Consider the following 57,671-nt stretch of genomic DNA (forward strand, 5'->3'; position numbering starts at 1 on the left):
TGTTTGGAATTTCAGGGTTGTCATGTTGTTAATTTTTCAAGGTTCTTTATGTTCTCGCCTCTCAGCGACAACTTCTATATGTTATCACATCTGAAGTTCTTTGTCAACAACTTTTTTATCTTTTTTCAAGACCTTTTCGGTTGCTGATGTCTGACCTCTTCGGCGACAACTTTTAAATATTACCACACCGAAGTGTGTATGTCAACAACTTTTTTCAGGTAATTTATAATTGTTAATTTACAATAATAACGTAACAAACGGGTGTTCGTAAAAAGTGCAAAAGGCAGTTTGTACTTCCCCTCTCATCCGTTTGTACCCTATAGGCTCAGATGCTCATGGGCCTATAGGAAATAACTGGTTGTTCATTATAAATATGGAGGTGGCTGTTATGGCTTATTTGTTTGACTTAGATCTTTTTAAGACTTCTCAGGAAGAGAGGATAATTAAAGGTAAAAATGGTGAGGCTGATAGTAAATACTATGTCGTTGGCTTATCGAATGGCATTAAATCTTTCGACGTGACATGTGGAGAGAAAAACAATCTGGTAACTATCGGTGTTTTTCAGAAGTGCAAAGTGTACTTCGATATAGTGGATAAGAAGCTGAAGGCGGTGGATGCTGTTTCTGCTACTGGCTCGGTTGGTAAGGGCGGTGAAAAACATGAGTGATGGTTTTTCTCTTGTTCTTGCTAAAAATGACCTAAACGCCATATCGAATCAATATCTTTCGCTAAAAAAAGAGTGTGAAGATAATATAGGCCCAGCGGATTGGTTTCATTGTATGAAAGCATTTTGGCAGTTTGATGGTTTTAAGATGGCTCTTAAGTATGTAGGTATTGATCCTGGGATTTTTGAGAGTAATGTATAATCCCCTCTTGCGGGTTTTATAAATATGAAGTAAAGGGGGTGAATGATATGGAGTTTTCAGCAGTAACATCCGCCGTGGGTAATCTTTCTACGGTAATGGGCACAGTGCTTGATACTATCGCTGGTAATCCGCTACTTATGGTGCTTATGGCAGTACCTGTTGTAGCCGCTGGTTGCATAGTATTTAAGAAGCTTGTTAGAGCCGCACGTGGCTAGTCCTTATGGATCAGATATCTTTGTTGTTTTGTAATAGGGTGTAGAGATACACCCTATTATTTTAGAAAAAATATGGGAGGTGAAAAAAATGGTAAAGAAAATTAGCAGAATCAAAGTAATGTATATACTACTTGCGGTTTTGGTAATGTTTTGCTCTGTATGCCCTCGGTTTGTAGTGCTTGCTGCTGATGGTTCAACAGATGATACAAAACTTGGTTCAAATATTGCGCCATATATGCACGGAGAAGATTATGTTACTAAGAGTGGTTATCTTTATCAGAACAAGTCTTTTAAAACAAAATTAAATAAAGATAATGCGTCTGCGGTGTATAAAAACCCTAGTCCGTATGAGTGTGAAAATACTTGTTTTAAAGAAAATGGTGAACCCGCTGTTAAAAGTAATCAGCAACAATGGTCTGACTTTCTCGCTGAGTTAGGCACTCAGGATTTTACAGGCTCTAATGATTTGTACTTTGTATTGTATGAGACTTCTGGATCAAAGCAATATGGAACAGGGGCAAGTATACTTGCCTATTATATGTGGGTTCCTAAAGGTTCAAGGATATGTATGGGTTATAGTGCTAATACTGCTGGGTCTGATGATTCTTATTATAATCTATATGAATTCGCGCGTGTTTATACTTCGTCTGATGTTGGTGGTATTTCTTTCCTTGGCGGCACTCTTGCAGGCGGTTGTGATAAGTTTTATGGGGTCGTTCATGGTGATTCTGATGGTGACACTGCTTTTTTTAAAAAAGATTCTTCTATAGGATATAGGGGGTTTTGCTTTAAAGTGCAAAATGCTGATACTGGTCTTGGCGACTTTCGGTTAATGGCTACAAATATTCCTCTTGTAAAGTGTGCAGAAAATGAAAATGGTTATATAAAAGATTATACAAATTGTAAGAAGTTTCTGGAAGGTCAAACGGATTTAGCTGATAATCAGAATCCGGATTATGTCGAGAAGAAAAAGGAAGGCTGTGATTCCTTCGGCTGGGATAGCTTCGTTATGAACGTTATACCAGAAGCTGGGGTTGATAATAAGAGCTCTTATAAATTTTCTGCAACTTATAATTATGATTCCTTCCCAAAAATGGTTGTTAGTCCTGACGATTATCAATTTGAATTTAAGTTTTCTGTAAGGGTTTGTTATAAAATGAAATCCGCTGTTCTTGAAGAACGTTCGTTTGATTTAGGGACTTTAAAAGCAAACGTTGGTGATTTTTCAAATAATTATACTGCTTATCTAAATTCGCTTGATGTTGAAGGTGTCACTAGCGATGATGTTTCTTTTGGTAGCTTTATGGATAGTGTGACTACTGGAATTGAAGCGTTTGGTACTTTGTTAGGACTTGATAAGGGGGATATAGTCAATATATCTTCTTCGGATTTGTATTGCACGGCTTTTGTCCGGAAAATAGGTGGTAATAGTGGTTTGTCGGGGCAACAGAGTTTTGCTAAGTGGAGTCTATCTACATTTGAAAAAACTGATTTAAGTAATAACATAACTGCATCTACTACGGGGGAAGGCAAAGATAAAAAAGTAACTCAGGTTGTTGGGAATGATGACGGCAAAACAGTAATAAATATCACCGTCAATGTTACTGGTGGTGCTGGCGGTGACGGCGGTAGTGGCGGCTCTGGCGGTGATGGTGGCTCTGGCGGTGATGGTGGCTCTGGCGGTGACGGCGGCTCTGGCGGTGACGGTGGCTCTGGCGGTGGTGGCTCTGGTACTGCTACAGATCCTAGCGCAAGCGGGTTTTGGTCGATACTCAAAGGTATAGTCGCTTTTTTTAAGGCTCTGCTTGATGGAGAGGACGGACTTTTTCCAGTCATAGCGGCATTTTTTGAGTTTATCCCCGCCGGTTTCTGGACTGTGGTAATTGGTGCTGTTGTTATTATCGCGGTAATCAGTATTTATAAACTGCTTAAAAAGTAGGGGGTGTATGTATGATTGAATGCATTAAGGCTATAGCTAAGTGTATATTTGATGTTCTTAATCACAAGTTCAACGCTGGTGATGTAAGCTTTTCGATTTGGAACATTATAATGACATTTCTTATATGTTCCCTTGTTGGGACACTGCTTTACTATTTTATCCGTGGAGTAGCTGAGAGTGGGGACGAATAAGATAAAAGACTGGAATTTATTTCCCAGCCTTCTTCTTTCTCTTGATTCCCCATATAGCAATTATTGTAGCTATGATTATTGGAATTATGAATATTAAACTTGGTATGATTAAGTACCATATAGTTTTCATTTATTTTATCTCCTTTCTTGGTTTTATTGATAAATATTATAAATCAGAATCGGAGTAAGTACAAATAAAAAGTGAGGTAAAAGTTATGGATGGTTTTGATATTTTGATTTTAGTTCTGGGAATTGCAATAATTTTTGGTATTGAAAAGTGGATAAAAATGGTGATGAAGAGAGGTAAATATTAAATGATTATTTTTTGTCTGGTTTTGGTCGTCGTATGTTTTTTATGGTGCGTCTTTGTATTGCTTTATTCTTTGTTGGGAGGTTGATTAGTAGTGGAAATGTGTAATGAGAATTGTGATACATGTATAGAAGATAAAAGTTGTTGCAATGGTGTATATCGTCCTATTTTTAATCTGTGTGATAAGTGTGTAAATGAATATGGTTGTAATCATCGTGATTGTTCTGATGATTGTGAGGATTACTATTCCGTAGATCAATTATAAATTATGAGGGATGGTGAGTGGTTATGTGTTCGGATGTAAAGGAAATGGTATTTTATTTCTCTCTTAGTGTTGTATGTTTTATATGTGGTCAGATATATTCCAGGTGGAAAGATCCTGGCTGTTATGCCTTTTATGTATGTGCAGTGACAAGTTTTATATTAACACTTGTATTCTTTATTTTGTGCATTTTAGGAGGTGTTTAGAATGTCATTGGTATATTTAATAGTCTTTATGTTGGGCTCTCTTCAGCTTATCAAGGAGTATAGAGAATTTAACGAGTTTAAGCGGGATGAAGAAAGTTTTAATGAATATAAAAATAAGGAGAGTGATTATCTTGAGTCGAAAATTGAAAATAACGATTTTGATTGGTAGCTTGTTTGTCATATGCTTCAGCTTGTTTCATATGGCAACTGCACATGCTCAGACTATTGACACCGGACTTGGACAAGTCACTGTGACAGAGATCCCGAGTTCTGAAGTGCCGATAGCTACGGCGGGTGATGCGGGCTTTCTGACTACGCACAGGGATATAACAGATGTATACAATGTATGTGTACTTATAGCTATCGAATTGATGTTCTGGATATGCTGGAACATTGTAAGAACTGTATATCGGATATTAACTGAACGAAGTAAATTTTAGGAGGTGAAGTGATGGATAAAATGGTACTTGACATATATAGCAATGGCGACCTTTACATGATGGCAGCTAAGATATTTGTCTGGATGATAATGTTGCTCTTTGTGGCCGTGATAATGGGATGTATAAGGGGGCTTCGCTTATGATATTTGTAATTATAGTTGCTATAGTGCTTATCTGCTACTATCTTCCTATCATCCCTTTTACGATCACTCACTTTTATAAAATATGCTATAACGGAGTGATCGACCTGTACTATTACTTTAAGCATAAGGAACGCAACAGGTGCAAGGCGTATGGGCGTATATATATGGTTACTGCGTTCCGTAACAAGGTTTTTGGCAGCGGTAAGACCTTGGACATGACCATGTTCGCAAGACGGATATATAACAAATATGACGGACTTCCAGTTTGGAACGAGGACGAACAAAAGTTTGTAACTCAGCATATACACCTTATAAGTAATGTCGAGCTTCTTGACGTTCCTTATACTCCGTTTGTGTCTGCTGAACAGATGAAAAATGTAGTACAAGCTCCTGATGATGTTACGCTCTTTGTGTTTGATGAAGTGGGGGCTATCTGGAACAGTCGAAACTATAAGGATAACATATCTACAGAACTGCTTAAGAGACTTTTACAGGTGCGAAAGAATAAAATAGGTATCATCTGCACCGCACAGCGTTTCAAGTTTGTAGATGCTCTCCTCAGGCAAATAACAGGCAGTCTTTATTGTGTAAACAAGACATGGAGAATACTCTCTGTTCGTGAGTATGACGCTGTCAGCTTCGAGAACTGCGACAACGTGGATATGCTGAGACCGCTTTCACTGTCGTTTAAGTTCGTCCAGAATAAAGACTATCAGGCTTATGATACCTCAGCGATCGTTGAAGATCTTAAAAAAGCTGATATGCTCGGTGACGCTGAGATACTGGCTAATCAGGGAGTTGTGCAACCAAATATTGATTTTGCAACTGGCATAAAGAAGAGGTATAGGAAACGTAAAAGATAGAGTGCGTGCGGCGGCTTCAGCCCCGCCGCACTCTCCGCCTTTCGGCTGTGCGCTCCGTGCGTACTCAACAATAACAAGTGGCTGCGCAGGGTGAGCCATCACCCTGATAACTATAATCAGCCTGTGGCGGTGTAGGTGTCAAGGCCTAAAGCCTGTGGCGTGCCTTGACACCTGCGCCGCAACGGGCTACGTGGAGGTATATTTGCATGAAGTATTTACTGTCAATCATAAACAACGTGCTCCGTCTGCTCAACAATGTGTGCCGTCTGGCGTGCAGTCTTTTCAGATTCATAAGATGAGCGCAAGACTAAAATAATAGCCCCTTGGGAGCTCGTGCAAGGGGTTGGGGTGTAGGAATGGTACCATCAGACTAAAGATAATTACACAAATTACACCTTTAACAACTGCACTTATACGGAGACATAAGCAATATATAAAAATAAGGTGTAATAGTGTAAAAATACTATCTCCCATCCCCTTAAAATCATAATAAAATCAAGGCTTCTATGCCATGCCGAGTGGGCTTGTCCTCGGCATGGTGTAAATGGTGTAAAAGGTGTAAAAAATACATGAAAAGAGGGATTACATGGAAAATACAGAAAAGAAAAAAGACAGAACCCCTAAAACATGGAAAACATGCGAGATAATCCAACAACTTGAATATCTCCGTGAAGACCAGATACAAAGCGGGTTAGATCATAACGCTGTCAGGGATTATGCGTATATCTTGCATGATAAAGACATCAATACAGATGGCACACCCAAGGCGGCACACTGGCATATATACATCAGGTTCAAGGATTCCACACCGACTGATTCCATTTGTAAGTGGTTCGGTATCACATCAAACTATATAGGACGTATACAAGGACGCTTTGCTGATGCCCTTGCATATGCGACACACAGGAATGTATCTGATAAATACCAGTATCTTGACGAAGAGGTCAAAAGTAACTTTGATTTTGTGAAAGAGAGAGACACGGCAAGAAGCCGTGAAGCTGACAGGCAAAGGAAACAGGAAATAGTTGACCTGATAACTGCGGGTATCATAAGGGAATTTAATTACACAGATTACATAACTCCACAGGAGTACGACAAGTTCAGGAAGTCAATAGACAATGCTTTTAGGTATCGCTTAGATAAGATAAAGGGGGAAAACAGAGACATGGAAGTCATATATATCTATGGTGACAGCAGTTGTGGAAAAACAACATATGCTAAAGAGCTTGCGGCACAAAATGAATATAGCTGTTATGTCAGCTCTGGCGGTGAAGATATGCTCGATGACTATAAGGGTCAGGACTGTGTCATACTTGATGACCTTAGGGCGTATGATTTGAACTTTAGCAGTCTGCTGAAACTGCTCGATAATCATACACAGTCAATGGTGCGGGCACGGTATCATAACAAGTTTTTGGAATGTAAACTTATGATAATAACTACAAGTAAGAGTATGGAGGAATTATATAAAGACCTTCCGGGCTCAGAGAATGAGGATATAATACAGCTCCGCAGGCGGTGCAAGCTATATATCAAAATGACACCGCTTACCATGTCTGTTCATCTCTGGCAACCTGAAAGCCTTAAATATTTGTATGTTCAGACTTTAGATAATCCTGTACGTGGTAGATATGCGGTAAGGGATAAGAGCCTTGATGAAGCTAAAGCTTATATTAACAATGTCTTGTTCTTCCCTAAGCAGGCAGACAATGAAACTGTCCTTGCTGGTGAGGGCTTCAGGAACTTGGATGAAAGTGAAAAGGACTTATTCATAAAGCAGATGGAGCTGTCCATCTAACTGGAAAATATTACCAGTAGTTTTACCAGATTAAGGAAATTATAATAAAGATAGAACGTGCGGTCAGCATGTGCTGACCGCATTTTTACGTCATAGGGGGCATACTATGAAGTTCAGACATTTAAAGTATGCAGATCGTGTGGCTATGGAAACACTGCTCAACAGGGGTTGCAGTAAAGCTGAAGTTGCACGCTATCTGCACGTATCAAGGGCAACCATAACAAGGGAATATAAAAAAGGTCTTTATATGCATACTAACAGTGATCTTACAGAAAATGTAAAATACAGCGCAGACCTTGCACAACAAGTTACTGATTATGCTCAGACTTCAAAGGGCAGACCATTAAAAATCGGTAATGATATAAAGTTCGCTGAGTATATTGAAGATAAGATAGTAAATGATGGGTACTCTCCTGCGGCGGCACTTGCTATGGCAGCTCTTGACGATATGAGAACGCATATAAGTGTTAATACACTGTATCGGTATATAGATAAAGGAATTTTCCTGTTGCTCACGAATAAAAAGCTACCTGTAAAGGGTCAGCGCAAGAAGCATAAAAACAGGGTCAGAGTACAGAAGCGAATGAGTGCGGGTGAATCTATAGAGTACAGACCACAGGAAGTTGACGACCGCAACACTTTCGGACACTGGGAAATGGACACCGTTAAAGGTCAGCGTGGCAAAAGTAAGTCATGTCTGCTTGTGCTCACTGAGAGACTTACACGGAGAGAGATAGTCAGGAAGATTCCAGATCAGGGCGCAAAGTCTGTTGTTGCTGAACTTGATAAGATAGAACACCGTATTGGTGCTATGTTCTCAAAGCTCTTTAAGACAATAACTGTTGATAACGGAGTTGAGTTTTCTGACTATCAGGGCATGAAAAGATCACTGCTCCATGAGGGAGACAGAACGAAGATATATTACTGTCATGCTTATAGCAGTTATGAACGTGGAAGCAACGAAAATGCGAACAAGCTCATAAGGCGGCATATACCTAAAGGTGCTGACACTGATAAGTATGATGATATATACATTAAGCACATTCAAGATTGGATTAACGCATATCCCCGCAAGGTTCTTGGATGGTCTTGTGCTAATGACCTGTTTAATAAGGAATTAAAAAAAGCTCTATAGCATGTAGTATAGGGCTTCTTGTTATGTGTAAAAATAATGCACGTACTATATCGAATATGGTACGTGCAATTTTTTTTGACGTGATCACGACACTGTAATTCAGCGTGCGAAAATAATTTAAAATAATTGTTACTTTAGTATTGACAATTTACCAGGTAATTTATAATCATGTCTCAGTGACATATCATGTTGTATACCTATAAAAGCTGTCGTCTGCTGCCTACTCATGCGACAGCTTTTATAAGATACCACCACTGCAATCTTATGTCAAGGACTTTTTTTATTTATCTGACAATTGTGTGCAATTGTTCTAAACAGCCTCCCCTACATATGACAATCTACCTATTCTTCCTCTGGATATGTAAATCGCCATGATCTTCTGAACTCTGTCATCATATCCATGACATCCTTTGTATATTCCAGATACATATCTCCATCACCGGATATCGCACTCTCCATGTCCTGAAGCTCATACGCAAGGGCATCCGCATTTTCTCCTGCTGCAACAGTCTCAGTTTTGCCTGTATCTGTGTATGTGACCTTCGCCTCCCACGCTCTTGGATACTCCATCACCTCTATATATCCGTTTTCACATGATACCATTCCACGTTTCGGCTGCTTCGAGTGAAGGGACAGCATAACGGTTGCCATCTGTCCTTCCTTATTCATAAGCAAAAGTCCTGCCTGCTCATCCACTCCAGTAGGCGCAGGCTTAACCTGTGAAAGAAGCTTGTCTGGCTTTGAGTCCATGAACCACCTTATAAATGACAGGGCATACACACCTATATCCAGCATTGCCCCTCCCGCAAGGTTTCTGTTGAAGAATCGATTGTTCATATCATAGTCTTTGAAGCTTCCAAAATTCATGGTTATGAGATTGACTTTGCCAAGTGCACCCGAGTCCAGTAGCTCCTTAAGTTTTCTGTAAATAGGCATATGATAAATAGTCATCGCTTCGCCTATGATCACATTGTGCTGCTCTGCCAGTTCCAGCATATCTCCAAGTTCACCGCTGTTCAATGTTATAGATTTTTCCACAAGTATATGTTTTCCATTCTCTATCGCTCTTCTCATAAACTGTATGTGTGTATTGTGTGGAGTCGTTATATATATCACGTCCACTTCCGGATCCGTGAACATCTCATTGTAGTCTGAATAAACCTTACCTATGCCATACTTCTCAGCAAATGCCACCGCTTTGTCATACGTCCTGTTACCAACCGCATAAATGTTCCTGCCATTCTTTTTGAGTGCCACTGCCATCTCATTTGCAATAACTCCTGTTCCGAGAACTGCCCATTTGATATCTTTCATGTCTGTTTCCTCCATATATAATTATGTATTTGGATTGTATATACACTATACATAAGCATCATGTCACTCCTTTGTATAGGCCATCGCCTGTTCGTGCCTTACTATTGACTCGTAGGATTCCTTTCTCATAGATGCAAGCAGCAGATATATTATCTCTATCACCATGGTTGCAGACACCCTTGAAAAGCAGTATCCATCAAGAAATAATTTTTCACGGGCAGCTGTCGTGATGTGATATGTGCTAAGCTCCGCAACACTTGACCTGGCATTATTGGTTATTGATATGGTGACTGCTCCGCGGCTCTTTGCCGCCTCCAATATCTTTTTCAGTTCCTCTCTGTCGATCATGGCCACAGTTTGTCTCAGTTCTTCCATTTTATTCGACAGTATTCCTCTCAGAGAACCTTCCATATCATCCACAGATATATGTCCAGATATCTCTCCGTCATCCTTGGCATCCACGAGTTCTCTCGCCAGCGATATCTTGAGATGGTGAAATCCCTTCAGCTCTATTCGTTTGCAGAATCTCGACACCGAGGCCTCGCTGACACCGCACTCCTTTGCCAGCTCCCCGACTGTCATATCCACAACCTTCTTGGGATTCCTAACGATATAATCGCCTATTTTCTTTCTTCTTTCGAAAATAATCCATCATATAGTGTCTTCTATACAATGCCACTAATAGTTTTCTTAGTTAAATTTGTTTTCATATTTGTTGCAGACTTTAAATCTATTTTCATGCCATTTACAACTCTACCATTCTTCTCCCATCCAGTCAAACAAATGTATTTTCACTTGAAACTCATTTATCAAATAAAAACAGAGTATCTGGAACCCCTATCACGATACTCTGTTTTGAATGACTTTCTTCTATATAAATATCTATTCGTTTTATTCGCCATGTGCAATATTTCTTGCTACGTATACACCGCTTGCAGATGCGTGTGAAAGGGAGTGTGTTATTCCGCTGCCATCTCCTATGATATACAGCCCCTTGTATCTTGTCTCAAGCTTATCATCTACTTCAACCTCCATGTTGTAGAATTTGACCTCAACTCCATACAACAGTGTATCTTCATTTGCCGTTCCTGGGGCTATCTTATCAAGAGCGTAGATCATCTCGATTATTCCATCCAGAATTCTCTTTGGAAGGACAAGGCTCAGATCTCCCGGTGTGGCATTGAGCGTAGGTGTGATGAACGCTTCCTCTATCCTGCTCTGGGTGGAGCGCTGTCCCCTTATGAGGTCGCCAAATCTCTGCACTATTACTCCGCCGCCCAGCATGTTGCTGAGTCTCGCTATGCTCTCGCCGTATCCGTTGGAGTCCTTGAACGGCTCTGAGAAATGCTTTGCCACAAGGAGCGCAAAGTTTGTATTATCCGTCTGTTTTGCAGGATCCTCATAACTGTGGCCATTTACCGTTATGATTCCATTAGTATTCTCAGTAACCACGGCGCCCCTTGGGTTCATGCAGAAAGTTCGCACCTTGTCTCCATACTTCTCCGTTCTGTATACTATCTTGCTCTCATAGAGCTCATCCGTCAAATGTGCAAATATGGCTGCAGGAAGCTCCACTCTGACTCCTATATCCACTCTGTTGGATTTTGTGGGTACATTTAGGTCTTTGCAGACAGCCTCCATCCATTTGCTGCCGCTTCTTCCCACGGATATGATACATTTGTCACAGAAAAATATACCTTTCTTGCAGCATACACTATATGTTCCATCCTCCATCTTTTCCACCGTTTGTATAGGAGTGTCAAAATAGAAATCCACCTTGTCCTGAAGATATGCATACAGATTCTCTAGAACTATATAGTTGATGTCTGTGCCAAGATGTCTGACCGAAGCATCAAGCAGATGAAGCCTGTTCTGCAGACACACCGTCTTGAATCTTGTGCCGGCAGTGGAATAAAGCTTCGTACCCTCTCCGCCGTACTCCATATTGATATCATCCACATACTTCATGAGGTCTATGGCCTCGTTCTTGCCGATGTACTCATACAGACTTCCGCCAAAGTCATTTGTAATATTGTACTTTCCATCGGAAAATGCACCTGCACCGCCAAATCCACTCATGATCGAACAGCTATCACATCCCACGCAGCTCTTGATCTTTGTGCCGTCTATCGGACATTTTCTTCTCTTAAGCTCATGTCCAGCCTCAAACACTGCAACCTTGAGATCCGGAGCCTGCTTTGTCAGCTCATATGCAGAAAATATTCCTCCTGGTCCTGCTCCAATAATTATCACGTCATACCTCATGCACTCGCCCTCCAATTTAATTTTATAATTTTTATAAACCTATAACGTCTCAGATATTTTTGCATAAAAATATAGTTGACCACGGCATTCATTGTTGTAGTCAACTATTATTGGTAGCTGGTAGATACGCCCAACCATATTATGGGCTTATACATATATAATTGTAATTCTTTCGTCATAAAAAATGATTGCACTATTCATATTTACTATATCTCACGCAAAATATCTGTGCTCATGTGGATGCCACAAACTGATCGTCCACATTGCATCCTTAAAAATTATAGCATATTACATTTAGTTTGCGCAAGCGCCCCGTCGCAATGCTCATTATATATATCATAACGATGCTATGATTGCCGCGATGAATGTTCCAAGCAGGATTAATATGCTTATTACCAAAAGCACTTTCATAAGTGTTCTTTTTCGCTTCCTCATGTTTTCTAAAACTCCGGTTGAATAGAACACCGCAACCAGCAACGCACCTATAGCAACTCCCATAAGCGTCCCCATCAAATAATCATAGACCGGAAGATTGTTATCTCTGCTGATCACCATCATCGTCAATCCTGCAATCAGTGAAATCAACCCCACTATGCTAAATATACGCAACCTCATCAACAATGTATTCTTCTCAGTTTCTGCATAATCCGCTACAAGCTGCAATCTCTCTTTCTCTTCCTTATTCATGTCCTCACCCTTCCTTTCTCCATCAATGATATCCCTGATATCAACATCATAGAAATCTGCCAGTTCCACCAGGATACTGAGATCCGGCATATTGCTGCCTGTCTCCCACCTTGACACACTGCGGCTTGTTACTCCAAACCGCTCAGCAAGCTGTTCCTGGGTAAGCTGTTTTTCCTTTCTCAGTTCTCTTAGGAATGAACCGAACTTTTTCTGATCCATATCTGTTGCCTCCTTTCTATTGAACATCAACCCATTTTAAGTTGCCTTCGGCAAGGGCTGATGCTACATGTCAAGCTTTTGCTAAAAACTTGACACATTCATTGACAGAATAGTGTTTTTCGGGTGTTTTTTACAGGACATGATGCGGGAATTGGCTATTTTCAGCTAAATATGAGGTCAAAACCCATTTTCAAGCAGAAAAAAAGACCTCCGAGGGCGAACCCTCGAAGGTCTGAAAATCCTTTATTTATGCGGTTTATCAAAGATTACTCGATGATAGATGCAACTCTTCCTGAACCTACAGTTCTACCACCTTCACGATACTTTAATCCCGTTTTATCTCATATTTTTTATGGTTTTCTCTCCAAAATACAGTGAAAAACAGCTGAATTGCACCACCTATTTTGATTTGCCTGATTTCTTGGCACCGTTTTGGCACCGGAGAATACTCAAACCGATTCTCTTCTGTAGATACTAGATACTTCTCTACCAACTTTATATTGCACCGGTAATTTTTAACTGTTATAATCGAAACATGGGTGCTACCATAACGGTAGGCGGTTAGTCCTTCTCCAGAGGGACTGTGACCCTCTGATTACATAGAAACCTGTAAAGGAATCCAGTGGAAAGGAGGGCTAAGCCAATGAGTATTGTGGACTTCATAGCAGTAGTGAGCTTCGGCTTAACCTGCTTTAGTATCGGATATACATTAGGCAAAGATAATCATAAACCACAAAAATAACCGCCCCAGCCTGCAAACTGAACGGTTATTTTTGTAATCAATAAGTATGTGGACTAACCGTCTATCGGTAGCACTCTTTTTCTATAATCATATTAGCACGCATCTGTGGAAATGTCAAAAATTTTCTTCTTTCTCAACTACATCTATTTCCATACATTTTTACAACCTATTTCAAGTGTTCCTCAAAAATTGATTCGAGTTCCTTATTCCCCCTCAAGAATTCATACTCTTTCTTATTTTCAATTTCCGAATACAATTCACGAACAAAATTTTTTCCAAGTCCCGAAAAAGCTTTTCCCTGTGCAGTATCTTCATACCTGTAATACAAAGGGGATTGTGTCATATTCCAAGGCTTCTGTGATTCACTTAATAATCGCTTAATTAACTGGATACATTTTTCTACATCTTTTCGATATCCAGCAATCAGCAGATATGGAACTGTGTTGCCATAATTCCATAGTCCAAACAATGATATCATGTGATCTGTAATCTCAGCAATTTTCTCTGCTTTATCATGATTTCCTGTCTCTTCTTCCATTTCTATTAACTTATACAAGTAGCTTTGGATATTGATAACTGCCTGTAGCAATTTCCCTTCTAAGAATAATGCAGCAGTATCTGTTCCTTCCTGATGTGCTAATACACTTGTTTTCATAATCGTTGCATCAATTACAGTATCAGGAATTTTTTTCAAAAGGGCATTTGCTTCTTCATATTTCTCCATTTGGACATATTTTGTTGCAAGTATAAAAACGCTTGAATTTCTCACTCTTTCATCCTGACTATCTGCTGTTCGTTCCAGCCACTCAATAATAGCTGTATTATATTCCATTCGTTCTTCGTCATTAAGATCTGACAAAGTCAAAGATCCGTTCAGAACGGTTGCGATCGTATATATTAATAAGTCGCAATGAGGATACTCCTGTATTTTACGAGATGCCATCTCGAAAGCCTCTGTAAAGCTGTCCAATGAAACTTCCGAAAGTTCATTCACAAATTGTCCAATCTCTTTTTCTGTCAATTCTTCATGAAACGAAAACAATTCATTCATATCAATTTTCAATAGTCGTGCCAAAGCTGGAAGTAATGAGATACGGATATATGGTAACGCTGTATCAGCTCAAAGAATATCTGTAAACTTGGGTGCTGCCCCTTGTTCTCAATGTTCGCAAGGTAGCGCGGCGAGATAAACATTTCGTCGCCTACTTTCTTGCGGCTTTCCTTGCGTCCTTCACGCGCTGCCTTTATCGCTGCCCCAAAAGCCTTGAAGTCGTATTTTGGTACTGGTCTTTTTGCCATAGTTATTCACCCTCTTACATTTTACTGTTCCCCTTTCTTCTTGGATATGTCTACATAGTTCTATCAGTTAGCCAAAATAATTCATATATATATATATGTTGACAACAAGCTGCTTTTGTATATAATATTATATAAAAGGGGGGGAATGTTTATGTTACATAGCATGCGTATTCGATAAGCATTGAAATCAAAAAAGATTTTTCCCATTTTCAATATGGGCTTTTTTGTCATGCTTATTTTGCGTATGCTATACAACAAAACTAACGACGTATAGACATAGTATAAAAACTATGCCTTAATTTTGTTGTAGTATTATATGTATAAATGCAGGTCAATGCTCATGTTGAGAATTGACCTGCATTTTTTTGCGCAAAAGGAGAAATATTATGCTTGAAAAATATTGGATAAAATGTCCAATTTGTAACGGAAAGACGAGGGTTCAAGTATTTTATAATACGGTATTAAGAAATTTTCCTCTTTTCTGCCCTAAATGTAAATTAACGCATATCGTTGATGTTGAAAAACTAGAAATCATAATCAAAAACTCTGAAAAACAAACTTTTTAATTTTGAAAAGGAAGGATATTTAAATGAAACACTTACCTAAAAGTACACCTACGGAAATATTGAATGACCCATACGGATTTACTTACAAAGAAATGTCGGAAGTAATTGGAGAGGATAAAGCAAGAGCCTTATATACGGAATTGTATAAACAGCCATTTCACAAAGAAAATCTATCAATATCAACAAAAAAAGTCTATAAAAGTAGCGATACTGAAAAGTATGTTTATGAATTGAAAGATAACAGGTATATTGAAACGGTTTTTATTAAACGGCGAGATGGTGGGACTGTTTGCGTAAGTACGCAAGTTGGTTGTTCTGTTGGCTGTATTTTTTGTGAGTCCGGACGCAATGGTTTTGTTCGTAATCTAACACCGTCTGAAATTGTGCAGCAGGTTGTATTGATACGTCAAAAAGTAAATCGTATCGTTTTTATGGGAATGGGAGAACCTTTATTCAATTACGACAACTTGATTGCAGCAATCCATATTCTTCGAGATAGAAATGGACTTAACTTTCCAACCGACGGCATTACCGTATCAACAGTTGGTCCAGTTAATCAATTAAAAAAATTGCGCGAAGAACATCTAAAAATTCAGTTGACAATATCTTTACATGCAGCAACACAGGCTGCGAGAAACTGTATCATTCCTCATATGCACATGTACGCTATTGAAGATGTTGTTAAGCAAGCATTGTCCTATTCTCAAAGGCATAATCGAAAAGTGGTATTTGCGTATTTGCTTTTACCAGGTATAAATGACCGTTCCTCAGATATAAGGCAACTTGCAAAATGGTTTAAGGGCAAAAATGTTATGATTAACGTGCTGCAATACAACCCGACGAGTAATTCAAAAATTAGAGCACCACAAAAACAAGAAATGGTTGCGTTCAAACATCAATTAGAGCAAACAGGACTTGAAGTTACCATGAGAGTTTCTCATGGTAGAGAGATTAAAGCAGCTTGTGGACAGTTAGCTAATACATATAATAAAGCCAAAAAACAACAGAAATAATTTAATTAAAAGAGCCAGACGCACAGACGCAGAGCCGATAATATGCAGTTTGAAATACTGCTGTTATCGGCTCTTTTTTGATTTTAATTTGTGCCCCTAATAACCATATTGGAGCAAAATCAGAACTGTTGCTTGTCGTTCTTTGATTTCCGCAGCAGCTTTGAAAAATCAAAGCCGCCGTTTCTTTTTATCTTCTAATGAAATGACGCGGTATCACTGTTAAAAGCGGCGGCTAAAGGAGGTAGCCGCCATGAAGCACATACCCTATCGACAAAATCCGACGGTCATTGACATATCAAAAAAAGCCCGACCACCGCCGGGAACCTCTCTACCCTTGACTATGAACTGTCTAATCATCTAAATACTGCTTACAATACCTATACGCCTGTCCGGGCTTTTCGGACAGGCGTATTTTGCTGCTCAAAAAATTTTTTGAAAAAATTTCAAAAAATCTTCGGCGTTTTTCAAAAACGCCGTATTGCCCCGCGAAAAGGGGGAAGCACCACCAACTTTCCAACGAGAAAGGAGGTGAGAATGTGGAACCTAATAGCAGGGAGTTTTACAAACAATGTGCTTTTCAGAAGTTTCAACACCATTTCTTCTGCACTAGCTTTTATATTATTCATCAGTCTAACCCACTTCGTCCGATTCTGTACCTTTAATTCTTCAGTTACGCCCTGTTTTTCTGCCATCTGTTCCATAAGCATTTCCACCTGCTCTCTGCTCTCCTGATCAATTTGATTCAGGTGTTCCGTCAGCTTTCCAGTCAACAACAAATATTGATATTTTGCTAATCTGTGTTCCTTCAGAAACTGTTTCCTCAGCATTCCATATTTCCCATATATCGGTTCTTCTTCATTCAATACCAAATCCGGCAAATAATAATCTCCATGCAAAGTATAGCTTAATCCGTTCTTTTCATCATAAATGTGTGTTTCCATAATCTTATCTCTCCATTTCTCTGTTTTTTGATTTAGTTTTCTTACGCTGCTGATTCTCCATCTCGCTTTTTTTCATTCCCCATGCCAATCTTTCATGAATATTTCCCTTCGGCATTTGTTCCATCCGTCGCTTTTCTTCCAGGACTTTCTCGTTTTGAATATCCTGCTGTACTGCTGTATCTACAGTTTCTATTCCAAGAACACGCACAACACGATCATACCTATCAGAAACACCTTGTAATATATCTTTTTCTTCTGACAATTTCTGATTATCTTTACGTATATCATCCAGTTCTCTCTGAATAGCATTATATTTTTGTTTCACCTTTTGATATTTTCTCTTCCAACCTTCCACCTCTTTCGTAAGTTCTTTAACCTGAGCCGCCATTACAGCAACCTTATTCTTTATTTGAAGAAACAGTGGTTTAATTTTTTTATCTCGATAGGTTACTGCCCGTTCTAGCGTGCCCGCCTCCGGCAGTAACATTTTAACCGTTCCATATTCTTTGATTTCTTTGCTCACACTATCCATAATCGGTTGTAGCTGTTCTCTGCGATCTTCCAGGCTTTTTAGTTCTTTTTCTGCGCTCCCTGCCTTTTGTTCTGCTTCTTGCTTCGCCTTGATTGCCTGTTCCTTATCGTCTTTTAAATTCTGGATATCTGCTCTGGATTCTGCAATTTGTGCTGTTAATTCTTCTTTTTCAGCAGTTAGATGCTCTTTCTCCTGCTCCAATTCCTGTACTTCCTTTTTCCGTTCTTTTTTCTTGAAGTTATAGACATCCAGATGTTCCTCATGAGTACCTTTCTGTTCCCATTCAATTCCATACTGCTTTGCAGTCTCTGCCAGAACTTCTTTTTCATGATTTATCCACTGATTCAGTTCCGTATCATGCTTATTTCCACCTTGAAATCCAAGACTTTTTAATGCCTGTTTCAGTGAAACTCTGGTATCCATTCCTTTTCCTTTCCAGTCCGTCACATAAGGAATAAAATCAATATGGAGATGTGGAGTAGCCTCATCCTGATGCAGATAGCAACTAAATACCCGAAGTGTCGGATTCCGTTTCTGGAAATCTTTTACATACTCATCCAGTACGTTTACAGCCAGATCTCCTGCTTCTGTTCCAACAGCCATATCTTCTCGGTTTCCAATCTGGAAAATCACTTCATGGAACAACTTTTCCTGTTTTCCTTGGCGAATCTTTTCATAATAATTTGTAATCTGCCGATCTTTTCTTTTCCCGACATTATACCGTTCTACAGCTTCATCAAACAGCTCTTTATAGACTTCTTTCAGATTCTCATTCCGGTAACAAATATTTAATTGCACTCTGTCTGGATCAACATTTTCTGCTATAAAATCTCGTCTGTTATGAGCCAGAGACCCTGTCCCGATCATACCACTGATTGTTCGTTTCATCGTCATATTCCTCACCCCGCTTTCTAAAACCAGTGCCAGACATGGCACATAAATTTGTATCTTTGCCAGCTATAGTATAAAAAGAAATATTCGCCGGATACGGCGGTTTTGTTACTTTTGTCAAAAGTAACGCAAAAGCACTTTCGACAGCCGTACCGTCCATCAAAAGTACCCTTGCGCCCTCCGGGGGTACAGAGACCTTTACTCCGGTATCCTTGCCCGAATATATTCCAAATCACCACAATACGGTGTCCCTACAAGATACCATTCTCTTGCAGGATTCATTTCCATTCTGGTCTGAACCCATTCATCATCAAGCAACACTTCCAGGCATTCTCCACAGTGAAATCCTGTATCAATCCATAGATCTGATGATAATAATCCATATCTTTTGTTATAACTGTTATATCCTAATCTTCCTTCTCTCATTGTGCCAATCTCCTTTCATCTACCGTTTCCGCAGGGGCGCCCTGAATCAGGGCTCCCTTTTGAAAATTCTCTTCTACGCCAGTCAACTCCCGACTACACCTTACCAACATTCTCCTTGTCTGCTATCTACAGGTGCGTGACACGCTCCTGTAATAAAGTGTTCAGAAAGAACCTTTACCATCGAAAGTTCTCCGGTATTCCCCGTCTGTCCAGATATTCCTTCCGGAACTTTTCTCTTTCTTCTTCCGTTGGTGCTGTTTTGGATTTGCTGTATACTTCACGATTCACCATTGCATCCAGTTTTTTCTCCAATCCCAACCGTATTATTTCTTCACCATCGTAGTTATCCATCAAAAAATATTGCAAGAGCTGAAAGAATAACTCGTATGGAATCTGTACACTTTTATTTTGCATCTATTCTCCTTTCAAGGTAGCAAGATCCCCTCTTCTTAAGAAATGGTAATCTTGCCATCTTCCATTTTTATTCTGGCAACATCCAATACCATTGCTTTCCACGTTTTACGGAATCAATTTCAAGTTCCCGTTTGGCGTTCCATAGCGTTTTACTTTTGATTCCTCTGGCTTCTGCTTCTTCTGCAATTTTCTTCTGAGTCATTCCTCCATTTGCCAGTATCTCAAGGAGAAATTCTTTTGCTTTCCGACTTTTCTGTCCTCTTCCGTCTCCATTAAGAAGTTCATCGGCACTGATATCATATTCTCCAATCCATTCAAACCCATTATTCTTATCCAGTCTGAATGCAATGGACGTTCCTTCCGGTGCAAGAGAACTCTTCGTATGACATACCACTCTTACTTCCGGTTCATCTTTCACTCGCCCGACAATCAGAACACTTCTTGCAGCAGCCTGAAAATCAATGGAGCCAAGTCCTCGATAAGAAGATTTGCCGTTGCTGTTTTTGTTCATATGACCGATTAAAATAACTGCACAGTGATATTTTTCTGACAGCACTGCGATACGCTTCATCAGTGGTCTGATCTCATTTGCCCTGTGCATATCTACGTCCGCTCCCAGAAAGCCCTGTATCGGATCAAGAACAACCATTTTTGCTTTTGTCTGCACGATTGCTTCTTCCAATCTGACATCTGCCATTGTCAGTGGCTGGTCACTGTCATCAATCACCAGCACCTTTGAACAATCTGCACCTGCAGCAAGTAATCTGGGTTTGATAGTATCTCCAAGTCCATCTTCTGCTGTCTGATAGATTACATTTACAGGTGACACAGAAGACTGTTCCTGCATATTATCTTCAGCATCTAAATCTTCATTCTCACTATCGACTTCATCACTTCGTTTTTCTTTTGTTTTCGTTTTATCAGTAACAGGAAGAATCGGCTCTCCTCTGGTCAGTTTTGCAATAATCTGAAGTACCATCGTTGTCTTGCCTTCTCCTGGATCTCCCTGTATAATGGTCACTTTTCCATAAGGAATAAACGGATAAAGCAGCCATTCTACCTGTTCCACCTCTACTGAATCCATATTGATCAGTTTCAGTTTTGGTTCTATTCTACAATTCTCAATTTTATTTTTTTCATTCATATTCATTCCATCATCTCCTCCTGCCCTTCCGGGCAAGTCTCTGATGAACAGATATTCGGGAATTGTCGTATTTCCCGATTCGTGATATACTGAATCTGCCAAGATGGTATATCAGTGAATCTGATTATCAGAGAACTTGCTCAGATTATTTATCTGGGCTTTTTCTTTTGCCTTTTCAACATTCATCTCTTTCTTCTCCCAATCCGGTAACAGCATTTCCATTTTCATTATCCAGAAGATTTGCAATCTTTCTCTGCTGATTTGGATAAAGATGTCCATAAGTGTTCAATGTGATACGAATATCTTTATGACCTAATCTGTCCCGAATCAATAACGGTTCCACACCTTTCTCAATAAGATAAGCCACATGGCTGTGCCTGATATCATGCACTCGAATTTTCTTCACTCCTGCCAGCTCAATCTGCCGTTTCATCTTATGCTGTACCGCTTCCTGAACAACCGGAAATAATCTTTCTGTATCCGGCATTCCGTAATGACCATCTACAAATTCCTTAATTTCCTCTTTCAGAAATTCCGGAATTTCGATTGTCCGAAAGGACTGTTTTGTTTTCGGTTCTGTGATAATATCCTGCATTCCTGTCCGGTAATAAGTCTTATTGATACTAAGCTGATTCTTTTCAAAATTGATATCAGCTTTTGTAATCGCAAGCAGCTCCCCGATCCTGCATCCAGTCCAGAACAGCATCTCAAACATAAGATAATATCTTGTTCCCGGCTCCATTGTCTGTATAAACTGTTTGTACTCGTCCAGTGTCCAGAAGTTCAAACTTCTTGAATCTGAATTTCCCATTCGTTTCACTTTCTTGCATGGATTAACCGGCAAGTCATAGATTTTAGCTGCATGTGTAAACAGACTGGTCAACTGATTCTGAATCATTCTCAGATAAGAATCTGAATAGCCTTTTTTCTGAATTTCATTCTGCCACTGAATAATCTGTGAAGCCTTGATTTCACTCATCATCTGATTTCCGAAGTATGGAACGATATGCTGTTGCATCATATATCTTTTATTTTTGATTGTTCGATCTTTCAGATCATTTTGTTTGTCTGAAAAATAAATCTCAATAAAATCGCTCAGCTTCATATCCATACTTCGCTCATTGCTCAACTTTTTGCTTCGTTCAAACTCCAATGCTTCTCGCTTTGTTTCAAATCCACGCTTTCTGCGTTTTTTCTTCTCACCCATGACATTTGTCTCAAACCACTGGGCTGTCCATTTTTTTGTGTCTTTTTCTCTGTAAGCCATATTGATCCTCCCTAATTTTCTGCTATTTCATAGCCATACATCTTTTTTGCCCAAAACGCCTTTGGTATTCTTCCAGCCATCGTAATATATCCCTGTGCAGATAATTCTTTATTCATAGCTTTCACCAGTTTATAGGCATGAGATTTTGAGCAGTTTAATTCCTGTGCCACTTCATCAGCACTCATCATATAATTGTAACTTGCCATATTGCCTCCTCCTTTCCTCTCCAGATATAGAATACGTTTACTGTATTTCTATATCTGTACGATTTTCGTAAATTGATAATATCATGTATTTCTATCGTTGTCAATATTTCGTAAACACATTTTTACGAACTTCGTACACTATTTTTTCTTTATTTTATTCCACGTCTGTGTTATGATATTTTATAGATTTATGTTTTTCGTAATTTTCTAATATATGAAAAAGGAGGATTCTATGGGTGACGGTAAAAATTTAAAGAAATATCTTGATGAAAAAGGCACAAATGTCCGCAAAATTGCAAAGGCAACCGGAATCAGTGCTACAACCTTATATTCAATTATTCAAAAAGATTCCAATATTCGATTTGATTTTGCATTAAGACTTGCGAATGAATTGCAAATTGATGTGAATGAGATATGTTCTGCCAGTCCATTTTCTGGCACAATTAAGGAAGAAGAGATTTATCCTACACTTCCAGACGGTTTGAACGGAGCATTAGACGCAAGTCGTGTAAAGACTTACTTAAAAAATTCTATGTATCCGCTGATGTACCTTTTCGGTAAGAACAGTATGCCTGATGTAGATAATCTGCTTACATCGTTCTATCAGCTTGATGATGAATCCAGACAGGAAGTTGTGGAAACTATCCGTCTGAAATTACAATATCATCGTGATCCAGAACGTGCTGAACAAATCAAACAGATCAAAGGCTGGTAAAAAAATACTCCTGTGAATAGCAAACATTCGCAGGAGTTTCTTTTTGGCACCGTTTTGGCACCGCTGGTCTTATTTTTTAATTATAAATTTATCTGTATTTCATCTTGCTGATAAATGTTTCACTATTACTAACCTGATAAATTTACGAATAATTCTTTTCTTAGAGTACAGAAAAACCCCGGAAACCTTACGGTTCCGGGGTATCTTACGTTTGGACACAATGTACCTTGCGGTACTCAATATATATTAGTCAGTGATTACTCGATGATTGTAGCAACACGTCCTGATCCTACAGTACGTCCACCCTCACGGATAGCGAATGTAAGACCCTGGCTCATAGCGATTGGGTGGATGAGCTCGATTGTCATCTCTACGTTATCACCAGGCATGCACATCTCTGTACCAGCTGGAAGGTTACATACACCTGTAACGTCTGTTGTTCTGAAGTAGAACTGTGGACGATAGTTGTTGAAGAATGGTGTATGACGACCACCCTCGTCCTTTGTCAGAACGTAAACCTGTGCTGTGAACTTTGTATGACATGTAATTGAACCTGGCTTACAAAGAACCTGTCCTCTTACGATATCCTCTCTCTTGATACCACGAAGAAGGGCACCGATGTTATCACCAGCCTGACCTTCGTCAAGGAGCTTTCTGAACATCTCGATACCTGTTACTGTTGTCTTCTGGATCTCTGGCTTGATACCAACGATCTCAACTTCATCATTGAGGTGAATTACACCAGCCTCTACTCTACCAGTAGCAACTGTACCACGACCTGTGATTGTGAATACGTCCTCTACAGGCATGATGAATGGCTTATCTGTATCTCTCTGTGGATCTGGAATATATGAATCAATTGTATCCATAAGCTCCATGATCTTGTCTCCCCAAGGTCCCATTGGATCCTCAAGAGCCTTAAGAGCTGAACCCTTAACGATAGGACAATCATTGAATCCGTACTCCTCAAGCTGCTCTGTAACTTCCATCTCAACGAGCTCGATAAGCTCCTCATCGTCTACCATATCACACTTGTTAAGGAATACAACGATGTAAGGAACACCAACCTGACGTGAAAGAAGGATATGCTCCTTTGTCTGAGCCATAACACCATCAGTAGCAGCAACAACAAGGATAGCACCATCCATCTGAGCTGCACCAGTGATCATGTTCTTAACGTAATCAGCATGTCCTGGACAGTCAACGTGTGCGTAATGTCTCTTCTCTGTCTCGTACTCAACGTGAGCTGTAGAGATAGTGATACCTCTTTCTCTCTCCTCTGGAGCCTTATCAATGTTCTCGAAATCTGTAGCTGTGTTACCAGCAACTCTCTCTGAAAGAACCTTTGTGATAGCAGCTGTAAGAGTAGTCTTACCGTGATCTACGTGTCCGATTGTACCGATGTTACAATGTGGCTTACTTCTATTAAACTTTTCCTTTGCCATGATATAAAATCCTCCTTAAAAATTATACCCCACGCGGGTTACTCGGCTAAAAATCATTATATAGAAAATACTAGAGATTTTCAACCATTTTTTATCTCTTTATACCAGCAGGCTAACGATATGTAATCTTTAACCTGCCAGCATATATAATTTTTTATTTATATGACCTGAAAGACCAGGAAAATGTCTTTCGTCAAATATCTTACTTAGAATGCTCTGCGATAACCTTCTCCTGAATGCTCTTTGGACACTGAGCGTACTTCTCAAAGAACATTGAGTAGTTACCACGACCCTGTGTTGATGAACGAAGCTCTGTTGAGTATCCGAACATCTCTGCAAGTGGAACGAATGCTCTGACGATCTTACCACCGCCGATATCATCCATACCCTCGATCTGGCCTCTCTTAGCATTTAAGCTTCCGATTACATCACCGAGGTACTCCTCAGGCATTGTAACCTCAACCTTCATGATAGGCTCAAGAAGAACTGGGTCAGCCTTAGCCATAGCCTCCTTGAATGCCATAGAACCAGCGATGTGGAATGCCATCTCTGATGAATCGACCTCATGGTATGATCCATCGTATACGTTAGCATAAACACCAAGTACTGGGTAGCCGCCAAGGATACCAGCCTTAGCTGCCTCTTCGATACCCTCTCCAACTGCTGGGATGTACTCCTTAGGAATAGCACCACCGACAACTGTTGACTCGAACTTGAATGTCTCCTCACCGTTAGGATCCATAGGCTCGAACTTAACCTTACAATGACCGTACTGTCCACGACCACCTGACTGCTTAGCATACTTGCTGTCGATATCAACTGGCTTTGTGAATGTCTCCTTGTAAGCAACCTGAGGTGCACCAACGTTTGCCTCAACCTTGAACTCACGGAGAAGACGATCAACGATAACCTCAAGGTGAAGCTCACCCATTCCGGCAATGATTGTCTGTCCTGTCTCTTTGTCTGTATGAGCCTTGAATGTAGGATCCTCCTCAGCAAGCTTTGCGAGTGCCTCACCCATCTTACCCTGATCATTCTTGGTCTTAGGCTCGATAGCAAGCTCAATAACTGGCTCTGGGAATTCCATTGACTCAAGGATAACTGGATGCTGCTCATCACAGATTGTGTCACCTGTAGTTGTAAGCTTGAAACCTACAGCAGCTGCGATATCTCCTGAGTAAACCTTATCAATCTCTTTACGAGCGTTGGCATGCATCTGTACGATACGTCCTACACGCTCCTTCTTATCCTTTGTTGCATTCAGTACATATGAACCTGAGTTCAGTGTACCTGAGTAAACTCTGAAGAATGCAAGCTTTCCAACGAATGGATCTGTCATGATCTTGAATGCAAGAGCTGAGAATGGCTCATCATCTGATGAATGACGAACAACCTCGTTACCGTCTGGATCAACGCCTGTGATATCAGGGATATCTGTTGGTGCTGGCATGTACTCGATAACACCGTCAAGCATCTTCTGAACACCCTTGTTCTTGTAAGCTGAACCAAGGAATACAGGAACTGCCTCACATGCGATAGTTGCTCTACGAAGAACCTTCTTCATCTCATCGATTGATGGCTCCTCGCCCTCAAGGTACATCATCATTAAGTCGTCATCTAACTCGCAGATCTTCTCGACAAGGTTCTCATGCCACTTGTCTGCAAGCTCTTTAAGGTCATCAGGGATAGTTGTGATCTCGATGTCCTCGCCCTTATCATCTTTGTAGTAGTATGCTTCCATCTCGAACAGATCGATCAGACCGATGAAGTCTGACTCTTTTCCGATAGGGATCTGTACTGGAATTGCATTCTTGCCCAGACGATCAATGATTGTCTGAACTGAGTAGAAAAAGTCTGCACCCATTTTATCCATCTTGTTGATGAATGCCATACGAGGTACATTGTATGTGTCAGCCTGACGCCATACGTTCTCTGACTGAGGCTCTACACCAGCCTTAGCATCGAATACACCTACAGCTCCGTCAAGTACACGAAGTGAACGCTCAACCTCAACAGTGAAGTCAACGTGTCCCGGAGTATCGATGATGTTGATTCTGTGCTCTAACGCGCCAGCCTTTGGTTTGTGATGATCCTCAAGTGTCCAGTGACATGTTGTAGCAGCTGAAGTAATTGTTATACCTCTCTCCTGCTCCTGCTCCATCCAGTCCATGGTAGCTGTACCGTCATGAGTATCACCAATCTTATAGTTAACACCAGTATAGTATAAGATACGCTCTGTAAGAGTTGTCTTACCTGCATCGATATGAGCCATAATACCAATGTTTCTTGTTCTGTCCAATGGATATTCTCTTCCAGCCAACGGATTGTCCTCCTTTTGCTAATTTTCGTAACACATCTATTGTGTCCCATATACACATAAGCATGCATGCAAATGCATGCTCACACAGATAACTAGAATCTGTAGTGAGCGAATGCCTTGTTTGCCTCTGCCATCTTGTGCATGTCTTCTTTTCTCTTTACAGATGCACCTGTGTTGTTAGCTGCATCCATGATCTCCTTCGCAAGTCTCTCTTCCATAGTCTTCTCACTTCTTGCACGTGAGAAAGCTGTTAACCAACGAAGTCCGAGAGCCTGTCTTCTGTCAGGTCTTACATCGATAGGTACCTGGTATGTTGCACCACCGATACGTCTAGCCTTAACCTCGAGGAGTGGCATGATGTTGTTCATAGCCTCTTCGAATACCTCTAATGCAGGCTTACCAGTCTCTTCTGCGATACGATCAAATGCACCGTAGACGATCTTCTGTGCTACACCCTTCTTACCATCTAACATAATGTTGTTGATAAGCTTTGTAACGACCTTATTGTTGTAAATTGGATCCGCTAATACGTCTCTCTTTGCGATATGTCCTTTACGTGGCACGGTTCTTCCCTCCTTAATTATTTATTAAATCTTCGGTACTCACATTCTCTATATAATTATGGAATGTGTTCGTGCTGTTATCTGTCTTAATTGTTTCTATCTGAATTATTATCTATATAAAAACATGACCTTACCAGCACAAATTAGAATTGTGTTCTAGCATGTTTTATTTTGCATCCTTAGGACGCTTTGCACCATACTTTGAACGAGCCTGACGTCTCTTTGCTACACCTGCTGTATCAAGAGTACCTCTGATGATATGGTATCTTGTACCAGGTAAGTCCTTTACTCTTCCACCACGGATAAGTACAACGCTATGCTCCTGAAGGTTGTGACCCTCACCTGGGATATAACTTGTTACTTCGATTCCGTTTGAAAGACGTACTCTGGCGATCTTTCTAAGAGCTGAGTTAGGCTTCTTAGGAGTAGCTGTCTTAACTGCTGTACAAACTCCTCTCTTCTGTGGTGAGCTTGTCTCTACTGGCTTCTTCTTGAGTGAGTTGAAACTTCTCTGAAGAGCTGGTGCAGTTGACTTCTTCTCTACTGTCTGTCTTCCTTTTCTAACTAACTGGTTAAATGTTGGCATGTTTTCACCTCCTGTATATAAATTAAAAATGATAAAGCATGTTTTTACGCATGCTTTATCATTATATAGTCGAGTATTTTCTCTGTCAAGCATTTATTTGACAAATATTTTCTTAACGAACTCAAAGACTCTCTCTGTTTCCATTGCCAGTCTGGCTTGATCAAATTCTGTATAACCTTCATTTACAAGAAACGCCTGTCCCATTATATATTTGTGCATTTCCTCATTTATCTGATCTGCAACAATCTCATCACAGTGAAGTGTCTCAACTAACATCTTCTCTGTCCTGGTATCCTTAAACAGTCCATGTCCCGAGTCATTGTCTGCAACGAGCTGTCTGAACAACACCCTCTCACTGTCTGCAAACTCACAGACAATAGTGGTCTGGCTGACATAATCCGCATTCTCTTTCTTACACAGACTTGTCTTCAGGGAACCGTAAACCTCATTTATACGCTCTGTTGTAATCTCTATAACAGCTCCCATATCAACAAAATTCTCATATATTGGTTGTGTTGAACAGGAAATCTCTTTTGCCAGTTTTCTTGCTGTTATTGCGGCAATTCCTTCTCTTCTGGCAAGGTTATACGCCGCTTCTAATATACCTTCTTTATTGATTTTCTTTACAGCAGCCATATTATTCCATTTCTTTCTTACTAAATATTTCCAAAAAGAAATCCGGCATATCCTATTTCTCACAGGTATATCTGAATACCTTTATGAGAAATTGACATATCCCGGATTCCCCTTATATCCTTCATGTCGAGCAGCTTCGCAGCCACTACTTTTTTATATACATCCAAGCAAATGAGTGATTACTCTTCGTCAGCATCTCCGGCTGTATCGAGGGTCTCAAATACGATCTCCTCTGAATTTACATTCTCTAACTCTTCGTAATCATCTGTATCCTCATCTTCATCAAAGAAGTTAAGCTCTTCCATATCAGTGTCAAGCTTTACTGAACGATATCTCTTCATTCCTGTACCAGCAGGTATAAGCTTTCCGATGATAACGTTTTCCTTAAGTCCGATAAGTGGATCAACCTTACTCTTGATCGCAGCATCTGTAAGAACCTTTGTTGTCTCCTGGAATGATGCAGCCGACATAAATGAATCAGTTGCAAGTGATGCCTTTGTTATACCAAGCATTATCTGTGTTCCAGTTGCAGGCTCCTTGCCCTCTGCGATAAGCTTCTCATTTGTATCTTCAAACTCAAGCAGATCTGCCTGTGTTCCTGGAAGATAATCTGAATCTCCCGGCTCATCAATTATGATCTTCTTAAGCATCTGTCTTACGATGATCTCAATGTGCTTATCATTGATATCAACACCCTGAAGTCTGTAAACCTTCTGAACCTCACGGAGCATGTAATCCTGAACTGCACGAACACCCTTTATCTTAAGGATATCATGTGGATTAACTGATCCCTCTGTAAGCTCATCACCAGCCTCAAGTACCTGATCATCAAGAACTCTGATACGTGAACCATAAGGAATAAGATATGCCTTTGACTCACCTGTCTCATCGTTTGTTATGACAACCTCTCTCTTCTTCTTGTTGTCACGGAGCTGTACCTTTCCGCCAAACTCTGCAATGATCGCAAGTCCCTTTGGCTTTCTGGCCTCGAAAAGCTCCTCAACTCTTGGAAGACCCTGTGTGATATCGCCACCGGCAACACCACCTGTATGGAATGTTCTCATTGTAAGCTGTGTACCAGGCTCACCGATTGACTGTGCAGCGATAATTCCAACTGACTCACCAACCTGTACAGGCATTCCTGTTGCCATGTTCGCACCGTAGCACTTTGCACACACACCGAGGTGTGACTTACATGTGAGGACTGTTCTGATCTTAAGCTTTGCATCTGATCTTACAACTTCGTTTCCATCGTCATCCTTAACGGTGAATGGAACGCCGTTGGCATCGACACCCTTCTTAACAATGAGCTCAGCTCTCTTAGGAGTTACCATATGATTTATCTTGACAAGCATGTTGCCCTCTGCATCATATACAGACTCTGCAAGGTAACGTCCTGTGATTCTCTCCTGAAACTCCTCGATCATTTCCTTGCCCTCTCTGAAGGCCTCAATGACCATACCCGGAATTGAATCTCTTCCTATACTACAATCAGGCTCTCTGATTATAAGATCCTGTGATACATCTACAAGTCGTCTTGTCAGGTATCCTGAATCGGCTGTACGAAGAGCTGTATCTGACAGACCCTTACGAGCACCATGCGCTGAAATGAAATACTCCAGAACGTCAAGTCCCTCTCGGAAGTTAGACTTGATTGGGAGCTCAATGGTCTTACCTGTTGTATCTGCCATCAGTCCTCGCATACCTGCAAGCTGCTTGATCTGCTGATTAGAACCACGGGCTCCAGAATCAGCCATCATGAATATATTGTTATATTTATCAAGACCTGCGAACAGGAGATCCTGCAGATGCTTATCTGCCTTCTCCCAGATCTTAACTACTGCCTGATATCTCTCCTCGTCTGATACAAGACCACGTCTGAACTTCTTGGTGATTTGGTCAACGAGCTTCTGTGCATCCTCAAGGATATCCTTCTTCTCATCAGGCACCTTCATATCTGAAATAGATACTGATATAGCGCTTCTTGTTGAATACTTATATCCTATTGCCTTGACATCATCAAGAACCTCTGCAGTCTTTGTTGCACCGTGTGTATTGATACACTTGTCAAGGATTGGCTTGAGCTGCTTCTTTCCTACATGGAAATCTATCTCAAGCTTCAGAGCGTTCTCACGAACAGTTCTGTCTACATATCCGAGATCCTGTGGAATGATCTCATTGAAGAGAAGCTTTCCAAGTGTTGTATCGATAACACCTGTAACTTCCTCGCCCTCGAACTCACCGGTTCTTCTTACATGGATCTTGGTGTGAAGTGTAATTCCACCATTCTCATATGCAAGTATTGCCTCATTCTTGGACTTAAAATATCTTCCCTCTCCGATCTCGCCTTCCTTTTCCATTGTCAGATAGTAGATACCAAGTACCATATCCTGTGAAGGAACGGCAACAGGCGCACCATCTGATGGCTTCAGCAGGTTGTTAGGTGAAAGCAGAAGGAATCTACACTCAGCCTGTGCCTCTACTGTAAGTGGAAGATGGACAGCCATCTGATCTCCATCGAAATCGGCATTGAAGGCTGTACATACGAGTGGGTGAAGCTTTATAGCCTTACCGCCTACAAGCACTGGCTCAAATGCCTGGATTCCAAGTCTGTGAAGTGTAGGGGCACGGTTAAGCATAACCGGATGCTCCTTGATGACATCCTCAAGAATGTCCCAAACCTGTGGCTCAAGCTTCTCTACCATCTTCTTTGCCTGCTTGATATTGTTTGCCTTACCTGTAGCTGTAAGCTCCTTCATAACAAATGGCTTGAACAGCTCGATAGCCATCTCCTTAGGGAGACCGCACTGGTAAATCTTAAGCTCTGGTCCAACTACGATAACTGAACGTCCCGAGTAGTCAACTCGCTTACCAAGAAGGTTCTGACGGAAACGTCCCTGCTTACCTTTCAGCATCTCTGAAAGTGACTTCAGTGCTCTGTTACCAGGGCCTGTTACCGCACGTCCACGTCTACCGTTATCTATAAGTGCATCAACTGCCTCCTGAAGCATTCTCTTCTCATTTCTCACGATGATCTCAGGAGCACCGAGATCAAGGAGTCTGCGGAGACGATTATTTCTGTTGATGATTCTTCTGTACAGATCGTTGAGGTCTGATGTTGCAAATCTTCCACCTTCAAGCTGTACCATAGGTCTGATATCTGGTGGGATAACAGGTATTACATTCATGATCATCCACTCAGGTCTGTTCTCTGATGTTCTGAATGCCTCCATTACCTCAAGTCTCTTGATGATCCTTGTACGCTTCTGGCCGCTGCATGTCTCAAGCTCTTTCTTAAGCTCTGCGCTCTCGGCATCAAGGTCTATTGCCTTGAGAAGCTTCTGTATAGCCTCTGCGCCCATCTCTGCAACGAATGAACCGTAACCATACTCCTTCTCTGCCTCTCTGAACTCCTGCTCATTGAGGATCTGCTTGTAAGCAAGCGGAGTATCCTTTGGATCTGTTACTATATATGACGAGAAGTACAGTACCTTCTCAAGCACTCTTGGTGATATATCAAGGATCAGTCCCATACGGCTAGGGATTCCCTTGAAGTACCATATATGTGATACAGGAGCAGCGAGCTCAATATGTCCCATACGCTCTCTACGAACGTTGGACTTTGTTACCTCAACTCCACACTTATCACACACGATTCCCTTGAATCTGATCTTCTTGTACTTACCACAATTACACTCCCAGTCCTTCTGTGGTCCAAATATTCTCTCACAGAACAGACCGTCCTTCTCAGGCTTAAGTGTTCTATAGTTGATAGTCTCAGGGCGCTTTACCTCACCATGTGACCATTCTCTTATCTTTTCAGGAGATGCAAGTCCGATTTTTATTGCGTCAAAGTTCAATGACTTTTCCTGTTCTGCATTGTCTACATTGTATTCTGGCATCTTACAAAGCTCCTTTCTTATTCTTCCTCATTATTATCCATATAATCTGAATCGCCGAGGTCTTCCATATCACTTATATCGCCGTTCTCATCAACCTCTGAGAATCCGCTTGCCTGAAGCTCATCTGCGTCATCGCCTCTGAACACCTCAGGTGCATCGCTCTCATCCATATCATCGTCTCTGTCTGATGATCTGTCGCTGAGAAGTCTCTTGATACTTGTGTTGTAATCATAAGCTTCCATGGTCTCGCTGAGATCAACTTCAACCATCTTCTTGTTGCCTTCCTCGTCCTCTTCCTCTCTTACGACTCTTACATCAAGTCCGAGAGCCTGGAACTCCTTGAGAAGTACCTTGAATGACTCAGGCACACCAGGTGCTGGTATATTGTCGCCCTTGATAATAGCCTCATATGTCTTAACACGTCCTACAACATCATCAGACTTAACTGTCAGAATCTCCTGCAGTGTGTATGAAGCACCATAAGCCTCAAGAGCCCAAACCTCCATCTCTCCGAAACGCTGTCCACCAAACTGAGCTTTACCACCCAGTGGCTGCTGTGTTACCAGTGAGTACGGACCGGTTGAACGAGCATGGATCTTATCATCAACCAGATGGTGCAGCTTGAGGTAATGCATGTAACCGATAGTTACAGGGGCATCAAAGTTCTCACCTGTTCTACCATCACGGAGCTGAACCTTACCTGTTCTGTTGATAGGCACGCCCTTCCACTCTGCTCTGTGGTCTCTGTTCGTGTAGAGGTAATCCATAACCTCAGGCTTTACTGTATCCTTGTACTTAGCCTCGAAGTCTTCCCATGTACCATTTGCATAGTCATTGGCCATCTCCAGTGTATCCATGATGTCAAACTCTGTAGCACCATTGAATACAGGAGTGGATACCTTGAATCCAAGAACCTGTGAAGCAAGTCCGAGATGGATCTCGAGGACCTGTCCGATGTTCATTCGTGAAGGAACGCCCAGTGGGTTAAGCACGATATCAAGAGGACGTCCGTTTGGAAGGAATGGCATATCCTCAACAGGGAGCACTCGTGAAACTACACCCTTGTTACCATGACGACCAGCCATCTTATCTCCGACCTGGATCTTTCTCTTCTGTGCTATATATACTCTGACCTTCTTGTCTACGCCTGCCGGAAGATCGTCTCCATCAGCACGTGTAAATACCTTTGCATCTATAACAATACCGAATGCTCCGTGTGGAACCTTCAGTGATGTATCTCTTACCTCTCTTGCCTTCTCACCGAAGATGGCACGAAGAAGTCTCTCCTCTGCTGTCAGCTCAGTCTCTCCCTTTGGAGTAACCTTTCCAACGAGGATATCACCGGCACGAACCTCTGCGCCGATTCTGATGATACCATTCTCATCAAGATCCTTGAGGACATCATTTGACAGACCTGCAAGATCTCTTGTGATCTCCTCCTTACCAAGCTTGGTATCACGAGCCTCACACTCGTATTTCTCTATATGAATTGATGTGTATACATCATCCTGTACAAGTCTCTCGCTGAGAAGAACCGCATCCTCGTAGTTGTAACCTTCCCATGTCATGAAACCGATCAGTGGGTTCTTACCAAGTGCGATCTCTCCGCCAGATGTTGAAGGGCCATCTGCGATAACCTCTCCAGCCTTTACGTGGTCACCCTTGAACACGATAGGTCTCTGGTTCATACAGTTACCCTGGTTGCTTCGTGCAAACTTGATGATGTGATATACATCCTTTGTTCCATCCTCATCTGCTCTTACACAGACCTCTGTGCTGTTTGAATATTCTACAACACCGTCTCTCTTGGCAACAACGCAAACACCTGAATCTACAGCGGCCTTTGCCTCCATACCTGTTCCAACCACTGCTGACTCTGTCATCATAAGAGGAACCGCCTGACGCTGCATGTTTGATCCCATGAGGGCACGGTTAGCATCATCGTTCTGAAGGAATGGGATCATCGATGTAGCAACTGAGAATACCATCTTAGGTGATACATCCATGAGATCAACCTTTGACTTAGGGAACTCGGTTGTATCAGCTCTGAATCTTCCTGATACATTGTTCTTGACAAAGTGTCCATTCTCATCTATAGGCTCATTAGCCTGTACTACTCTGTATCTGTCCTCCTCGTCTGCTGTAAGGTAAACAACCTCATCTGTAACAACAGGGTTAGAAGGATCTGTCTTATCAAGCTTTCTATATGGAGCCTCAACGAAACCATACTCGTTGATACGCGCATATGTAGCCAGTGAGTTGATAAGTCCGATGTTAGGACCCTCAGGTGTCTCGATAGGACACATTCTACCGTAGTGTGTATAGTGTACATCTCGGACCTCGAATCCGGCTCTGTCTCGTGAAAGTCCACCAGGGCCAAGGGCTGAAAGTCTTCTCTTATGAGTCAGCTCTGACAGAGGGTTATTCTGATCCATAAACTGTGACAACTGTGAACTTCCGAAGAACTCCTTAACAGCAGCCGTTACAGGCTTGATATTGATAAGGGACTGAGGTGTGATAGACTCAGCATCCTGTGTTGTCATTCTCTCTCTTACAACTCTCTCAAGTCTTGAAAGACCGATTCTATACTGGTTCTGAAGAAGCTCTCCAACCGCTCTGATACGTCTGTTGCCCAGATGGTCGATGTCATCGTCATTACCAATGCCATACTCGAGGTGAATGTTGTAATTTATGGAAGCAAATATGTCTTCCTTTGTAATATGCTTTGGTACGAGGTCTGACATGTCTCTCTCTATGGCAGCCTTGAGCTTCTCTGTATCATCGCCATACTCCTCGAGGAGTCCCTCGAGAACCGGATAATATACTCTCTCCACAATGCCAAGCTCAGCAGGATCAAAATCCACATAGTTGGCAATGTTGACCATCATATTAGAAAGAACCTTAACGTTTCTCTCCTCTGTCTGGATCATAACATAAGGAACTGCTGCATCCTGAATTGTGTCTGCAAGCTCCTCTGATACTGTTGTTCCAGCTTCAGCGATAACCTCTCCTGTGCTAGGATCGATAGCATCCTCAGCAAGGACATGTCCTGCTATACGAGCCTTGAGAGCAAGCTTCTTGTTGAACTTGTAACGTCCAACCTTTGCAAGATCGTATCTTCTCGCATCAAAGAACATAGCATTAATAAGGCTCTCTGCATTCTCAACTACTGAAGGCTCGTCTGGTCTGATCTTCTTGTAAAGCTCTACCACGCCCTCTGCATATGACTTCGCAGGATCCTTGTTAAGACTCTCCATGATCTTTGGCTCCTCGCCAAATAAATCTATGATCTCCTGATCTGTTCCAAGACCAAGTGCACGGATAAGAACAGTCACAGGTACCTTTCTGGTTCTATCCACACGAACATAGAATACATCGTTGGAATCTGTCTCATACTCCAGCCATGCACCTCTGTTAGGAATTACTGTACATGCATACAGCTTCTTACCAACCTTATCATGTGTTATATCATAGTAAATACCAGGTGAACGCACTAACTGGCTTACTATAACTCGCTCTGCACCATTGATAACGAATGTTCCTGTCTCTGTCATAAGAGGAAGATCACCCATGAATATCTCATGATCTGACATCTCCTTAGCATCTCCGACTCTGAGTCTGACCTTGACTCTGAGAGGCGCCGCATATGTTGCATCTCTCTCCTTGCATTCCTCGATACTGTACTTCAAGTCATCTTTACAGAACTGAAAATCTACGAACTCAAGACTATACTGTCCAGAGTAATCAGTGATAGGAGAAATATCCCTGAATGCTTCCTTCAGACCGTCAGTTAAGAACCAGTTGTATGAATTCTTCTGAACCTCTATGAAGTTAGGCATCTCCAGGACGTCCTTCTGCTTAGCGTAGCTCATTCTGTAGCCTTTTCCAGACTTGACAGGACTAATTCTGTTCTTTTCCATCGACACATTCACCCCTTGGAATTTATTTTTATGCTTTTTAAGACAAACCTTAGTTTAAATAAGTGTTTTAAAGCCATTTATCACCATATTATGATGTGTATGCACACGAAGCCATAATAGTGACAGTTTACTATCCTAACAGCAAATGCAATATTTGTCAACTATATTTTGGAAATTTTTTAGATTTTTTTATTAATTGAGAAAAGATGTATAGAAAAACCGGCCCGGCGGGATGAGATCCATCTCCGCCAGGCCGAATAAAGTCTGATAATAAAATAAGGATCAAATTACTTTAATGTAACCTTAGCGCCCTCAGCCTCGAGCTTTGTCTTAGCTTCCTCAGCCTCTTCCTTAGTAGCGTCCTCCTTGATTACCTTTGGAGCACCATCTACAGCGTCCTTAGCTTCCTTAAGACCTAAGCCTGTAAGCTCACGAACAACCTTGATAACCTTAACCTTGTTAGGACCAACCTCTGTAAGCTCTACGTTGAATGAATCCTTCTCCTCGGCTGCTGCTGCACCGTCTGCACCTGCTGCTGCAACTACAACACCTGCTGCTGCTGATACGCCGAACTCCTCTTCACAAGCCTTAACTAAGTCGTTTAACTCTAATACTGATAAACCTTTGATTACTTCAATAATTTCCTGAGTTGTCATTATGTTTTTCCTCCATATAATATAATTTGTTATTTTGTAATGCATCCGCACATCATTCTCGTATCATGCGGATACCATTTGTCCATGATATAGACAGTTGAATATCTGACAGCATATGATCCCGGCAGTGCCGATATATACATCAGATGTTCTATCAGGCTTAATATTAAGCCTCCTTCTGCTCTGCGATCTGCTTGATAACACGAGCGAAGTTTGCGATAGGTGACTGGATACTTCCAAGGAACTTGGAAATAAGCGCGTCTCTTGAAGGGATCTTTGCAATAACCTGGATTCCTTCTGCATCGTAGAATGTACCTTCTACAACGCCGCCCTTAAGCTCAAGAGCTGGGGCATTCTTTGCGAAGTCTGCAAGAACTCTTGCAGCCGCTGTAGCGTCATCCTTGCAGATTGCAAGACCAGTTGGTCCCTCTAAACAACCCTTAAGGCCTTCGAACTCTGTTCCCTCGATAGCGAAGTTAACCATTGTGTTCTTGTATACCTTGTATACAACACCAGCTTCTCTTAAATTCTTACGGAGCTGTGTATCCTGCTCAACTGTAAGACCACGATAGTCTACAACTACTGCAGTAGCAGCGCCTTCAAGATTTGCCTTGATCTCTTCTACTATTGGCTTCTTTAACTCTACCTTTGCCATAATGCGCCTCCTTATTTTACTAATGACTGCACATTCCAAGATATAAAAAAACTCTCAAAGCCCTAAGACCTGAGAGTAGATTGTTAATTCAATAACGATATCTTTCCTCGGTAGGTGATATAACATCTTACGCCCTAGGGCACCTACTGTCTTCGGCAGTTCATCGTTGCTTAATGTAACACACTGCAAATGCAATGTCAACATTTTTTTTATTTTTTACCCGGCCTGACTCAAATCCGTTTATTGCCAGGCTCACGCTCACGCGCCAATCGTCTCATCCACAGCATTTGCTATTGCGTCTGCTATGGCTTCAAAATTGTAATCATACAGGTAATTGTCGTAATCGTTGTTGATAAAGCCTGTTTCTATGAGCACTGCGGGCATTTCAGTCCGGCGCAGCACCGCCAGCCCCGGCCTCTCATCAACATTTATATTTCGAAAGCCCAGCTTTTCAAGCTCGCTGTTGATCTCCTGTGCAAGATTGTATTTCACTCCGCTTTTATCGTAGACAAGGGTCTGCACTCCGCTGTACTTGTTGGCCTCCGGTGCAGAGTTGCGGTGAAGCGATATAAAATAATCTGCTCCGCTCTCATTTCCCTTCTGTGCTTTGCGGACCGGAGAATCGTATACATCCTCCGTTCTGGTGTATACCACATCATATCCCCTGCGGGTGAGTTCATCCCCAAGTGCCAGCGCCAGGTTCAGGTTATCGTTTTTCTCAAGCCTGCCCTCATACGATGCACCGTTGTCATATCCGCCGTGCCCGGCATCTATCATAATTTTTGTTGCCATATAAAACATCCAGCCCCGGTTGTTTATTCCATTTATAATATGTAACAACCGAGGCTGTGATAACACGTTTATTCAAGGTTTATTATTTGAACCAGAGATCCAGATCCACGTCTCCGGATATACCGTCAACGGTTCCGGACTCGGTGTACTGCCATCCTGTATATTTGTATGGGAAATTAGGAACATTTGCATAGTGTGCAAGCCACAGCTCGTAATCCCCGAGTCTGTCCATGTCAAGGCACTGTGCGAACATATTCCTGCTGGCATATATCATCGGCGTGTAGCCTGCCGCCTTTATCGTCTCGCAGAAGCCGACTATGCCATCCGTTCTCTCATCATTCGATGCGTTGTCGCCTCTCGCCTCACTGTCGCCGATAAGCTCCGAGTCGATAACTATAGGATACTTGACGTTCATCTTGCCTATCTGTTTGAGGACAAAATTCGCTTCCTCTACACCCTCGTCATATGTTATCGCCTGGGTGAAGAAGTAAAGCCCTGTCGGTATTTTGTATTTGATGACGGCCGCCTTGCTGTCCTCAAAGCTTGAATCCAGCATCAGTCCGCCCTGCGTGTAGCCTCTGTAACCCACTCTGAGCATAACAAAATCTATGTCTTTGTTCTTCGCCAGAGTCTCCCAGTCTATGTCTGACTGGAATGTTGACAGATCCACACCCACCAGTGTGTCCTTTATATTGTCATCGCTGTAATGCATATATCCATCGTCGCCCGTGTAGAACTTCTCAACATCGAGATTGTTTCTCTCCACCTTGTCGCTGATCTTGTACAGCAGCGCATCAGGGCCGAGTTCTCCGACATTGATGTACGCTGTCGGTATATAGTTCCAGTAATTGTCATATATAAGACTGGTTATCTCCGTATCCTCGAGCGTATATCCCGATTCATAGGAAAGCCCCGGAGATGCCTTGGAGTTGGTAAATCCTCCCGATCTTCCTATAAATATTCCTATAACAATTCCAGCAATAAGACATACCGATCCAACCAGTATGCACCAGTTTCTGGTAAATTTCTTTATCTGTTGTGTGTCCATATCTCTACCTGTCTCTTCCTTCTTAGCTTAGTCCGCCTTAGTCCGCATACACTGATTACATATTATCAAGGAAATGTTCCGTGCCAAGCCGCAAATGTATGACCTTGTCATACTTCTTCTTTATGGCATGTCTGAACCTTCTCGCCTCTCTGTGTGAGAACATTCTCTCAAGATCCGCTTCTCTGAGTATCGGTTCATCACAGAGTATCTTGTACTTGATGTTCCAGTCATACATAAGACTTGTGCAGTTATCTATGCTCACCCGCAGCATCGTTCCTTTGTTTTTACCCATGAACACGCTTCTGTTCCATCTATGTTTTGCAACCGAATTCTTGGCATCAAATACAACCTCAGCCCCCGGATACTTCTTCCATATCGCATCCAGGAACAACTTCAGCTTGTCCTTGTCAAAATATCTCATCATATCGTATACAACAAACAGGATCGCCACATCCTGAGGCTTCTGCACTTCATCAAGCCATTCGTAATCAAATATTGAACTTCCTATGTTGACCTCTCTGTCCCGGATCTCCATGTATTTTCTTCTTATATCTATGCGCTCCGGGAGATCAACATTGTACCACTTTATACGGCCGTTATCCACACGGGAAAACATGGTATCCAGTTCGCATCCGACATTGACGATAATTCCGTCCGCATATCTGTTTATGAAGTTTCGAACCCTCTCGTCCACAGCGACCAGCCTCTCCATCATGACTGTCCTGTCGTAAAATGTGTATCTGGCATTCCTCTTCTTATGCTCGATGCCTAATTTGTCCGTGAGCTTTATGGCCTCGTTGTCCTCATATAACTTTGGATAACGCTCCGCCATCATCGCTCTGCACCAGATGTCATTCTCTATGTCAGCAGGTACAAAATCCGAATCTCCCTTGATGCAGCCGGCGATCTTCTTCATGATGGTCTTGCACTCCGGTATGAGGGGATGCTCGAGATAATCGTGTGTCACCGCATAATACTGATAGTAATGCACCTTCATATTCGTCCTGCTCGCGTTATCATACAGCCTTCTGGCATAGCAGTTGAGCATGTCGTCATTTGTCGTGAATATATCCATCTCATCGCATATATCCGTTATGTCGTAATACACGGGACTTGTCATATCCGTCCTGCCCGCCGCATCCTTCACCCAGTAAGCAGAGAGGAAATGCTTTATCCCCGGCGTGTAGTAATATCTGTACATAAAACGGCTCTTGTCACTCATCTTCTGTTCAAGCTCCGTGTCCTCAAATTCCGTGTCAAGAACCGGGGAGCACAGTATGAGCTTGTCCGGTCTTCTCCTGCCCTTCTTCCACAACTGTATGGCAAGCGATAACGCCAGACAGCCTCCGGATGAATGTCCGAGAAGCACCAGACGCTGGACATCCTCCGAGTCACATAGCTTGTCATACGCACCCGTAAGCATATCCAGTGCCTCTGTCACCGAATGCTCCGGCGCAAGCGGGTATATCGGAACCACCGCCCCATAGCCGGTTCTCTCCACCGTGTCGAACACAAACTTCCATTCATTGTGTGTTATCCTCGACACAAATCCTCCGCCGTGTATATACATGAAGAACTCCGTCGCCCTGCCGTCTTTAGGCATCACATAAAAGCACAGTCCGTCCTTCTCAAACACCGATCTGACCTTAAACTTATCTTCATTATAAGAAGGCGGATTATAATCCTCTTTTTTGTGAAGCTTAACCGCTGTTTTATATATGTCAGAGGCTTTCATATGCCTGTCATCAAGCATGACGTGCCCCATCTTTTCTATTGCAATAGTTAAGTAATTCTGACTCTCCATTGTCCACCTTTCCAAATGTCCGGTCTACAACTCTCTTTCAGTTATTTTTGCACATGTCAATAATATAATCAAGAAATGATTTTATTTACTGTTGCAATATTGTCAATTTATGATATTATAATTGCGGTAAACAGGATGCATACAGCATAGAAAGGCAAATCTTATGAATATTACGATGTTAAAGAGTAAGATACACCGCGCAGTTGTAACTCAGGCTGAGCTCAATTACGTAGGCAGTATAACTGTAGATTCTGAGCTTTTAAAGGCCGCCGGAATCCTTGAGTATGAATTAGTACAGATTGTTGACATAGAAAATGGTAATCGTTTCGAGACATACACCATAGCAGGAGAGCCGGGATCAGGAGTTATGTGCCTCAACGGTGCTGCTGCCCGTCAGGTCCAGGTCGGAGATCACATCATTCTCATGTGCTACGCATCAATGACACCTGAGGAGGCAAAGGAGCACACGCCTAAGGTCGTATTTGTAAATGATGACAACTCCATCTCACGTATTACCGATTACGAGAAGCACGGAGAGCTTTTCAGCTAGATCATATATAGAATAAAAAGAACTATTCGTTTTAACTAAAGACGAATAGTTCTTTTTTATATTCGGATATGACCGGTCTTATCTGTCGGCATCCTCAAGGATAAGTCTGCACATCTCCGGCACATTTACCTCATCCATAATTATATCTGCTTTTATGTCTCTGTCAGCATCATCCACCGGGGATATATTGGAGTGTACATAACAGGTGTGGAGTCCGACCTGCTTCGCCGCCAGCACATCACATACCGCGTCATTTCCCACCATTATGGATCTGTTCGGATTGATATGATTTCTGTCCAGGAGCTGCTGATAGAACGCTGCATCCGGCTTCATTGCACCGAAATCCGAAGAGAGCGATATATCTGTAAAATATCCCTCTATGCCAAGTGATTGAACCTCAGGGAAGGTGAAAACTCTCTGTGCATTTGACAGGACGTATAATTTCTTTCCGGCCTGCTTGAGCTGTTCGAGCATATCCGTCACGCCGTCATACAGTCTTATATATCCTGTAGACGCCTTGCGGAACTCCTGAGCCGCAGCCACTGTCAGCTCTGCACAGTCGGACGGTGTCTGATCTTTTTTCAACGTGAGCTGCTCAAATACCTCAAGTATCTGTATCTCAGGGAATTTGAACCTCTTCTTTGCCATGGCCTGTTCTGCGCGTCTGATCTGTCTCTTGTACCTTGATCTGAGTCCTGCCGGATTGTATTTCACTCCGTGCTGCGCATAGAACTCACACATATGTTTCCACACAGCGATGTCCTCCTCATCAGTGTGAATGTCTATCAATGTTCCATATAAGTCAAATATAATATTGTCGTACACGTCATACCTCCGGGTAATTCTTTATTTTTTAGCGATAGCAGGCTCTCGCACCGCCAATGTATTTTGCACGGGTTCTCGCCATAACCACATGTGCACTTCCAACCATGCTGTGCTCAGATCTGACCGGAACGGCCACCGGCGCAAGATGCATGCCTATGAGAGTATCTCCTATATCAATGCCTGCCTGTGCCTGTATAGCCTCGATAGCCACTGGCTCCTTCATATCTGCGTATGCCGCTGTGGCAAATGAACCACCCGCCTTGAGCTGTGGCACAACATTGACTATCGGTATCCTGTTCGCCTTTGCATATTCCTTCTCAACTATTATTGCCCTGTTCAGATGTTCACAGCACTGCGCCGCCATGTAGACACCTGTGTCTTTGAGTTCATCGAGTATTGCTCCCGCTATACATTTGCCGATCTCCTCACTGGAGAATGAGCCTATCCTCATATTTGCAACTTCGCTGGATGAGCAGCCGACCACCAGTGCATCGCCGGGTTCAAGTCCCGCAACTGCAAGAAGATCCTTCACTGCGCCGCGGACCTCATCTTTGATCTCCTTCAAATGGTCAAAGGCTTCTGTTGAAACGCCCTGTCCCGCAGGTCTGAGTCCTTCCTCAATGCTCGTAGGTTCAGCTTTCTCCGGCTCAGAAATATCCTGAACCTCCTCATATTCATCCTTATCTATGGACACCGGCACACCGGTCTTGCCGAGCACAGTCACGCCGCCGTACCATGTGCTGTCCACCTTGAGCACATCGCCCACTTCATATTCCATTGAGTATTCATCTTTCTTTTTTATTATCTTCACCATCTTTGCCATGTCACAGATCTCCTTTCCTGTACATTTACATTTACATTTACATGCGCTTTATTATCTTATATAGAAGAGAGCCATACATAACTCTCATAACCTCTTCGTATTCGTCCCGTGTCACGTACTCTCCGTAGGTCATCATCTCATATGTAACACCGGCTTCTCTGACCTGGTAATCCAGGCAGGACAGGCCATTGCGCTCGTAGAACGCCTTTCTCCGGCACCTCTGGTCGTAATTCGGCGCATTCTCATCAAGGGGCTCGATATTCAGAAACAGCTTCTGATCCGGATACTCTGCTCTCACCTTTTTTAATATTGCAGAGCCGTATCCACCATCTCTTGCCGATTCATCTATCGCAAGGAACATGAGCGTTTTCACCCTGTCATCACCTATCACATATGTCAGTCCGACAAATCTGCCCGAGTCCACAACCGCACGAAACCTCGCCTTTCCCTGTCTGCATCTTCTGGTGAGCATCCACATAGGAGGTCTTTCTTCCCTTGGGAACGCAGTCACGAACAGGTGCTTTACCTGTTTTCTATAATCATCAATATCAACAAATTTTAATTCCATATTATAACCTTCTAAGCTCAGTCGTCCTATCTGTCAACATATTTTATCTGAACATCGCCCGATGTGGTATCGACAATGCACTTGTTTTCATTTGCCATATGGGGCTCAGGTATGTCCACCTCTCCGCTCTTGCTGTTCACAAGGAAACGTTTCTCCGACAAGAATGATATATCCACGTTACCACTCTCCGTCGCAAACCAGAGCATATGTCCATCGCACGCATCTACATTTATATCTCCTGAAGATGTCATGAACTGTCCAACCTTTGCCGCCTTTATATTATACCCCTCAAGCAAACCCTTGCCCGCGGATATTATGACATTGTCGCCGTGGACGTTCATTATCGAAAAGTCGCCGCTGCTGCCATTCACCTTCACACTGTCCGCATCCACAGAAGCCATGGTGACCTCACCGGAATCTGTGACGACATTTACATTTTCTGCGGTTATATTGGACAGATACGCTCCGCCATTCACCTCAGTTACTTCAAATGTCCCACAGGATATCTGCACACTGGACACCAGAGTTCCCGTCTTCGAGGTCATGGATATATCTCCATACTCTCCCTCCGGTATACTCACCACGACATAAGGATCGTCTCCAAAGCCCATGTCTGAGCCAAATGTCCTGTTGTCGGCACAGGTCATGACAAGCGCATCATCCTGCACCATCACGGAATGTATGACGTCGGGCGAATCGAAATATGTGACGTGACATTTGTCATCGTCGGATTCCACCAGTTTCACATCCATGTCGTCTGCCACCTGTATGTTAATGTCCCGGAACTTCTCAGTTATGATCATCTCTTTTTCTGTGTAAGAGTTTTTCGCTTTTGCCTTTTTTTCTTCTTTCATCGTCATACGCGCCTGTCTTCCAAGCCCGGCGGATATGATCACCGCAGTCAGCATGACTCCGACCACCAGAACAACTATGGCCCGCATGATCCATTTTGCAACTTTCAAATGCATTTACCTCAATACAAATATGTTTTACATCCAACCCATTATATATACAAAACGGATGTATTGCAAATCCTGCAATACATCCGCGTGTTGTAACTCTATAATTCTATATATCCAGTGCCATGTGGTTCATTATTTCTTAACCACAGTATTTTTTGCAGCACTCCATGTTGAATAATATGTCACCTTGCCGGTATCCTGTGCCCAAGCGGTCACTTCCGGCATATTCACCGAGGTCAGCATCATAGCCGCCGACAGTGCAAATGCCATAAATCATTTCATCCTTCTCATAAGCCGCTCCTTTTATTCACATAATTTTTTTGACAACATTCTGGAAAAATTATACCGCCGATGGAACCAGGCCCCTCCACTATCTCTGCCTAAAATAGAAAAAATCCACAGGTCGGCTGACATTTGCCAGATATCCTGTGGATCCTTAGACTTCATTATCACTATACAATTATTTCCCCAGCGTGTTCGCCCTGTTGTCGATATTCTTCTGGAAGTTGATGACCTTATGGTCGTATGGCTCATCCATCAGCTTGGACTGGATCATAAAGTCCGCTGTGGCTTTGTTGTTCGCCATCGGTATGTCGTACACCTGAGCGATACGGAGCAGAGCCTTCACATCCGGATCGTGTGGAGCTGCGGTCAGGGGATCCGAGAAGAAAACCACGAAATCTATCCTTCCCTCAACAATCTTCGCACCTATCTGCTGGTCTCCTCCAAGCGGACCGCTGTTGTAGCCCTTCACCTGAAGATTTGTCCTGTCTGTTATCATGCGGGCTGTGGTTCCCGTTCCGCACAGCTCATGCCGGCTCAATATGTTCCTGTTGTCCTCGCACCATTTGATGAGTTCTTCCTTCTTCGCATCATGGGCGATAAGAGCTATTCTCTTCTGCTTTGGTATGGTCATTGTGATGTAATCTGCACTCATGTCTGTACCTCCTGTTCCTGCTATTTGCGAGCATTACTCCCATACCCTTACTCTACCCAATCCATCCATCATTTTCAATATAAAACACTATAATACAGAAAAAATTTACTGCATTATTACATTTGCAATTTTGCCGAACTTTCCTCTGTTTTTTCTCCCATCTGTGTGGTATTCTCTTATAGGACGCTTTATAAATTTAAGTATTCTTACTTATTACATTATTTCATAAAGAGATACACAGACAAAACCATATGTCTGTTCAATTATAGTTTAAGGAGATTCACAAGATGAGAAAAATTGGCTTTGACAATGACAAATATCTGTCCATGCAGTCTGAGCATATCAGAGAGAGGATCGGACAGTTCGGAGACAAGCTGTATCTGGAATTTGGTGGAAAGTTATTCGACGACTATCACGCATCCAGAGTCCTTCCAGGATTCGCTCCGGACAGTAAGCTTCAGATGCTTCTCCAGCTTGCAGACCAGGCTGAGATGATCATATCTATAAATGCTGCCGACATAGAGCGCAACAAGATCAGACACGATCTCGGCATCACTTACGATCAGGATGTCATCAGACTTATAGGCGTATACAAAGAAAAGGGACTGTATGTGAGCAGTGTGGTAATCACCAGATACGCTGGACAGTCTTCTGCGGATGTTTTCCAGAAGAAGCTTGAAGCAATAGGGATCAAGGTTTACCACCACTATTCAATCGACGGATATCCAAACAACGTAGAAAAGATCGTCAGTGATGAGGGATACGGCAAGAACGAGTATGTTGAGACTACCAGACCTCTCGTCATCGTCACAGCACCTGGCCCTGGAAGCGGCAAGATGGCTACATGCCTCTCCCAGCTCTACCATGAGAATAAGCGCGGTGTGAAGGCTGGCTATGCAAAGTTTGAGACATTCCCTATCTGGAATATTCCTCTCAAGCACCCTGTAAACCTGGCATACGAGGCTGCAACTGCCGACCTCAACGATGTGAATATGATCGATCCGTTCCATCTGGAAGCATACGGTGAGACCACAGTCAACTACAACCGTGATATAGAGATCTACCCTGTCCTTGCGGCTATGTTCGAGGGAATCTACGGACACTGCCCATACAAGTCACCTACAGACATGGGTGTCAACATGGCAGGAAACTGCATCGTTGACGACGAGGCTTGTCAGGAGGCTTCAAAGCAGGAGATCATCAGAAGATATTATCAGTCCGTGAACAGATTTGTCAGAGACGAGGCTACAAAGGATGAGGTCTACAAGCAAGAACTCATCATGAAGCAGGCAAAGATCACCGTGGATGACCGCGCCGTTGTCCCTGTTGCTAACAAGCTTGCCGAGGAGACCGGTTCTGCTGCCGCTGCACTTGAGCTGCCAGACGGAACCATCGTCACAGGTTCTACCTCAGACCTTCTCGGACCTTCATCAGCAGTCCTCCTGAATGCCATCAAGATACTTGGCGGCATCGACAAGAAGACACACCTGATTTCAAGAACATTTATCGAGCCTATACAGAAGCTCAAGACTCAGTACCTTGGCAGCAAGAATCCAAGACTCCACACAGACGAGGTTCTCATCGCCCTGTCCATGTGTGCAGTATCAGATCCAAATGCCAAGCTTGCTCTGCAGCAGCTTCCAAAGCTTGCCGGATGCCAGCTTCACACATCTGCCATACTGTCGGCGGTTGATATGAACACATTCAAGAAGCTTGGAATCGAGTTCACGAACGAAGCGGTGTATGAGGGTAGGATGTAAGCGCATAATATTTTCGCATTTTTATGAAAAAACGGCAGAAAGATACAAAATAATTTAAAATTGTATCTTTCTGCCGCTTTTTTGCTGTTTAGCGATAATTTTGTGATATTTTGAACATCCAGCTACTCTTCAGATAAAAACAGTGCGTTATCTCTTCTCCTTATACATCATGAGATGTGCCACCATAAGAAGTGCACTGGATATCCAGATCGACTTGAACCCCAGATGCAGCGTGCACACGCCGCCAGCTCCGGCGCCAAGTGCGAATATGATGATGATTCCATAATAGTGCATGGCCTTTCTGAGTGCCCCAGGCTCTTTGTCCCTGAGGTATACCGACAGACTCTCCGTTCCGCTTCGGAGATTTCCTATACACATCGTGCTGGCATAGCCGTAGCCATTTACCTTTCTGAAAGTCTGAACCTGCATGGAGCAGGCAAATGACACAAGCATCGTGGCGAGCAGATTGAACCTCACCGGTATGAATCCAACCGCAAACAATATCACGATCTCCACCAGCACAACTATCTGTCTCCAATGTATGCGGGATGCATTCTTGTATCTATGGCTTATCCTCTCCGCCACCAGCACGCCAAGTGCAAATGCGATCAACGGAAAAAGGTATCTCAATGCAATCTTAAAATCTCCCATCATAAGATGCTGGCTCATGAGAACCACATTTCCTGTCTGGGCGTTGGAGAACACCTCATCTCTGGCATTGTATGTATATGCATCCTGAAATCCCCCCGAAAGCGCAAGTATCGCACTGAGCAGGAATGTTTCGGATGTCTGTCTGAGTTCTCTGTTCTTTCTTAGCATACGCATCGTCTCTTTTCTATCTATATTTAATATTTGCAGTCTGTCTCATGCAGTAGGTAGTTCCCTGATACAAACTGCAATCCAATTAAACAAGATAACACAAATTCTTTATTTTACAATATGTATTCTTTTATAAACATTCTGTTAAATATCCTTGGCTGTTATTGCATTTTTTACCATAACAAATTATTATACTTACACAACTTGACAAATGCTGGTTCTATGCTATTCTATAGTCATATGGAGAGTCCTGCCAATTATATAAGTGGACATTCAGCAGAATAGCGTCACCTTTCAGGTGAACTATAAAAAGGACTATGTACGCATAGTCCTTTTACATTTTATAAGGAGGCATATTGAAACACGAATTAAAATTATATTGGATAGATATGAAATATATCCGCAATCTACACGCCAAAGATGACAGAATATACAACTCAAGTCCACAACTAGCTAAACATACTCGACCATATATCGGAATTATAGTCACTTGTAATGGTCAAAAATATTGTATACCATTAACATCCTTCAAACCAAAACACGAAAACATGTCTGATAGGATTGATTTTTCTCGAATTATTATAAATAGCAAAATCATCGCCGCTCTCAATTTCAGCAGAATGATTCCAGTTGAAACATCCCAATTATCAAGAATAGATACCAAAATAAGAAAGCACGATACCTCTGAAATTGCCAAAAGAAAGCAACTCTACAGGCAGGAGCTCCAATGGTGTAATGAAAATTACGACAAAATAGTCAACAAAGCCAACGTTCTTTACAACAAATACATGTCCGGCGAATATTTTAAACGAAGGCATGATTGCTTAAACTTCGCAGAATTAGAAAAGATATGCAAGCACTATAATTCACAATAAAAACCGCCACAGTCGGAAACCCATCCGGCTGCAGCGGTTTGCTATCCTTTATATTACAATTTACATTGCCTTCTTATATATCTCAGCGATCTCCTCCTGTGTGAATACCACAGGGTTGTTAGCTATGCTGGCTGCCGAAACCTTCATACAGTTCTCAGCCATCCAAGGAATATCCTTCTCCTCTATGCCGAGGTCTGAAAGCTTGACGTCAAGATCAAGATTCTTCAGAAGAGTTCTGATCTTCGGTGCCAGATCATCCGCCGTGATACCTCCAAATATTCTGGCGATCTTCGCGAACTTGAAGTGATCTTCCTTGTAGGATGCCTCGATGATAACTGGTGTCAGAGCTGCAAGTCCCTTGCCGTGAACTATATCCTTAAGTCCGCTGGCTGGATGCTCCATTCCGTGAGCCAATGTGACTCCGGCTGTGTTGATGACCATACCGCCTATGGTGCTGGCCAGTGTTATCTTCTCCCAGCTCTCCTGGGTTCCTCTGCCCTTATATACATCCACAAGATTGTGGGCGATAAGATCGATCGCATACAGTGCAAGCGCATCTGTAAATGGCTGCGAGATCTTTGATGTGTATGCCTCCATGCAGTGGCACAGTGCATCAAATCCAACTGCCGCAAGCACATGCTTTGGCATGGTCTTCATGCAATCCGGATCCACGATGGATACCTTTGCCACGATGGCATTGCATCTGAGCGACTTCTTGTCGCCATTTTCCGGATTGGTGAGAACCGCAAATCCATTTCCCTCTGAACCTGTTCCACAGGTTGTAGGAATAAGCACAAGCGGAAGTGCCGTATCGCTGACCCAAGCGAAAATACAACCTCAACCTGATATCCGGCGGAAAGGGAATGGAGAACATCGTAAGCTGGGTATACATATCAGAGGATATATCCACATCCACATTCTTGAACGGAGGGGAACCTGCGGACTTATTCTGAATACCGGCAGATATATATTTGAGGAGGACATAACCGATGAGATCGTCAGGCTGTGTCACCTATATTCGTTCCCGCTGTTCACCATGCCATGGGACACAAGGATATTTGATATAACCCACGACTACTACAACAGGATATTTGAAGACTCCAGGGATGATGGCAACATGACCGCAGCATTCCAGAATATTCTCATGGGGAATTCTCTGACCGACGAGCAGACTGACACACTAAGAGGCTCCGGATTCAACAATGGCTGCTACAACGTTCTGTCCATCGATACAGAAGCAACAGATGATTTCATGTATATCCTGCAGAAGGTCTGCAACAATACAGATCTTGTCTTTCATGCATTTGTATATGATGGCAGTCCGACAGTTATCCTGAGGTGCCCTTCCTCTGGATCCATCGCAGACAAATGCAGTGACATCGCAGAGCAGCTCGGTGGGGTCATAGAGTACGACAAAACCCATCACTCAGCTCTGACGGACACTCTGTACGAATATCTTAAGTGCAGCGGCAGTGTTCAGCACATCTCTGAGAAAATGTTCTGCCACAGGAATACGATAAATTACAGGCTCCGGATAATAAAAGAAGAGCTGGAATATGATCTCTCCAATGCGGAGGTCAGATTCCAGCTCATGGCTGCATATAAGCTCAGAGAGATACGAAAAGTATAACTCTCTCCAATTATATCTATTACATAAAATGTGCATACACCGATGCAAGTATAACCGTAAGTATTCCCGTAACTGCAATCGACAGACTGCTCATGGCTCCCTCAACCTCGCCGATCTCCATCGCCTTGGCAGTTCCGATGGCATGGGCTGATGATCCCAGGGCAAGTCCCTTTGATATAGGTTCTTTGATACGGAATATCTTGAACACGATCTCTCCGATTATATTGCCGATCACTCCGGTCACAACTATGACTGCAACCGTGATGGTCACATATCCGCCAAGCTCTTCCGAAACACCCATTCCGATAGCTGTGGTTATGGACTTCGGAAGAAGTGTCACATAATCTTTATGGGAAAGTCCCATGACCTTGCACAACACAAGGACTGTAGTCAGACTCGTTATAACTCCGGCAACTATACCGCCGAGCACAGCCTTATAATTGTGCTTTAAAAGCTCCCACTGCTCATAGAGTGGGATTGCAAGACACACTGTAGCCGGTGTGAGGAACCAGCTCAGATACTTTGCGCCTTCATTGTACACATCGTAATCCACATCAGCCACAACCAGCACCACTATAGTCACTATGATGGACACCAGCAGTGGGTTAAGTATAGCTATCTTAAGTTTCTTTTTAAGTACACTTCCAAACATATATGCCAGAAGGCTTATAGTCACCCCTGCAAATATGGACGATTCAAACATATCACTCATTTTCAGTCTCCTTCTTCTTGTCTCTCCTTATTATAAGCTGTGATACCCAGCCTGAAGCAAGCATGACCGTGATGATGACGACCACCGTTATGACGCTGACTGGCACAAGCACAGGCTTAAGCGTTCCCCACGACGACATAAGGCCCACACCAGCTGGTATGAACATGACCGGCATGATCTCTATGAGAAACTTGCCCACACTCTTCACATCGTCCAGCTTGAGGATCTTGGTCTGTAGGCAGATAAACATGATAACCATACCATATATACTCGCCGGAATTGGTAGTGGAACTATGTACTTAAGTATCTCACCGATAAAGGATATGGCGAGGATTATAAGAAACTGCTTCAAATATTTCATCTTTTTTGTCTTCCTTCTATATATTTATCATGCACATATGGAGCAATGATTCATAACTTTGGTATACATGCCTGTATACAGCCTCCGCATGTCGGGCCTTTTTCACAAAAAAGGAGGTTCGATACACAGATATAATTACTCTGTATATTCAAACCACCCTTTAACCCTTTGATTATTATATTCTCACTCTAATTTTATTCAATAGAATATTCTGCTTTTTCTAATTTTTGATAAATATAACAAATTTTTTAATTCAATCTGAAAATATTTCGTAAATATTTCTATTGACTATTATTTTTTGCAGGAATCTCATCCTATGAATTTTTCATGATCACTGTGTTCACAATATCCGCCGCATGCTCGCACACATCCATACAGTTCTCTATGCAGGCATATATGTTTTTCCACACGACCACAGTCCTAAGGTCACTCTCACCGTACAGTCTGTGCATATTCTCCACATACAATCTGTCTCCCTGCTCCTCAAGATCATTTACCCTGATTATGCTCTGCCCAATGGTCTTTGAACTTTTGAATCTCTTCAATTCTCCGATCACATCCTGCAGTGCCTTGATGCACTCGAGGAGCAGTTCTACCATCTGGGGTACATCCTCTCTGATAGTATCCACATTGCACATATAAATCTGTAGGAACACATCCTCAACAGCATCGGTAATATCATCCAGATAGTTAGACAGGGCAACCAGATCCTCCCGTTCAATCGGTGTTATGAACGCCTGACTGAGCACAGTCATCATCTTATGTTTCTTGCCATCGGCCTTCTGCTCAAGCTCATGCATACGATCAAGATTTTCCTTGATGGTGTCCACCGAAAAATCCACAACTACGTTCTTCAGAAACTCCGCAGCCTGATACGAGATCTCCACACATGTATTCAGATTTTTAAAATAAAACTCGTCCTTTTTCTTCTTCATAGTTTTTCTCCTTATAATAAAAACTCTGTGTTTGTAGGTGGTTGAAAAACTCATACGCTGCAATCGTGTAAGTGATTTTTGCATTACCAAATCAGGGGAATACGCAGCCGCCGGTCCTTAGGTGGAGCCTCAAGCGGCACCTTAGTACCGCTGCAGGCTAAGTTAAGTGGGAACGACCCCTGATTGGTATGTCAAAATATCACTTGCACTTCTCAGCCTGCATTTTCAACCACCTACAAACTACCCCAGCCACACGATCAGCAGCTTTGCCATGCCATATCCTATGACACCGCAGCCAGGGAATGTGAGCACCCAGGCGAGCACCATATCACGCACCACCTTGAGGTTAATCGCAGATGCCCTCTTCTCAGCACCCACGCCCATGATGGCTGTCGTCTTCACATGGGTGGTGCTGACCGGGATTCCACATACCGTCGAGAGCAGGATACAGAGTGCCGCCGACAGATCAGCCGCAAATCCCTGGTATTTCTCAAGCTTTACCATATCCATTCCAACAGACTTGATGATCTTCTTTCCTCCAATTGATGTTCCAAGTCCCATGACAACCGAGCAAAGTATCATCATCCATATTGGTATCATTACATTTTCTGCACTGCTCTGTCCATTTACGAGAAACAGCCCAAGCAGGAGAACTCCCAGGAACTTCTGACCGTCCTGGGCTCCGTGCATGAATGCCACCGCCGCCGAGCCGGCCACCTGTGCTTTTGAGAAGAAAGCATTTGTCTTTCTTCTGTCAAAGCGGTAACAGATAACCGCGAGCAGCTTGCACACCACAAATCCGACTGCGAATCCGAGAACGGTTGACAGCACAAGACCATATATTACTTTTATCCACTCTGAAGGATTTACACCGTCCAGTCCTCCCTGAAGTGCTATGGCTGCGCCCGTAAGTCCGGCTATCAGTGCATGGCTCTCACTTGTTGGTATGCCAAATGCCCATGCACCGATTGCCCATATTACGATCGCCGTCATTGCCGCACACAGAGCGATCATAGCTGAGTCTGTGTCACCGCCGAAATTCACCATGTTCTTGATAGTCATGGCTACCTTTGAATTGACAAGCGACATGATAAGCACCCCAAGGAAATTGCAGGCAGCCGCCATAATTATCGCCTTATCCACATCTATACATCTGGTAGACACACACGTCGCTATGGCATTTGGTGCATCCGTCCATCCATTTACCAGAATTACTCCAAGTGTCAGCAGGACGGCGATCAAAAGCGCCGGATGGCTCACAACCTGCTCTGCAAAATATGAAAATGTAATATTCTCCAGCATGTCTATCTCCTATTATCCTGTATGGCCTTAATGATCTGTATTATCGCAGTTGGTGTAAATGCAAGTCCCGCTATCTTCAGCACATCCGCCGCTCCAAGACTTACCACGCTGAACAGACTGTGAAGTCCCGGTATGAACAGGACCGCAGCCAGAAATGCCACTCCGGCTAAAAATGCATATACGCTGTATTTATTTGATCTAAATCCAAGCTTAAACATCGACTCCTCACTTCTGCAGTTAAAACCGTGGAACAGTCTGGCGAGTGTCAGTGTTGCAAATGCCATGGTAGTGGCTTTTGCCGGACTCACCGGCAGTCCAAGATGGAATGCTGTCATGGTCGCTACAGCGATGAGAAGGCCCTCCGAGAGCATCTTTGCCATAAAGTCAGATGTCAGGATTCCCTTCTTAGGATCCCTCGGTTTTTCTGATAGCAGCGATGGGTCAGCCGGCTCCATTCCTATCGCGAGCGCAGGAAGAGAATCTGTGAGTAGGTTGATGAACAACAGATGTACCGGTGCAAACGGAACAGGCAGGGCGGCTATCGAGGTGTAAAGCACCGCCAGTATTCCAGCTGTGTTTCCTGACAGCAGGAACAGTATCGCATTCTTTATGTTCCTGTATACATTTCGTCCATTTGACACAGCCTTGATGATGGTTGCAAAGTTGTCATCTGAGAGGATCATGGCCGCCGCGTCCTTGGACACCTCCGTGCCGGTTATTCCCATGGCAACACCTATGTCTGCCTTCTTGAGTGCAGGGGCATCATTGACACCATCGCCTGTCATGGCTACTATATTGCCGTTCTTCTGCCATGCATCGACTATCCTTATCTTATTCTCCGGTGACACCCTGGCATATACAGATATCTTTGTTATGTCACGTGCAAGCTCCTCATCAGACAGAGCGTCAAGCTCCTCTCCCGTGAGTGCCATGTCCCCATCTTCGTATATTCCGATCTGCTTCGCTATGGCAACCGCTGTGATCTTGTGGTCTCCGGTTATCATGACCGGCTTTATGCCCGCACGCCTTGCATCGGCAACCGCTGCCATAGACTCCGGGCGTGGCGGATCCACCATGGACACAAGTCCAAGGAATGTAAATCCATACTCAGTATCAACTCCCAGTACCTCATCACTTTCCTTATATGCAAATGACAGTACACGGAGGCCATTCTCTGAGAATGCCTTGTTCTGAGCCTTGATCTTCGCTTTTTCTTCATCTGTCATAGGCTTTACGCCATCGCTGTATCTCACGCTCACGCATCTGTCAAGCAGCACATCCACAGCACCCTTGGTGAGTATGGTCGGAACCCCATGAAGCAGATACTTTGTACTCATAAGCTTTCTGTCCGAGTCGAACGGAACCTCCTCCATTCTGTCCATGCAGTCCCTGAGTACATCCTCCTTCAGACTCCATTTTACAGCCTCCGCAGGAACAGAGATACCTGTACCATCCGTCTCCATGCCTGGCATCATGTGGACCTGACGGAACATCTCAAGCAATGCATATTCCGTCGGATCTCCTATTCCTTTTCCATCCACTATGCTGGAATCATTGGTGAGAACCGCATCATATAGCAGATACCTGTGGAGCTGGTTATGGGAATCAAGCTCCTCCGGCTTGTAAAGTTTTCCATCCAGATATATCTCCTGCACGGTCATCTTGTTCTGTGTAAGTGTTCCGGTCTTGTCTGAACAGATGACTGACACGCATCCAAGACTTTCAACCGCCTTGAGGTTCTTGATGATCGCATTCTCCTTCGCCATCTTCTGGGTGCCAAATGCCTGCACGATGGTAACTATCGAACCAAGAGCCTCAGGTATAGCTGCAACTGCAAGGGCGACTGCGAACATCATGGAATCAAGCACCGCCATCTTCCTGTATATACAGAGGACAAATACCAGCGCGCACACGATCATGATGAATGCCGCAAGCCTTGCACTGAACTTGTCAAGACTCTCCTGAAGCGGAGTCTTTCTCTCCTTTGCCGCATTCATAAGTCCTGCGATCTTACCGAGCTCCGTATCCATTCCTGTTCCGGTCACAAGCACCTCTGCTCGTCCGTATGTAACAAGACTTCCTGAATACACCATATTTGTCCTGTCTGCAAGAGGCACGGAACCTTCTATTATTGCATCATTCTTTTCCACATTTGTAGATTCTCCGGTGAGTGAACTCTCATTTACCTGGAGTGAGAAGTTCCTGAGTATCCTTCCATCGGCAACTATCATATCGCCCGCCTCGAGCAGCACGATATCACCCGGAACTATCTCGCGGGACGGAAGCTCCTGCTTCACACCATCTCTCATAACTTTTGCATTTGGGGATGAAAGCTGTTTCAAACTGTCAAGCGAACGCTCGGCTTTCACATGCTGCACCGTTCCAAGCACAGCATTCATGACGAGTACCGCCAAGATTACTATGGTACTCTCGATATTGTCAGAAAACATAGAAATGACCGCTGCTATGATCAGTATGATCACCAGCAGGTCACAAAACTGGCTGAGGAACACCTGTAATGTGCTCTTTCTCTTGCCTTCCTGGAGAACATTTTCTCCCTTTTCACTGCGGATCTCCTCTGCCCGCTCCGTCGACAGTCCGCGGCTGTCTGTCTTGAATTCTTTTAGTAATTCATCACCGGAACAGTTCCAAAAATTTTTCTCTGTCATACACACCAGACTCCTTTTCTTCTTAATCTCTGTAAACAGGTTGTGTGTGTCATGCAAAGAAAAAGGAACGAGACCTTCATTGCATGATAAACACACAATAAAAGTCTCGTTCCTTTCAAGTTCTATATACGCTACTATATATACTCCGAAAGCGTGCGTCCCGGTTCCCTGCACAGGTATGTCCCAGCCAGAAAACGTGATGACGAGATCGCACAACATCTTATAACCGATGTGAACTACTCCCTGATATTTCCGACATAATAACACGGGAACCCTTTGATTGTCAAAGGATTCCCGGCTAGTATTTGGTAAAGAATTTATAAACTTTTAATTCAACGCATCATATCCGCTCTCCTTTGTACGGATCTTAGTTGCAGTACGGATCTCGTAGCTGAATATCTTGCCGTCTCCAACCTCGCCTGTATATGCCGCCTTCTGGATAGCCTCGATGGTCTTCTTCTCCCATTCCTCAGATGACACAACTATCTCAAACTTGATCTTCGGCTGCATCACCACATCTACCTCCGTACCACGGACAAGCTTCTTATATCCTCTCTGTGCTCCGCATCCCATAACCTGAGATACTGTAATTCCATTTACATCTATG

56 protein-coding genes, 1 pseudogene, 1 riboswitch and 1 other annotated feature (1 of these 59 running past the window's edge) are annotated in these 57,671 nt (G+C 42.8%); of the genes and pseudogenes, 18 read left to right on the forward strand and 39 right to left on the reverse strand.

What is annotated here, in order from left to right; translation table 11 throughout:
* The first annotated feature begins 388 nt into the window (after positions 1-388).
* From GT575_RS13505 to GT575_RS13545, 11 genes are all read left to right on the forward strand, one after another.
* Positions 389-667: a hypothetical protein gene (locus GT575_RS13505; RefSeq protein WP_055271895.1), complete on the forward strand. Its 279-nt coding sequence runs from the start codon at positions 389-391 to the stop codon at positions 665-667.
* Positions 660-866, forward strand: coding sequence for a hypothetical protein (locus GT575_RS13510; protein ID WP_161172222.1), 207 nt, complete (start codon positions 660-662; stop codon positions 864-866). Before GT575_RS13505 ends, GT575_RS13510 begins: the two co-directional genes overlap by 8 nt.
* A 47-nt stretch (positions 867-913) precedes the next feature.
* Complete coding sequence (locus GT575_RS13515) at positions 914-1,081, forward strand: hypothetical protein (protein WP_156337916.1); 168 nt, start codon at positions 914-916, stop codon at positions 1,079-1,081.
* A gap of 88 nt (positions 1,082-1,169) precedes the next feature.
* Positions 1,170-3,020 carry a hypothetical protein gene (locus GT575_RS14975; RefSeq protein WP_192934992.1) on the forward strand — a complete coding sequence of 617 codons (1,851 nt, stop codon included), beginning with the start codon at positions 1,170-1,172 and terminating at the stop codon, positions 3,018-3,020.
* An 11-nt stretch (positions 3,021-3,031) separates the two neighbouring features.
* Positions 3,032-3,211: a hypothetical protein gene (locus tag GT575_RS13520; protein ID WP_055271897.1), complete on the forward strand. Its 180-nt coding sequence runs from the start codon at positions 3,032-3,034 to the stop codon at positions 3,209-3,211.
* Between the two features lie 779 nt (positions 3,212-3,990).
* Entirely contained in the window at positions 3,991-4,158 is a 168-nt protein-coding gene (locus GT575_RS13525) for a hypothetical protein (RefSeq protein WP_156337917.1), read from the forward strand.
* A gap of 31 nt (positions 4,159-4,189) precedes the next feature.
* On the forward strand, positions 4,190-4,429 hold the full coding sequence (locus GT575_RS13530) for a hypothetical protein (protein WP_156337918.1): 240 nt from the start codon (positions 4,190-4,192) through the stop codon (positions 4,427-4,429).
* 11 nt (positions 4,430-4,440) lie between these two features.
* Entirely contained in the window at positions 4,441-4,572 is a 132-nt protein-coding gene (locus GT575_RS15350; RefSeq protein ID WP_278315523.1) for a hypothetical protein, read from the forward strand.
* Entirely contained in the window at positions 4,569-5,435 is an 867-nt protein-coding gene (locus tag GT575_RS13535) for a zonular occludens toxin domain-containing protein (protein WP_161172223.1), read from the forward strand. Before GT575_RS15350 ends, GT575_RS13535 begins: the two co-directional genes overlap by 4 nt.
* Positions 5,436-6,021: 586 nt before the next feature.
* Positions 6,022-7,233 (forward strand): Rep family protein, encoded by a 1,212-nt coding sequence (locus tag GT575_RS13540; protein WP_161172224.1) that lies wholly within the window; start codon positions 6,022-6,024, stop codon positions 7,231-7,233.
* A gap of 106 nt (positions 7,234-7,339) precedes the next feature.
* Positions 7,340-8,368 (forward strand): IS30 family transposase, encoded by a 1,029-nt coding sequence (locus tag GT575_RS13545; protein ID WP_161172225.1) that lies wholly within the window; start codon positions 7,340-7,342, stop codon positions 8,366-8,368.
* 342 nt (positions 8,369-8,710) lie between these two features.
* Here the strand turns inward: GT575_RS13545 and GT575_RS13550 are convergent, their stop codons facing one another.
* From GT575_RS13550 to GT575_RS13575, 6 genes and pseudogenes are all read right to left on the reverse strand, one after another.
* Positions 8,711-9,682: a Gfo/Idh/MocA family protein gene (locus GT575_RS13550; protein ID WP_161172226.1), complete on the reverse strand. Its 972-nt coding sequence runs from the start codon at positions 9,680-9,682 to the stop codon at positions 8,711-8,713.
* A 63-nt stretch (positions 9,683-9,745) separates the two neighbouring features.
* Entirely contained in the window at positions 9,746-10,330 is a 585-nt protein-coding gene (locus GT575_RS13555; RefSeq protein ID WP_161172241.1) for a MurR/RpiR family transcriptional regulator, read from the reverse strand.
* Positions 10,331-10,573: 243 nt separating this feature from the next.
* Complete coding sequence (locus GT575_RS13560) at positions 10,574-11,947, reverse strand: NAD(P)/FAD-dependent oxidoreductase (RefSeq protein WP_161172227.1); 1,374 nt, start codon at positions 11,945-11,947, stop codon at positions 10,574-10,576.
* Between the two features lie 77 nt (positions 11,948-12,024).
* Positions 12,025-12,122, reverse strand: a riboswitch (purine riboswitch).
* Positions 12,123-12,283: 161 nt separating this feature from the next.
* Positions 12,284-12,853 carry a helix-turn-helix domain-containing protein gene (locus GT575_RS13565; protein ID WP_117875173.1) on the reverse strand — a complete coding sequence of 190 codons (570 nt, stop codon included), beginning with the start codon at positions 12,851-12,853 and terminating at the stop codon, positions 12,284-12,286.
* 908 nt (positions 12,854-13,761) lie between these two features.
* Positions 13,762-14,646 (reverse strand): XRE family transcriptional regulator, encoded by an 885-nt coding sequence (locus GT575_RS13570; RefSeq protein WP_226799365.1) that lies wholly within the window; start codon positions 14,644-14,646, stop codon positions 13,762-13,764.
* Positions 14,647-14,678: 32 nt separating this feature from the next.
* Positions 14,679-14,894: pseudogene (locus GT575_RS13575) on the reverse strand (helix-turn-helix domain-containing protein); the annotation flags it as partial.
* 386 nt (positions 14,895-15,280) lie between these two features.
* Here GT575_RS13575 and GT575_RS13580 point away from each other — a divergent pair.
* Entirely contained in the window at positions 15,281-15,460 is a 180-nt protein-coding gene (locus GT575_RS13580; RefSeq protein WP_002588768.1) for a cysteine-rich KTR domain-containing protein, read from the forward strand.
* 23 nt (positions 15,461-15,483) lie between these two features.
* Positions 15,484-16,473 carry a 23S rRNA (adenine(2503)-C(2))-methyltransferase RlmN gene (rlmN, locus tag GT575_RS13585; protein ID WP_002569187.1) on the forward strand — a complete coding sequence of 330 codons (990 nt, stop codon included), beginning with the start codon at positions 15,484-15,486 and terminating at the stop codon, positions 16,471-16,473.
* Positions 16,474-16,937: 464 nt separating this feature from the next.
* Here rlmN and GT575_RS13595 read toward each other — a convergent pair whose 3' ends face one another.
* From GT575_RS13595 to GT575_RS13625, 7 genes are all read right to left on the reverse strand, one after another.
* Positions 16,938-17,414, reverse strand: a complete 477-nt coding sequence (locus GT575_RS13595) for a TnpV protein (RefSeq protein WP_008793036.1) — start codon at positions 17,412-17,414, stop codon at positions 16,938-16,940.
* Positions 17,415-17,418: 4 nt separating this feature from the next.
* On the reverse strand, positions 17,419-18,834 hold the full coding sequence (locus GT575_RS13600; protein ID WP_015541741.1) for a plasmid recombination protein: 1,416 nt from the start codon (positions 18,832-18,834) through the stop codon (positions 17,419-17,421).
* A gap of 201 nt (positions 18,835-19,035) precedes the next feature.
* On the reverse strand, positions 19,036-19,263 hold the full coding sequence (locus GT575_RS13605) for a DUF5348 domain-containing protein (RefSeq protein ID WP_008373546.1): 228 nt from the start codon (positions 19,261-19,263) through the stop codon (positions 19,036-19,038).
* Positions 19,264-19,437: 174 nt separating this feature from the next.
* Entirely contained in the window at positions 19,438-19,677 is a 240-nt protein-coding gene (locus GT575_RS13610; protein ID WP_008793133.1) for a hypothetical protein, read from the reverse strand.
* A 67-nt stretch (positions 19,678-19,744) separates the two neighbouring features.
* A complete protein-coding gene (locus tag GT575_RS13615) occupies positions 19,745-20,827 on the reverse strand; it encodes an AAA family ATPase (RefSeq protein WP_055152729.1) in 1,083 nt (360 codons plus the stop codon).
* Between the two features lie 169 nt (positions 20,828-20,996).
* Positions 20,997-22,088, reverse strand: a complete 1,092-nt coding sequence (locus GT575_RS13620; RefSeq protein ID WP_004850597.1) for a site-specific integrase — start codon at positions 22,086-22,088, stop codon at positions 20,997-20,999.
* 11 nt (positions 22,089-22,099) lie between these two features.
* Positions 22,100-22,294 carry a hypothetical protein gene (locus GT575_RS13625; RefSeq protein ID WP_008373537.1) on the reverse strand — a complete coding sequence of 65 codons (195 nt, stop codon included), beginning with the start codon at positions 22,292-22,294 and terminating at the stop codon, positions 22,100-22,102.
* Positions 22,295-22,526: 232 nt separating this feature from the next.
* Here GT575_RS13625 and GT575_RS13630 point away from each other — a divergent pair, with 232 nt between their 5' ends.
* Positions 22,527-23,009, forward strand: a complete 483-nt coding sequence (locus tag GT575_RS13630; protein WP_008790928.1) for a helix-turn-helix domain-containing protein — start codon at positions 22,527-22,529, stop codon at positions 23,007-23,009.
* Between the two features lie 257 nt (positions 23,010-23,266).
* Here GT575_RS13630 and tuf read toward each other — a convergent pair whose 3' ends face one another.
* The 12 genes from tuf to GT575_RS13690 all read right to left on the reverse strand — a co-directional run bounded on the left by tuf (position 23,267) and on the right by GT575_RS13690 (position 41,336).
* Positions 23,267-24,454, reverse strand: a complete 1,188-nt coding sequence (gene tuf, locus GT575_RS13635) for an elongation factor Tu (RefSeq protein WP_004850603.1) — start codon at positions 24,452-24,454, stop codon at positions 23,267-23,269.
* Between the two features lie 202 nt (positions 24,455-24,656).
* A complete protein-coding gene (fusA, locus tag GT575_RS13640; protein WP_071849530.1) occupies positions 24,657-26,774 on the reverse strand; it encodes an elongation factor G in 2,118 nt (705 codons plus the stop codon).
* Between the two features lie 92 nt (positions 26,775-26,866).
* Positions 26,867-27,337 carry a 30S ribosomal protein S7 gene (gene rpsG / locus GT575_RS13645; RefSeq protein ID WP_004850607.1) on the reverse strand — a complete coding sequence of 157 codons (471 nt, stop codon included), beginning with the start codon at positions 27,335-27,337 and terminating at the stop codon, positions 26,867-26,869.
* A gap of 166 nt (positions 27,338-27,503) precedes the next feature.
* Entirely contained in the window at positions 27,504-27,923 is a 420-nt protein-coding gene (rpsL, locus tag GT575_RS13650) for a 30S ribosomal protein S12 (protein WP_004850608.1), read from the reverse strand.
* Positions 27,924-28,016: 93 nt separating this feature from the next.
* Positions 28,017-28,559, reverse strand: coding sequence for a hypothetical protein (locus GT575_RS13655; RefSeq protein ID WP_015534191.1), 543 nt, complete (start codon positions 28,557-28,559; stop codon positions 28,017-28,019).
* 179 nt (positions 28,560-28,738) lie between these two features.
* The gene (rpoC, locus tag GT575_RS13660; protein WP_015534192.1) at positions 28,739-32,461 is read right to left on the reverse strand and encodes a DNA-directed RNA polymerase subunit beta'; all 3,723 of its coding nucleotides are present in this window, start codon (positions 32,459-32,461) and stop codon (positions 28,739-28,741) included.
* A gap of 17 nt (positions 32,462-32,478) precedes the next feature.
* Complete coding sequence (gene rpoB / locus GT575_RS13665) at positions 32,479-36,381, reverse strand: DNA-directed RNA polymerase subunit beta (protein WP_022216760.1); 3,903 nt, start codon at positions 36,379-36,381, stop codon at positions 32,479-32,481.
* Positions 36,382-36,668: 287 nt separating this feature from the next.
* Positions 36,669-37,037: a 50S ribosomal protein L7/L12 gene (rplL, locus tag GT575_RS13670; protein ID WP_015534196.1), complete on the reverse strand. Its 369-nt coding sequence runs from the start codon at positions 37,035-37,037 to the stop codon at positions 36,669-36,671.
* 166 nt (positions 37,038-37,203) lie between these two features.
* Positions 37,204-37,692, reverse strand: coding sequence for a 50S ribosomal protein L10 (rplJ, locus tag GT575_RS13675; RefSeq protein WP_015534197.1), 489 nt, complete (start codon positions 37,690-37,692; stop codon positions 37,204-37,206).
* 36 nt (positions 37,693-37,728) lie between these two features.
* Positions 37,729-37,866, reverse strand: a sequence feature (ribosomal protein L10 leader region).
* Between the two features lie 84 nt (positions 37,867-37,950).
* On the reverse strand, positions 37,951-38,484 hold the full coding sequence (locus GT575_RS13680) for an N-acetylmuramoyl-L-alanine amidase family protein (RefSeq protein WP_161172228.1): 534 nt from the start codon (positions 38,482-38,484) through the stop codon (positions 37,951-37,953).
* An 82-nt stretch (positions 38,485-38,566) separates the two neighbouring features.
* The gene (locus GT575_RS13685; protein ID WP_055147774.1) at positions 38,567-39,532 is read right to left on the reverse strand and encodes a glycoside hydrolase family 25 protein; all 966 of its coding nucleotides are present in this window, start codon (positions 39,530-39,532) and stop codon (positions 38,567-38,569) included.
* A 55-nt stretch (positions 39,533-39,587) separates the two neighbouring features.
* Complete coding sequence (locus GT575_RS13690) at positions 39,588-41,336, reverse strand: alpha/beta hydrolase fold domain-containing protein (protein WP_161172229.1); 1,749 nt, start codon at positions 41,334-41,336, stop codon at positions 39,588-39,590.
* A 163-nt stretch (positions 41,337-41,499) separates the two neighbouring features.
* On the opposite strand from GT575_RS13690, the gene panD reads away from it, so the two are divergent.
* Positions 41,500-41,886, forward strand: a complete 387-nt coding sequence (gene panD, locus GT575_RS13695; protein WP_015534201.1) for an aspartate 1-decarboxylase — start codon at positions 41,500-41,502, stop codon at positions 41,884-41,886.
* Positions 41,887-41,964: 78 nt separating this feature from the next.
* Here panD and GT575_RS13700 read toward each other — a convergent pair whose 3' ends face one another.
* The 6 genes from GT575_RS13700 to GT575_RS13725 form a co-directional block, all read right to left on the reverse strand.
* Positions 41,965-42,711 (reverse strand): HAD family hydrolase, encoded by a 747-nt coding sequence (locus tag GT575_RS13700; RefSeq protein ID WP_158564600.1) that lies wholly within the window; start codon positions 42,709-42,711, stop codon positions 41,965-41,967.
* Between the two features lie 28 nt (positions 42,712-42,739).
* Positions 42,740-43,276, reverse strand: coding sequence for a TIGR01440 family protein (locus GT575_RS13705; RefSeq protein ID WP_161172242.1), 537 nt, complete (start codon positions 43,274-43,276; stop codon positions 42,740-42,742).
* Positions 43,277-43,571: 295 nt separating this feature from the next.
* Complete coding sequence (locus tag GT575_RS13710; RefSeq protein ID WP_055147780.1) at positions 43,572-44,102, reverse strand: GNAT family N-acetyltransferase; 531 nt, start codon at positions 44,100-44,102, stop codon at positions 43,572-43,574.
* A 26-nt stretch (positions 44,103-44,128) separates the two neighbouring features.
* Entirely contained in the window at positions 44,129-45,064 is a 936-nt protein-coding gene (locus tag GT575_RS13715; protein WP_161172230.1) for a DUF4097 family beta strand repeat-containing protein, read from the reverse strand.
* Between the two features lie 132 nt (positions 45,065-45,196).
* Positions 45,197-45,334: a hypothetical protein gene (locus GT575_RS13720; RefSeq protein ID WP_015534204.1), complete on the reverse strand. Its 138-nt coding sequence runs from the start codon at positions 45,332-45,334 to the stop codon at positions 45,197-45,199.
* Between the two features lie 190 nt (positions 45,335-45,524).
* Entirely contained in the window at positions 45,525-46,001 is a 477-nt protein-coding gene (locus tag GT575_RS13725; RefSeq protein ID WP_015534205.1) for a methylglyoxal synthase, read from the reverse strand.
* 287 nt (positions 46,002-46,288) lie between these two features.
* Here GT575_RS13725 and GT575_RS13730 point away from each other — a divergent pair, with 287 nt between their 5' ends.
* Positions 46,289-47,761 carry a DUF1846 domain-containing protein gene (locus tag GT575_RS13730; protein WP_015534206.1) on the forward strand — a complete coding sequence of 491 codons (1,473 nt, stop codon included), beginning with the start codon at positions 46,289-46,291 and terminating at the stop codon, positions 47,759-47,761.
* Positions 47,762-47,908: 147 nt separating this feature from the next.
* Here GT575_RS13730 and GT575_RS13735 read toward each other — a convergent pair whose 3' ends face one another.
* A complete protein-coding gene (locus tag GT575_RS13735) occupies positions 47,909-48,580 on the reverse strand; it encodes a YoaK family protein (RefSeq protein WP_055224431.1) in 672 nt (223 codons plus the stop codon).
* A 356-nt stretch (positions 48,581-48,936) separates the two neighbouring features.
* Between GT575_RS13735 and GT575_RS13740 the strand changes: the two genes are divergently transcribed.
* The gene (locus GT575_RS13740; protein WP_118649377.1) at positions 48,937-49,455 is read left to right on the forward strand and encodes a type III toxin-antitoxin system ToxN/AbiQ family toxin; all 519 of its coding nucleotides are present in this window, start codon (positions 48,937-48,939) and stop codon (positions 49,453-49,455) included.
* A gap of 60 nt (positions 49,456-49,515) precedes the next feature.
* Here the strand turns inward: GT575_RS13740 and GT575_RS13745 are convergent, their stop codons facing one another.
* Positions 49,516-50,286 carry an iron-containing alcohol dehydrogenase gene (locus GT575_RS13745; protein WP_330375695.1) on the reverse strand — a complete coding sequence of 257 codons (771 nt, stop codon included), beginning with the start codon at positions 50,284-50,286 and terminating at the stop codon, positions 49,516-49,518.
* Positions 50,287-50,491: 205 nt separating this feature from the next.
* On the opposite strand from GT575_RS13745, the gene GT575_RS13750 reads away from it, so the two are divergent.
* Complete coding sequence (locus tag GT575_RS13750) at positions 50,492-51,085, forward strand: helix-turn-helix domain-containing protein (RefSeq protein ID WP_015534209.1); 594 nt, start codon at positions 50,492-50,494, stop codon at positions 51,083-51,085.
* Between the two features lie 19 nt (positions 51,086-51,104).
* On the opposite strand, the gene GT575_RS13755 is transcribed toward GT575_RS13750, so the two are convergent.
* The 6 genes from GT575_RS13755 to GT575_RS13780 form a co-directional block, all read right to left on the reverse strand.
* Positions 51,105-51,797, reverse strand: a complete 693-nt coding sequence (locus GT575_RS13755; RefSeq protein WP_015534210.1) for an LrgB family protein — start codon at positions 51,795-51,797, stop codon at positions 51,105-51,107.
* Positions 51,790-52,158 (reverse strand): CidA/LrgA family protein, encoded by a 369-nt coding sequence (locus tag GT575_RS13760; RefSeq protein ID WP_022216747.1) that lies wholly within the window; start codon positions 52,156-52,158, stop codon positions 51,790-51,792. Before GT575_RS13760 ends, GT575_RS13755 begins: the two co-directional genes overlap by 8 nt.
* Positions 52,159-52,472: 314 nt before the next feature.
* The gene (locus GT575_RS13765; protein ID WP_015534211.1) at positions 52,473-53,093 is read right to left on the reverse strand and encodes a DUF47 domain-containing protein; all 621 of its coding nucleotides are present in this window, start codon (positions 53,091-53,093) and stop codon (positions 52,473-52,475) included.
* 240 nt (positions 53,094-53,333) lie between these two features.
* Complete coding sequence (locus GT575_RS13770; protein WP_015534212.1) at positions 53,334-54,395, reverse strand: inorganic phosphate transporter; 1,062 nt, start codon at positions 54,393-54,395, stop codon at positions 53,334-53,336.
* A gap of 2 nt (positions 54,396-54,397) precedes the next feature.
* Positions 54,398-57,064 carry a cation-translocating P-type ATPase gene (locus tag GT575_RS13775; protein WP_161172231.1) on the reverse strand — a complete coding sequence of 889 codons (2,667 nt, stop codon included), beginning with the start codon at positions 57,062-57,064 and terminating at the stop codon, positions 54,398-54,400.
* Positions 57,065-57,391: 327 nt separating this feature from the next.
* Positions 57,392-57,671, reverse strand: the 3' portion of a protein-coding gene (locus GT575_RS13780) for a P-II family nitrogen regulator (RefSeq protein WP_004850656.1). It continues 68 nt past the right edge of the window; the window shows 280 of its 348 coding nt (coding positions 69-348); its start codon lies off the right edge, out of view — the gene reads right to left on this strand; it ends in the stop codon at positions 57,392-57,394.

Source organism: Coprococcus sp. BIOML-A2 (genome assembly GCF_009875795.1).
Classification (GTDB): Bacteria; Bacillota; Clostridia; order Lachnospirales; family Lachnospiraceae; genus Coprococcus; species Coprococcus aceti.

Coding starts and splice junctions, on each gene's coding strand:
- GT575_RS13540 (WP_161172224.1), top strand. CDS start 6,022: ATGGAAAATACAGAAAAGAAAAAAGACAGAACCCCTAAAACATGGAAA.
- GT575_RS13505 (WP_055271895.1), top strand. CDS start 389: ATGGCTTATTTGTTTGACTTAGATCTTTTTAAGACTTCTCAGGAAGAG.
- GT575_RS13720 (WP_015534204.1), bottom strand. CDS start 45,334: ATGGCATTTGCACTGTCGGCGGCTATGATGCTGACCTCGGTGAATATG.
- GT575_RS13625 (WP_008373537.1), bottom strand. CDS start 22,294: ATGGCAAGTTACAATTATATGATGAGTGCTGATGAAGTGGCACAGGAA.
- GT575_RS13525 (WP_156337917.1), top strand. CDS start 3,991: ATGTCATTGGTATATTTAATAGTCTTTATGTTGGGCTCTCTTCAGCTT.
- panD (WP_015534201.1), top strand. CDS start 41,500: ATGAATATTACGATGTTAAAGAGTAAGATACACCGCGCAGTTGTAACT.
- GT575_RS13535 (WP_161172223.1), top strand. CDS start 4,569: ATGATATTTGTAATTATAGTTGCTATAGTGCTTATCTGCTACTATCTT.
- GT575_RS13760 (WP_022216747.1), bottom strand. CDS start 52,158: ATGAAATATTTGAAGCAGTTTCTTATAATCCTCGCCATATCCTTTATC.
- GT575_RS13765 (WP_015534211.1), bottom strand. CDS start 53,093: ATGAAGAAGAAAAAGGACGAGTTTTATTTTAAAAATCTGAATACATGT.
- GT575_RS13615 (WP_055152729.1), bottom strand. CDS start 20,827: ATGAATATGAATGAAAAAAATAAAATTGAGAATTGTAGAATAGAACCA.
- GT575_RS13750 (WP_015534209.1), top strand. CDS start 50,492: ATGCCATGGGACACAAGGATATTTGATATAACCCACGACTACTACAAC.
- GT575_RS13580 (WP_002588768.1), top strand. CDS start 15,281: ATGCTTGAAAAATATTGGATAAAATGTCCAATTTGTAACGGAAAGACG.
- GT575_RS13730 (WP_015534206.1), top strand. CDS start 46,289: ATGAGAAAAATTGGCTTTGACAATGACAAATATCTGTCCATGCAGTCT.
- GT575_RS13755 (WP_015534210.1), bottom strand. CDS start 51,797: ATGAGTGATATGTTTGAATCGTCCATATTTGCAGGGGTGACTATAAGC.
- GT575_RS13530 (WP_156337918.1), top strand. CDS start 4,190: ATGGCAACTGCACATGCTCAGACTATTGACACCGGACTTGGACAAGTC.
- rpoC (WP_015534192.1), bottom strand. CDS start 32,461: ATGCCAGAATACAATGTAGACAATGCAGAACAGGAAAAGTCATTGAAC.
- rplL (WP_015534196.1), bottom strand. CDS start 37,037: ATGACAACTCAGGAAATTATTGAAGTAATCAAAGGTTTATCAGTATTA.
- GT575_RS13710 (WP_055147780.1), bottom strand. CDS start 44,102: ATGGAATTAAAATTTGTTGATATTGATGATTATAGAAAACAGGTAAAG.
- GT575_RS13620 (WP_004850597.1), bottom strand. CDS start 22,088: ATGGCTTACAGAGAAAAAGACACAAAAAAATGGACAGCCCAGTGGTTT.
- GT575_RS13735 (WP_055224431.1), bottom strand. CDS start 48,580: ATGCTAAGAAAGAACAGAGAACTCAGACAGACATCCGAAACATTCCTG.
- GT575_RS13655 (WP_015534191.1), bottom strand. CDS start 28,559: ATGGCTGCTGTAAAGAAAATCAATAAAGAAGGTATATTAGAAGCGGCG.
- GT575_RS13775 (WP_161172231.1), bottom strand. CDS start 57,064: ATGACAGAGAAAAATTTTTGGAACTGTTCCGGTGATGAATTACTAAAA.
- GT575_RS13725 (WP_015534205.1), bottom strand. CDS start 46,001: ATGAGTGCAGATTACATCACAATGACCATACCAAAGCAGAAGAGAATA.
- GT575_RS13630 (WP_008790928.1), top strand. CDS start 22,527: ATGGGTGACGGTAAAAATTTAAAGAAATATCTTGATGAAAAAGGCACA.
- rpoB (WP_022216760.1), bottom strand. CDS start 36,381: ATGGAAAAGAACAGAATTAGTCCTGTCAAGTCTGGAAAAGGCTACAGA.
- rpsL (WP_004850608.1), bottom strand. CDS start 27,923: ATGCCAACATTTAACCAGTTAGTTAGAAAAGGAAGACAGACAGTAGAG.
- GT575_RS13680 (WP_161172228.1), bottom strand. CDS start 38,484: ATGGCAACAAAAATTATGATAGATGCCGGGCACGGCGGATATGACAAC.
- GT575_RS13565 (WP_117875173.1), bottom strand. CDS start 12,853: ATGGATCAGAAAAAGTTCGGTTCATTCCTAAGAGAACTGAGAAAGGAA.
- GT575_RS13550 (WP_161172226.1), bottom strand. CDS start 9,682: ATGAAAGATATCAAATGGGCAGTTCTCGGAACAGGAGTTATTGCAAAT.
- rplJ (WP_015534197.1), bottom strand. CDS start 37,692: ATGGCAAAGGTAGAGTTAAAGAAGCCAATAGTAGAAGAGATCAAGGCA.
- GT575_RS13520 (WP_055271897.1), top strand. CDS start 3,032: ATGATTGAATGCATTAAGGCTATAGCTAAGTGTATATTTGATGTTCTT.
- GT575_RS13600 (WP_015541741.1), bottom strand. CDS start 18,834: ATGAAACGAACAATCAGTGGTATGATCGGGACAGGGTCTCTGGCTCAT.
- GT575_RS14975 (WP_192934992.1), top strand. CDS start 1,170: ATGGTAAAGAAAATTAGCAGAATCAAAGTAATGTATATACTACTTGCG.
- GT575_RS13570 (WP_226799365.1), bottom strand. CDS start 14,646: ATGAATGAATTGTTTTCGTTTCATGAAGAATTGACAGAAAAAGAGATT.
- GT575_RS13545 (WP_161172225.1), top strand. CDS start 7,340: ATGAAGTTCAGACATTTAAAGTATGCAGATCGTGTGGCTATGGAAACA.
- GT575_RS13560 (WP_161172227.1), bottom strand. CDS start 11,947: ATGAGGTATGACGTGATAATTATTGGAGCAGGACCAGGAGGAATATTT.
- GT575_RS13515 (WP_156337916.1), top strand. CDS start 914: ATGGAGTTTTCAGCAGTAACATCCGCCGTGGGTAATCTTTCTACGGTA.
- GT575_RS13610 (WP_008793133.1), bottom strand. CDS start 19,677: ATGCAAAATAAAAGTGTACAGATTCCATACGAGTTATTCTTTCAGCTC.
- tuf (WP_004850603.1), bottom strand. CDS start 24,454: ATGGCAAAGGAAAAGTTTAATAGAAGTAAGCCACATTGTAACATCGGT.
- GT575_RS13605 (WP_008373546.1), bottom strand. CDS start 19,263: ATGAGAGAAGGAAGATTAGGATATAACAGTTATAACAAAAGATATGGA.
- GT575_RS13690 (WP_161172229.1), bottom strand. CDS start 41,336: ATGGAGAGTCAGAATTACTTAACTATTGCAATAGAAAAGATGGGGCAC.
- GT575_RS13595 (WP_008793036.1), bottom strand. CDS start 17,414: ATGGAAACACACATTTATGATGAAAAGAACGGATTAAGCTATACTTTG.
- GT575_RS13770 (WP_015534212.1), bottom strand. CDS start 54,395: ATGCTGGAGAATATTACATTTTCATATTTTGCAGAGCAGGTTGTGAGC.
- GT575_RS13510 (WP_161172222.1), top strand. CDS start 660: ATGAGTGATGGTTTTTCTCTTGTTCTTGCTAAAAATGACCTAAACGCC.
- GT575_RS15350 (WP_278315523.1), top strand. CDS start 4,441: ATGGATAAAATGGTACTTGACATATATAGCAATGGCGACCTTTACATG.
- rlmN (WP_002569187.1), top strand. CDS start 15,484: ATGAAACACTTACCTAAAAGTACACCTACGGAAATATTGAATGACCCA.
- GT575_RS13685 (WP_055147774.1), bottom strand. CDS start 39,532: ATGGACACACAACAGATAAAGAAATTTACCAGAAACTGGTGCATACTG.